Annotated in this window: 50 protein-coding genes, 2 tRNA genes and 2 pseudogenes (2 of these 54 only partly in view); 17 read left to right on the top strand and 37 right to left on the bottom strand. The window is 70.3% G+C overall.

The window, feature by feature from the left end:
• The 5 genes and pseudogenes from HMPREF0321_RS02775 to HMPREF0321_RS02795 all read left to right on the top strand — a co-directional run.
• Positions 1-571: the 3' portion of an ABC transporter ATP-binding protein gene (locus HMPREF0321_RS02775; protein ID WP_006943938.1), read on the top strand. 350 nt of this gene lie to the left of the window's left edge; only the last 571 of its 921 coding nucleotides appear in the window; its start codon lies beyond the left edge, outside the window; its stop codon occupies positions 569-571.
• A 166-nt stretch (positions 572-737) separates the two neighbouring features.
• Positions 738-1,697, top strand: a complete 960-nt coding sequence (locus tag HMPREF0321_RS02780; RefSeq protein ID WP_006943949.1) for an ABC transporter permease — start codon at positions 738-740, stop codon at positions 1,695-1,697.
• Positions 1,694-2,902: a sensor histidine kinase gene (locus tag HMPREF0321_RS14645; RefSeq protein ID WP_006943976.1), complete on the top strand. Its 1,209-nt coding sequence runs from the start codon at positions 1,694-1,696 to the stop codon at positions 2,900-2,902. The genes HMPREF0321_RS02780 and HMPREF0321_RS14645 overlap by 4 nt, the downstream gene beginning before the upstream one ends.
• Positions 2,903-2,957: 55 nt before the next feature.
• Positions 2,958-3,566, top strand: a complete 609-nt coding sequence (locus HMPREF0321_RS02790; protein ID WP_006944021.1) for a response regulator transcription factor — start codon at positions 2,958-2,960, stop codon at positions 3,564-3,566.
• Positions 3,567-3,626: 60 nt separating this feature from the next.
• Positions 3,627-5,348: pseudogene (locus HMPREF0321_RS02795) on the top strand (AMP-binding protein).
• Positions 5,349-5,464: 116 nt separating this feature from the next.
• On the opposite strand, the gene HMPREF0321_RS02800 reads toward HMPREF0321_RS02795, so the two are convergent.
• From HMPREF0321_RS02800 to HMPREF0321_RS02825, 6 genes are all read right to left on the bottom strand, one after another.
• Positions 5,465-5,538, bottom strand: a tRNA-Thr gene (locus tag HMPREF0321_RS02800).
• 180 nt (positions 5,539-5,718) lie between these two features.
• Positions 5,719-7,284 carry an alpha/beta hydrolase gene (locus HMPREF0321_RS02805; RefSeq protein ID WP_006943937.1) on the bottom strand — a complete coding sequence of 522 codons (1,566 nt, stop codon included), beginning with the start codon at positions 7,282-7,284 and terminating at the stop codon, positions 5,719-5,721.
• A gap of 23 nt (positions 7,285-7,307) precedes the next feature.
• A complete protein-coding gene (locus HMPREF0321_RS02810; RefSeq protein WP_006944048.1) occupies positions 7,308-8,489 on the bottom strand; it encodes a DNA polymerase III subunit delta' in 1,182 nt (393 codons plus the stop codon).
• Entirely contained in the window at positions 8,486-9,292 is an 807-nt protein-coding gene (tmk, locus tag HMPREF0321_RS02815) for a dTMP kinase (protein WP_006943970.1), read from the bottom strand. Before tmk ends, HMPREF0321_RS02810 begins: the two co-directional genes overlap by 4 nt.
• 235 nt (positions 9,293-9,527) lie before the next feature.
• Positions 9,528-10,295 carry a MerR family transcriptional regulator gene (locus tag HMPREF0321_RS02820; RefSeq protein WP_006944024.1) on the bottom strand — a complete coding sequence of 256 codons (768 nt, stop codon included), beginning with the start codon at positions 10,293-10,295 and terminating at the stop codon, positions 9,528-9,530.
• Between the two features lie 33 nt (positions 10,296-10,328).
• Entirely contained in the window at positions 10,329-10,976 is a 648-nt protein-coding gene (locus HMPREF0321_RS02825; protein WP_006943944.1) for a hypothetical protein, read from the bottom strand.
• A gap of 95 nt (positions 10,977-11,071) precedes the next feature.
• On the opposite strand from HMPREF0321_RS02825, the gene HMPREF0321_RS02830 reads away from it, so the two are divergent.
• Complete coding sequence (locus HMPREF0321_RS02830) at positions 11,072-11,632, top strand: dienelactone hydrolase family protein (protein ID WP_006944040.1); 561 nt, start codon at positions 11,072-11,074, stop codon at positions 11,630-11,632.
• Between the two features lie 61 nt (positions 11,633-11,693).
• On the opposite strand, the gene topA is transcribed toward HMPREF0321_RS02830, so the two are convergent.
• Entirely contained in the window at positions 11,694-14,516 is a 2,823-nt protein-coding gene (topA, locus tag HMPREF0321_RS02835) for a type I DNA topoisomerase (protein WP_006943967.1), read from the bottom strand.
• Positions 14,517-14,832: 316 nt separating this feature from the next.
• Between topA and HMPREF0321_RS02840 the strand changes: the two genes are divergently transcribed.
• Positions 14,833-15,645, top strand: coding sequence for a dioxygenase (locus HMPREF0321_RS02840; RefSeq protein WP_006943991.1), 813 nt, complete (start codon positions 14,833-14,835; stop codon positions 15,643-15,645).
• Positions 15,646-15,674: 29 nt separating this feature from the next.
• Here the strand turns inward: HMPREF0321_RS02840 and HMPREF0321_RS02845 are convergent, their stop codons facing one another.
• Positions 15,675-17,228 (bottom strand): class I SAM-dependent methyltransferase, encoded by a 1,554-nt coding sequence (locus HMPREF0321_RS02845; RefSeq protein WP_006943956.1) that lies wholly within the window; start codon positions 17,226-17,228, stop codon positions 15,675-15,677.
• A 69-nt stretch (positions 17,229-17,297) separates the two neighbouring features.
• A complete protein-coding gene (locus HMPREF0321_RS02850; RefSeq protein ID WP_038569554.1) occupies positions 17,298-17,648 on the bottom strand; it encodes an STAS domain-containing protein in 351 nt (116 codons plus the stop codon).
• Between the two features lie 152 nt (positions 17,649-17,800).
• Here HMPREF0321_RS02850 and HMPREF0321_RS02855 point away from each other — a divergent pair, with 152 nt between their 5' ends.
• On the top strand, positions 17,801-20,341 hold the full coding sequence (locus HMPREF0321_RS02855) for a DEAD/DEAH box helicase (protein WP_006943958.1): 2,541 nt from the start codon (positions 17,801-17,803) through the stop codon (positions 20,339-20,341).
• A 93-nt stretch (positions 20,342-20,434) separates the two neighbouring features.
• Here the strand turns inward: HMPREF0321_RS02855 and HMPREF0321_RS17320 are convergent.
• The 8 genes and pseudogenes from HMPREF0321_RS17320 to HMPREF0321_RS02895 form a co-directional block, all read right to left on the bottom strand.
• A pseudogene (locus HMPREF0321_RS17320) lies at positions 20,435-20,938 on the bottom strand (Rv3654c family TadE-like protein); the annotation flags it as partial.
• Entirely contained in the window at positions 20,935-21,255 is a 321-nt protein-coding gene (locus HMPREF0321_RS16335) for a TadE family type IV pilus minor pilin (RefSeq protein ID WP_038569562.1), read from the bottom strand. The pseudogene HMPREF0321_RS17320 and the gene HMPREF0321_RS16335, both read right to left, overlap by 4 nt.
• Positions 21,256-21,464: 209 nt before the next feature.
• Positions 21,465-21,677, bottom strand: coding sequence for a DUF4244 domain-containing protein (locus tag HMPREF0321_RS02870; protein WP_006943941.1), 213 nt, complete (start codon positions 21,675-21,677; stop codon positions 21,465-21,467).
• A gap of 78 nt (positions 21,678-21,755) precedes the next feature.
• Positions 21,756-22,376: a type II secretion system F family protein gene (locus tag HMPREF0321_RS14650; protein ID WP_006943927.1), complete on the bottom strand. Its 621-nt coding sequence runs from the start codon at positions 22,374-22,376 to the stop codon at positions 21,756-21,758.
• Positions 22,373-23,071, bottom strand: a complete 699-nt coding sequence (locus HMPREF0321_RS16340) for a type II secretion system F family protein (RefSeq protein WP_006944015.1) — start codon at positions 23,069-23,071, stop codon at positions 22,373-22,375. The genes HMPREF0321_RS14650 and HMPREF0321_RS16340 overlap by 4 nt, the downstream gene beginning before the upstream one ends.
• Positions 23,068-24,186, bottom strand: a complete 1,119-nt coding sequence (locus HMPREF0321_RS02885; protein ID WP_231729428.1) for a TadA family conjugal transfer-associated ATPase — start codon at positions 24,184-24,186, stop codon at positions 23,068-23,070. The genes HMPREF0321_RS16340 and HMPREF0321_RS02885 overlap by 4 nt, the downstream gene beginning before the upstream one ends.
• Entirely contained in the window at positions 24,177-25,151 is a 975-nt protein-coding gene (locus HMPREF0321_RS14655; protein WP_006943999.1) for a hypothetical protein, read from the bottom strand. The genes HMPREF0321_RS02885 and HMPREF0321_RS14655 overlap by 10 nt, the downstream gene beginning before the upstream one ends.
• Before the next feature lie 402 nt (positions 25,152-25,553).
• The gene (locus HMPREF0321_RS02895) at positions 25,554-26,414 is read right to left on the bottom strand and encodes a hypothetical protein (RefSeq protein ID WP_006944034.1); all 861 of its coding nucleotides are present in this window, start codon (positions 26,412-26,414) and stop codon (positions 25,554-25,556) included.
• A gap of 223 nt (positions 26,415-26,637) precedes the next feature.
• Here HMPREF0321_RS02895 and acs point away from each other — a divergent pair, with 223 nt between their 5' ends.
• The 3 genes from acs (at position 26,638) to HMPREF0321_RS02910 (ending at position 30,795) form a co-directional block, all read left to right on the top strand.
• Positions 26,638-28,587: an acetate--CoA ligase gene (acs, locus tag HMPREF0321_RS02900; RefSeq protein WP_006944030.1), complete on the top strand. Its 1,950-nt coding sequence runs from the start codon at positions 26,638-26,640 to the stop codon at positions 28,585-28,587.
• A gap of 283 nt (positions 28,588-28,870) precedes the next feature.
• On the top strand, positions 28,871-30,238 hold the full coding sequence (nhaA, locus tag HMPREF0321_RS02905) for a Na+/H+ antiporter NhaA (protein WP_006943969.1): 1,368 nt from the start codon (positions 28,871-28,873) through the stop codon (positions 30,236-30,238).
• Between the two features lie 152 nt (positions 30,239-30,390).
• Positions 30,391-30,795 (top strand): phage holin family protein, encoded by a 405-nt coding sequence (locus HMPREF0321_RS02910; protein ID WP_006943992.1) that lies wholly within the window; start codon positions 30,391-30,393, stop codon positions 30,793-30,795.
• A 127-nt stretch (positions 30,796-30,922) separates the two neighbouring features.
• Here the strand turns inward: HMPREF0321_RS02910 and HMPREF0321_RS02915 are convergent, their stop codons facing one another.
• Together HMPREF0321_RS02915 and nth are read right to left on the bottom strand one after the other, a co-directional pair.
• On the bottom strand, positions 30,923-31,603 hold the full coding sequence (locus HMPREF0321_RS02915; RefSeq protein ID WP_040014339.1) for a CoA pyrophosphatase: 681 nt from the start codon (positions 31,601-31,603) through the stop codon (positions 30,923-30,925).
• Positions 31,603-32,436: an endonuclease III gene (gene nth, locus HMPREF0321_RS02920; RefSeq protein WP_006943929.1), complete on the bottom strand. Its 834-nt coding sequence runs from the start codon at positions 32,434-32,436 to the stop codon at positions 31,603-31,605. Before nth ends, HMPREF0321_RS02915 begins: the two co-directional genes overlap by 1 nt.
• 215 nt (positions 32,437-32,651) lie before the next feature.
• Between nth and HMPREF0321_RS02925 the strand changes: the two genes are divergently transcribed.
• The gene (locus HMPREF0321_RS02925; protein ID WP_006943962.1) at positions 32,652-33,329 is read left to right on the top strand and encodes a Crp/Fnr family transcriptional regulator; all 678 of its coding nucleotides are present in this window, start codon (positions 32,652-32,654) and stop codon (positions 33,327-33,329) included.
• A 71-nt stretch (positions 33,330-33,400) separates the two neighbouring features.
• Here HMPREF0321_RS02925 and HMPREF0321_RS02930 read toward each other — a convergent pair whose 3' ends face one another.
• The 5 genes from HMPREF0321_RS02930 to HMPREF0321_RS02945 form a co-directional block, all read right to left on the bottom strand.
• Positions 33,401-34,183, bottom strand: coding sequence for an MBL fold metallo-hydrolase (locus HMPREF0321_RS02930; RefSeq protein ID WP_217490511.1), 783 nt, complete (start codon positions 34,181-34,183; stop codon positions 33,401-33,403).
• Positions 34,184-34,235: 52 nt separating this feature from the next.
• Positions 34,236-35,132, bottom strand: a complete 897-nt coding sequence (locus HMPREF0321_RS02935; protein WP_006943946.1) for an NUDIX domain-containing protein — start codon at positions 35,130-35,132, stop codon at positions 34,236-34,238.
• A gap of 8 nt (positions 35,133-35,140) precedes the next feature.
• Positions 35,141-35,605, bottom strand: a complete 465-nt coding sequence (locus tag HMPREF0321_RS02940) for a RidA family protein (RefSeq protein WP_006944011.1) — start codon at positions 35,603-35,605, stop codon at positions 35,141-35,143.
• 3 nt (positions 35,606-35,608) lie between these two features.
• On the bottom strand, positions 35,609-35,764 hold the full coding sequence (locus HMPREF0321_RS15320; RefSeq protein WP_006943980.1) for a DUF4177 domain-containing protein: 156 nt from the start codon (positions 35,762-35,764) through the stop codon (positions 35,609-35,611).
• 138 nt (positions 35,765-35,902) lie between these two features.
• A complete protein-coding gene (locus tag HMPREF0321_RS02945) occupies positions 35,903-38,290 on the bottom strand; it encodes a transglycosylase domain-containing protein (RefSeq protein WP_006943977.1) in 2,388 nt (795 codons plus the stop codon).
• A gap of 198 nt (positions 38,291-38,488) precedes the next feature.
• Between HMPREF0321_RS02945 and HMPREF0321_RS02950 the strand changes: the two genes are divergently transcribed.
• Positions 38,489-38,821, top strand: coding sequence for a WhiB family transcriptional regulator (locus tag HMPREF0321_RS02950; protein WP_006943975.1), 333 nt, complete (start codon positions 38,489-38,491; stop codon positions 38,819-38,821).
• Positions 38,822-38,909: 88 nt separating this feature from the next.
• Here the strand turns inward: HMPREF0321_RS02950 and HMPREF0321_RS02955 are convergent, their stop codons facing one another.
• Complete coding sequence (locus HMPREF0321_RS02955) at positions 38,910-39,380, bottom strand: GatB/YqeY domain-containing protein (protein ID WP_006943945.1); 471 nt, start codon at positions 39,378-39,380, stop codon at positions 38,910-38,912.
• A 36-nt stretch (positions 39,381-39,416) separates the two neighbouring features.
• On the opposite strand from HMPREF0321_RS02955, the gene HMPREF0321_RS02960 reads away from it, so the two are divergent.
• Entirely contained in the window at positions 39,417-40,568 is a 1,152-nt protein-coding gene (locus tag HMPREF0321_RS02960; RefSeq protein WP_006943988.1) for a metallophosphoesterase, read from the top strand.
• 18 nt (positions 40,569-40,586) lie between these two features.
• Here HMPREF0321_RS02960 and HMPREF0321_RS02965 read toward each other — a convergent pair whose 3' ends face one another.
• The 11 genes from HMPREF0321_RS02965 to HMPREF0321_RS16685 form a co-directional block, all read right to left on the bottom strand.
• A complete protein-coding gene (locus HMPREF0321_RS02965; protein ID WP_006943998.1) occupies positions 40,587-41,264 on the bottom strand; it encodes a response regulator in 678 nt (225 codons plus the stop codon).
• The gene (locus HMPREF0321_RS02970; protein WP_006943957.1) at positions 41,261-43,900 is read right to left on the bottom strand and encodes an ATP-binding protein; all 2,640 of its coding nucleotides are present in this window, start codon (positions 43,898-43,900) and stop codon (positions 41,261-41,263) included. Before HMPREF0321_RS02970 ends, HMPREF0321_RS02965 begins: the two co-directional genes overlap by 4 nt.
• Before the next feature lie 37 nt (positions 43,901-43,937).
• A complete protein-coding gene (gene kdpC, locus HMPREF0321_RS02975; RefSeq protein ID WP_006944032.1) occupies positions 43,938-44,510 on the bottom strand; it encodes a potassium-transporting ATPase subunit KdpC in 573 nt (190 codons plus the stop codon).
• A 1-nt stretch (position 44,511) separates the two neighbouring features.
• Positions 44,512-46,527 (bottom strand): potassium-transporting ATPase subunit KdpB, encoded by a 2,016-nt coding sequence (gene kdpB, locus HMPREF0321_RS02980; RefSeq protein ID WP_006943930.1) that lies wholly within the window; start codon positions 46,525-46,527, stop codon positions 44,512-44,514.
• A complete protein-coding gene (gene kdpA / locus HMPREF0321_RS02985; RefSeq protein WP_006943959.1) occupies positions 46,524-48,161 on the bottom strand; it encodes a potassium-transporting ATPase subunit KdpA in 1,638 nt (545 codons plus the stop codon). Before kdpA ends, kdpB begins: the two co-directional genes overlap by 4 nt.
• A gap of 11 nt (positions 48,162-48,172) precedes the next feature.
• Complete coding sequence (gene kdpF / locus HMPREF0321_RS02990) at positions 48,173-48,274, bottom strand: K(+)-transporting ATPase subunit F (RefSeq protein ID WP_197079011.1); 102 nt, start codon at positions 48,272-48,274, stop codon at positions 48,173-48,175.
• Between the two features lie 96 nt (positions 48,275-48,370).
• Positions 48,371-48,577, bottom strand: coding sequence for a hypothetical protein (locus tag HMPREF0321_RS17325; RefSeq protein ID WP_062256086.1), 207 nt, complete (start codon positions 48,575-48,577; stop codon positions 48,371-48,373).
• A complete protein-coding gene (locus tag HMPREF0321_RS17330; protein WP_006943979.1) occupies positions 48,538-48,915 on the bottom strand; it encodes an alpha/beta hydrolase-fold protein in 378 nt (125 codons plus the stop codon). The genes HMPREF0321_RS17325 and HMPREF0321_RS17330 overlap by 40 nt, the downstream gene beginning before the upstream one ends.
• Before the next feature lie 669 nt (positions 48,916-49,584).
• Complete coding sequence (locus tag HMPREF0321_RS03000) at positions 49,585-50,574, bottom strand: cytochrome c oxidase assembly protein (RefSeq protein WP_006944009.1); 990 nt, start codon at positions 50,572-50,574, stop codon at positions 49,585-49,587.
• A 187-nt stretch (positions 50,575-50,761) separates the two neighbouring features.
• Positions 50,762-50,838: transfer RNA gene (locus HMPREF0321_RS03005), tRNA-Pro, on the bottom strand.
• A 332-nt stretch (positions 50,839-51,170) separates the two neighbouring features.
• Positions 51,171-51,410: a hypothetical protein gene (locus tag HMPREF0321_RS16685; protein ID WP_040014343.1), complete on the bottom strand. Its 240-nt coding sequence runs from the start codon at positions 51,408-51,410 to the stop codon at positions 51,171-51,173.
• 52 nt (positions 51,411-51,462) lie between these two features.
• Between HMPREF0321_RS16685 and HMPREF0321_RS03015 the strand changes: the two genes are divergently transcribed.
• Positions 51,463-53,580: an acyltransferase family protein gene (locus HMPREF0321_RS03015; RefSeq protein WP_217490512.1), complete on the top strand. Its 2,118-nt coding sequence runs from the start codon at positions 51,463-51,465 to the stop codon at positions 53,578-53,580.
• A gap of 15 nt (positions 53,581-53,595) precedes the next feature.
• On the opposite strand, the gene HMPREF0321_RS03020 is transcribed toward HMPREF0321_RS03015, so the two are convergent.
• Entirely contained in the window at positions 53,596-54,471 is an 876-nt protein-coding gene (locus tag HMPREF0321_RS03020) for a LysR family transcriptional regulator (protein WP_006944005.1), read from the bottom strand.
• Between the two features lie 225 nt (positions 54,472-54,696).
• Here HMPREF0321_RS03020 and gabT point away from each other — a divergent pair, with 225 nt between their 5' ends.
• Both gabT and HMPREF0321_RS03030 read left to right on the top strand, forming a co-directional pair.
• The gene (gene gabT, locus HMPREF0321_RS03025; RefSeq protein WP_006943994.1) at positions 54,697-56,034 is read left to right on the top strand and encodes a 4-aminobutyrate--2-oxoglutarate transaminase; all 1,338 of its coding nucleotides are present in this window, start codon (positions 54,697-54,699) and stop codon (positions 56,032-56,034) included.
• 131 nt (positions 56,035-56,165) lie between these two features.
• Positions 56,166-56,942 carry the 5' portion of an NAD-dependent succinate-semialdehyde dehydrogenase gene (locus HMPREF0321_RS03030; RefSeq protein ID WP_006943997.1) on the top strand. The gene runs 678 nt beyond the window's last position, so the window shows 777 of its 1,455 coding nt (coding positions 1-777); its start codon is at positions 56,166-56,168; its stop codon lies off the right edge, out of view.

A 56,942-nucleotide genomic window follows, 5' to 3' on the forward strand; every position in this document is an offset into this window, starting at 1 on the left:
CCTCGCCACCGCCGGCATCACCGACCTCGCCGACCGGCGCCTCGGCAAGTGCTCCGGGGGCGAACAGCAGCGCGTGCGGTTCGCGATGGCGCTCGTGCCCGACCCCGCGCTCATCGTGCTCGACGAACCGACGACAGGCATGGACGTCAACGCCCGCCGGGCCTTCTGGGAGGCCATCCATGCCGACGCCGCGCGCGGCCGAACGATCCTGTTCGCCACCCACTACCTCGAGGAGGCCGACGCGTGGGCCGACCGCGTCGTCGTCATGCGGGACGGCGAGATCGTCGCCGACGGCTCGAGCAGCGACATCCGCGCAGCGGGCGGTGGCCGACTCGTGAGCGCGGCCTGGCCCGACGCGGACATCGCCCTCGTCGAGGCGATCGAGGGCGTCTCGGGCGTCGACGTCCACGGCGACCAGATCGTCGTCCACACGAGTGACAGCGACGCCGTCGCACGCGAACTCCTCACGCGCACAACGGCGCACAGCCTCGACATCACCTCGCGCGGCATCGAGGACGCCTTCGTCGAGCTGACCTCGCCGTCCGAAGCGCGCGCCACCGTGTCCCGCTGACGGCCTTTCCCCCTCACCCCTTCGGGTTCTCACCCTCTCTCGCGCTTCCTCACTTCACCTCTCGCTCCCCATCCCGACCACGTCGGCACCCTGTTCTCTGCGTGCAGATGCACCCGGGTGCATTTGCACGCAGAGGACGAGCGCCCCTCTCGAAAGCAGGTCTGCCATGTCCACCACGACGAGCACCTTCACCCCGCGTCTCGACGGCGCGCCCCTCGACCCGTCGGAGCGTCGAGCGCCGCGAGGCAGCGGCCTCAACGCCCGCGTCATGGGCCTGGAGCTGAGGCGGGTGCTGCGCAACAGGCGCAGCTTGATCTTCACGCTCATCTTCCCCATCGCGATGTTCTTCTTCGTCGCGAGTTCGATCTCCGAGGGCGATCAGGTGATCGGCAACGGTGTGGTCGCGAACGTCAACGCTTATCTCATGGTGAACATGGCGCTGTACGGCGCGATCATGGCGGCCACCAGCGCCGGCGCGAGCGTCTCGATCGAGCGCGCGGCGGGGTGGTCCCGGCAGTTGCGCCTGACGCCTCTGCAACCGGTCGCGTACATCGTCATAAAGATGATCGCCGCGATCGTCATGGCGCTCATCGCCGTCAGCGTGACGTTCGCGGCCGGCCTCGGTTCGGGCAAGGCGCACGCCGACGTGCTGTCGTGGCTCGAGGCGGGCGCCGTCATCGTCGCGGGTTCGCTCGTGTTCGCGGCGCTCGGGTTGCTGCTCGGATACCTGCTGCCGAGTGATTCCGTCATGCAGATGCTCGGTGGGCTCATGGCCATCATGTCGATGCTCGGCGGCATCTTCTTCCCGATCAAGGACGGCTCGACGTTCGATCACTTCGCCCAGTTCACGCCGATGTACGGCATCGGCAAGCTCGCCCAGTGGCCGCTGCCGCTCACGACGTCGGGCGGTCACGGCAGCTTCCACCTTCGTGTGGGCGCTCAACCTCGTCGCGTGGGGCCTGCTGTTCATCGGTGGCGCCGCCTGGAGCTTCCGTCGCGACACGGCGCGCGTGTGAGCAACGCGTACCCCGACGCCCGGTGCCGGATCGAGACTCTGCCGGCCAGCACGGCGGCGTGCACGATCCGCCACCAGGCCCGTGCGACCCGGATAGGTTGGGCCACGTGAGCCCGCGACGACCCGCCCTGGCCTGGCCTCGAGAGCAGGCCCGCACCCGCAACGTCGGCGCCCGGCGCGCGCGCACCCGCGGCATGCTCGCCTGGTTCTGGGTCGTGTTCTGGCTGATCTTCCTCGTGCAACCCGTCACGGAGAACATCGCCGACGGCGGCCGCCGCACCGCCGGCGCCCTGCTGCTGCTTGCGGGCGCGGCCGTCTATGTCCCCGTCATCGCGGCGACGATGCGTCGGCTCTGGAGCGGCACCCCGCGCACCCGCTCGACGCAGGCCGTCGTCGCGACGTCGGCGCTCGTCGTCGCCGCCTGCATGCTGAGCGCAGCGCCCCTCATCGGCCAGGACGCCTTCGCACTGTTGCCGTATTCGCTCGTCATCTTCATGCTCGGGATGACGCCGCTGCTCGGCGCGGCGCTCGCGCTCAGCGTCGTCACGGCGACGGCGTCGCTCAGCCACGCGCTCACCGGTTCGTCGCTGCAGCCGGGCCTGCTGTTCGCGGCCGTGGCGTCGGGGCTGGCCTCCGGGCTCGGCGCGTTCTCGGCCGAACGCACACGCGACGCGGAAGCGGCCCGCGAGGATGCAGCGCTGCTGCGCGTGCAGGACGAGCGCAACCGGATGGCGCGCGATCTGCACGACATCCTCGGTCATTCGCTCACCGTCATCACGATGAAGGCGGAGCTCGCGGGCAAGCTCGTCGACGTCGATCCCGAGAAGGCGAAGACGCAGATCGCCGAGCTCGAGCAGCTGGCGCGCGGGGCATTGGCCGACGTGCGCACGACCGTCTCGGGGTATCGCGAGATGTCGCTGTCGGGCGAACTCGCCCGGGCGAGAAGGGCATTCGCCGACGCCAGTATCGCCGTCGACCTGCCCCGCCACGTCGACGACGTCTCCCCCGACCTGCGTGAACTGTTCGCCTGGGCCGTGCGCGAGGCGACGACGAACGTCATCCGCCACGCGGGCGCCTCGCACGTGACGATCGCTCTCTCCCCGACGCGTCTGAGTGTGCGCGACGACGGTCGTGGCGCTGCTGCGAACGCCGGCGACGGTAACGGGCTCACCGGTCTGCGCGAACGCGCCGCGGCCGTCGGTGCCGTCGTCGAGACGCGCAGCGACGACGGGTTCACGCTGGACGTGTTGACGCGTGATGCGCCGGCCTCGGGCACCGACGACGGCGCAGCTGCCGGGCGACGGGGCGTCGAGTGAGGCGCGCCTACGCAGGTGGATTCGCCCTGCGGGGAACGACGACGAAAGGCCGACCATGACGATCCGACTTCTCATCGCCGACGATCAGGCGATGGTGCGTGGCGCGCTCGCGGCACTGCTCGATCTGGAGAGCGACCTCGAGGTCGTCGCCGAGGTCGGGCGGGGTGACGAGGTGCTCGACGCGTGCCGCGAGCACGCGCCGGACGTCGTCCTCATGGACGTCGAGATGCCCGGCATGGACGGCCTCGAGGCGAGCGCCGCGCTGCGTCAGGCGCTGCCCGCGGTGAAGATCCTCATCGTCACGACGTTCGGTCGGCCCGGCTTCCTGCGGCGCGCGATGCAGGCGGGGGTGCAGGGGTTCGTCGTCAAGGACACCCCGGCGACGCAACTCGCCGACGCCGTGCGCCGCGTCCACGCGGGCCTGCGTGTCGTCGACCCGCAGCTCGCCGCCGACAGTCTCGTGTTCGGCGAATCACCGCTGACGGCACGCGAACTCGACGTCCTGCGCGCCGCCGCAGCCGGCGGCACCGTGGCCGACATCGCCCGCGCCGTCTTCCTGTCGGAGGGCACGGTGCGCAACCACCTGTCGTCGGCGATCGGCAAGACGGGCGGACGCACCCGCGCCGACGCCGTCCGCATCGCGCAGGAGAACGGGTGGTTGTGAAAGTGACCCACTTCACACGTACCGCGCAGTAACCCTGGTCGTGTTTGGCAATGTCGTCTCATGACGACCACCGGCTCCGATCCCTCCCCCACCGAGGCCTACCGCGCCGCGCGCGACACACTCCTCGAGCTGCGCGGACGCCATGACGACGCCGTGGCGACGTTCACCTGGCCCGACGTCGGCGAACGGTTCAACTGGGCGATCGACTGGTTTGACGCCGTCGCGCGCGGCAACCACCGCACAGCCATCGTCATCGTCGAGGAGGACAGTTCGTCGCTCGAGGTGACGTACGACGAGATGGCGCGCCGCTCCGACGCCGTCGCCACGTGGCTCGCAGAGCAGGGCGTGAAGCGCGGTGACCCTGTCGTCCTCATGCTCGGCAACCAGATCGAACTGTGGGATCTCATGCTCGCCGTCATGAAGCTCGGCGCGATCATCATGCCGACGACGACGGCCGTCGGGCCCGCCGATCTGCGCGACCGCATCGCGCGCGGCGGGGTGCGGCACGTCGTCGCCAACGCGGGCGACGTCGACAAGTTCTCGGGCGTGCCGGGCGAGTACACGCGGCTCAGCGTCGGCGCGGCGGACGGGTGGTCCGACCTGCACGGGGCGTATCGCCGCGTCGGCGACGTCCCGCCCACCGAGCACCCGGGCACCGCGCCGGGCGATCCGCTGCTGTACTACTTCACCTCCGGCACGACGAGTCGCCCCAAGCTCGTCGAGCACACGCAGGCCTCCTACCCGATCGGTCACCTGTCGACGATGTACTGGCTCGGTCTGCGCCCCGGTGACGTCCACCTCAACATCTCGAGCCCGGGATGGGCGAAGCACGCATGGTCGTGCTTCTTCGCGCCGTGGATCGCCGAGGCGACGATCTTCGTCTACAACTACACGCGCTTCTCCCCCGCCGCCCTGCTGCAGCAACTGCGCGCCCGCGAGGTGACCACGTTCTGTGCGCCGCCGACGGTGTGGCGCATGCTCATCAACGCCGACCTGACCGGTGGGCGCGGCGCGCTGCGCGAACTGATCGGCGCGGGTGAACCGCTCAATCCGGAGGTCATCACGCAGATCGAACGGGCGTGGGGCCTGACGATCCGCGACGGCTACGGTTAGACGGAGATGACGGCCGCCGTCGGCAACACGCCCGGCTCGGCGGTGAAGCCCGGGTCGATGGGACGCCCGCTGCCGGGCGTGCCCGTCGTCATCGTCGACCCGCTGAGCGGCGAACGCCTCGACGGCGCCGGTGAGGGCGAGATCTGCCTCGACCTCGCCGCCCACCCCCTGCCACGCATGTCGGGTTACCTCGGCGACGAGGCCCGCAACACCGACGCGATGGCGGGCGGTTTCTACCACACGGGCGACGTCGCCGCGATCGACGACGAGGGGTACATCAGCTACATCGGGCGCACCGACGACGTGTTCAAGGCGAGCGACTACAAGATCAGCCCGTTCGAGCTGGAGTCGGTGCTCATCGAGCACCCTGCCGTCGCCGAAGCGGCGATCGTGCCCGCCCCCGACGCCGTGCGACTCGCCGCCCCGAAGGCGTATCTCGTTCTCGTCGAAGGCAGTTCTCCGGACGCGGTGACCGCCGAGAGCATCTCCGCCTTCGCCCGCGAGCGCCTCGCGCCGTGGCAGCGCGTGCGCCGACTCGAGTTCGCCGAACTGCCCAAGACGATCTCGGGCAAGATCCGCCGCGTCGAACTCCGCGGTCGTGAGAACGACCTCGCCCGCGACGACGTGCGCCCCGACGGCGAGTTCCGCGACGACGACTTCGAGCACTGACCTGCGACGCCGGCACGGCGCTCGCCGCGGTGCCGGTGCTTGTCGTGGGCGGGCCGTATCGTCGGCCGGGCCCGGGCACGCGAAAGGCCCCCGAATCTTCGAGGGCCTTTCTTCGGAGCCGCTTGTCGGAATCGAACCGACGACCTTCTCATTACGAGTGAGACGCTCTGGCCGACTGAGCTAAAGCGGCAACCGCTGATCGGATATCTCCGGCAGCGAGGCAAAACTTTACACGAGCGGCGCGGGGGGCGCCAATCCCGCCCGCTCGCTGCCCCAGGGGGCACCAACCCCAGCAGCCGCGGCGCCTCCCCATGGTTGGGCGCCTACGGCGGCTCGGTGCGCCCGGCGTAGGACGCGCCGTCAGCCCGATTCAGCAGGTGGTCTTCTTCGCAGGATCGGAGCCGTCGACGAGGTAGTGGTCGACGGCATCGTCGACGCACTGGGAGCCGCGCCCGTAGGCGGTGTGGCCGTCACCGTCGTAGCTGATGAAACGGCTGTTCTGCAGTTCACCGGCGAGGCGTTCGCTCCACTCGTACGGCGTCGCGGGGTCACGGGTCGTGCCGAGGACGACGATCGGCGCCGACCCGGCAGCCTTCACCTCGTGCGGTCTGCCCGTGGTCTTGACCGGCCAGTCGGCGCACACCGCGCCGGCCCACGCCATCTGCCGGCCCCACGTCGGCGCCTTCTTCGAGAACGCCTCCGCGTCCTTCTCGTATTCGGCCACGCCGCCGGTCGGCGCGGGCCGATCCAGGCACGTCACGGCGTTGAGCACCTGCATCAAGTTGCTCTGGTACGTGCCGTCGTCGTTGCGCTCGGCGTAGCTCTTGCCCGCGTTGAGCAGCTGCGTGCCGTCGCCGCCGAGTGCGCTGCGCAGCGCCTGCGTCAGCTCACCCCACTTCGCCTGGTTGTAGAGCGACGCGGCGATTCCGTTGATCGCCCAGCCCTCCGTCAGGGTGCTGAGGCGCTTGTCACCGCTCGCCTTGATGGGTTTGGCGTCGAGGCCGGCGAGCCAGGTCTGCAGCTTCTTCTTCGCGGACGCGGCGTCGGACCCGAGCGGGCACTTGCCGCCCGAGACGCAATCGGCGAGGTAGGCGTCGAGCGCCTTCTCGAAGCCGGTCGCCTGCCCCTCGTTGATCTGCTGCATCGTCAGATCGGGCGGCAGGACGCCGTCGAGCACCATGCGCCCGACGTTCTTCGCGAACAGGTCGGCGTACGTCGCGCCGAGCATCGTGCCGTACGACTTGCCGAGGAAGTTCAACTTCTGCTCGCCGAGAGCCGCACGCAGGACGTCCATGTCCTTCGCGACCTCCTCGGTGCTGACGTGGCCGAGCAGCGGGCCGGCGTTCTTCTTGCACGCGTCGGCGAGCTTCTTGTCGCCGGCCAGCAGCGCGTTCTGCTCGCTCTTGTCGTCGGGTGAGGGGTCGGAACCCATGAACTGATCGAGCGTCGCGTCGTCGACGCACGTGATCGCGGCCGAACGCTGCACACCGCGCGGGTCGAACCCGACAATGTCGTAGCTGTCGCGCACCGACTTGCTGACGATCTGGTCAGCCGCCGCGGCATAGTCGACGCCCGAGCCACCGGGGCCGCCGGGGTTGACGACGAGTGAGCCTTTCTTCGTCCCCGTCGCCTTCATGCGGTTGACGGCGACCTCGATGCTCGGGCCGCTCGGCTTCGCGTAGTCGATGGGCACGCGCAGCTTCGCGCACTCGCCATCGTCGCAGCTCTTCCAGTCGAGCTGCTGCGTGTAGAACGCACTGAGCGGACCGGTCGCGGCCGTTCCCGCGGCCGACGAGGCGGACGCAGCGCCGCCGCCCGATGAGTCCGACGACGCCGACGAGGTGGGAGACGACGTGCTGCACCCACCGACGGCGAGCATCGACGCAGCCGCGAGCGCGGCCACCTGCGTCAGGCGCGAGCGCGCGATGTTCTTCACGGGGCGACTCCTATCCGGCTGCCTCATGAGGGCAGTTCGAGCGAGATGCACATGGCTTCGAGGGCCAGCAGCGGGGGGACGTTGGCGGCGATGCGCTCACGCGCGGTGCTGATGGCGTCGAGCGCGAGCAGCAGCCCTTCGGGGGTGAACGCGCGCGCGAGCCGGCCGACGTCGTCGACGATGTCGGCGTTCACGAGCGGCACCGGATCGCCCCAGCGCACCACGAGCGCGTCGCGATACATCGAGGCGAGATCGACGAGGGCGCGGTCGATGACGTCACGACCGAAACGCGTCGCCCGCGTCTTCTGCTCCTTCTCGAGCTGGTTGATCGCCGAGCGCACGTGCGGCGGCTGCGTGCGCGCGCTCGGGTCGGCGCCGAGCTGCTCCATCAGCTTGGCCTTCTCGGCGGCGTTGCGCTCCCCCGACGATGCACCCGACTCGTCCTCGGCGATCGAGGCGAGATCGGCTGCCGCCTTCATCGCGTCGCCGAGCCCGCGGATACGCAGCGCGAGCAGGATCGTCTCGCGCCGCCGGATGCGCGCCCCCTCGTCACGCGCCAGGCGCCGCGCGATGCCGATGTGCGACTGCGCCGCGCGTGCCGCGTACGCCGCCATGGCGGGGTCGACGCCGTCGCGGCGCACGAGCAGTTCGGCGACGTCGTCGGGCGGCGGGATGCGCAGGCGGACGTGGCGTGAACGGCTGCGGATCGTCACGATGACGTCCTCGACGCTCGGCGCGCACAGCAGCCACACGGTGCGCGGGACGGGTTCTTCGAGCGCCTTGAGCAGCGCGTCGGCGGCGCGTTCGGTGAGACGGTCGGCGTCCTCGATGACGATGACGCGCCAGCGCCCGACCGTCGGCGACGACTGCGCCTGCAACGCCAGATCGCGCGCTTCGCGCACCTGGATCGTGAGGCCGCTCGTCGAGACGATCTGCACGTCGGCGTGGGAGCCGTCGATCGTCGTCCGGCACTCGCGACACTTCCCGCACCCGCCCTGCGGGCACTCGAGCGCGGCAGCGAACGAACGAGCCGCGTTGGAACGGCCCGAGCCGGGCGGGCCGGTGATGAGCCACGCATGCGTCATGCGACGGGCGTCGCCGACGGCCTCGCTCAACGTGCGCACCGCCTCCTGCTGACCGACGAGATCACGCCATACGCCCTCGCCGACGCCCGGCACCCGGCGGGTCGTCGCGACGTCACTCATGAGGGACCGCCTGATGCGCGCGTCCTGTCGCTCTCGAGGAGCTGCTCGAGTCGTGTGCGGACGGCGGCGGTGAGGTCGTCGCGCGAGCGGCCGGCGTCGAGGACGAGGTAGCGCGCCTCGTCGCGCGCGGCGAGGCGGAGGAAGTGCTCGCGCACGCGGGTGTGGAAGTCGTCGGCCTCGCGTTCGAGCCTGTCTTCGGCACCGCGCGCGCCGCGACGTTCGCGCGCGACCTCGGGCGAGACGTCGATGAGCACCGTGACGTCCGGCGTCAGCCCGCGCGTCGCCCAGCGTGAGATGGACTCGACGTCGTCGGCGGCCAGCGCACGACCGGCGCCCTGGTAGGCGATCGAGGAGTCGATGTAGCGATCCTGCAGCACTACCGCACCGCGCGCGAGGGCCGGTCGCACGAGCGTCTCGACGTGGTGCGCCCGGTCGGCGGCGTAGAGCAGGGCCTCGGCGCGCGACGCGACGTCGTCGCCATGGAGCAGGAGCCGCCTGATCTCCACGCCCAGCGGGGTACCGCCCGGTTCACGCGTGATGACGACCTCACGGCCCAGTTCACGCAGCCACGCAGCGGCACGCTCGATCTGCGTCGTCTTGCCCGCGCCGTCACCACCTTCGAACGTGACGAACAGCCCGTGCGCGGCAGCGTCGGCCGCGACCTCGTCGCCGGCTGCGGTGCTGACGCTTGGTGCGCCCTTGGTGTTGGCGTCGACATCTGCGACGGCGTCGGTCGTGGCGTCGCTGGTGACGTCACTCGAGGCGCGCAGCGTTTCGACGTCGAGGCGCAGGTCGTCGGGCATGGCGCTCACCCTACCCAGTGCGTCCGACAACCCCGGAAACTCGCGGAAATCGCCTGCGGGGGAGCGTCGCTGGGCCACCGTACGGGTCGCGACAAGCGCCGCCTGCCAGCTGCGCGACTTTTGCGCATCTGCACGAGGAATATGCGGCACATTCCTCGTGCAGATGCACAAAAGTCGGGCAGCGGTCCACGCCCGCCGCCAGCACGGCCCCGGCGAGAGGGACGCGCGTCGACCGTCAGCCCCGGCTGTCACAGTAGGCGGCGATCACCTCCGTGACGTACGCGGCAAGGCCGGGCTCGACGTCGTCGTAGGTCTGCGCGAAGCGTGGGTCGGTGCTGTACATGGCGCCCATCCCCCGGAGCATCGGCAGAGGCACCGGATTGAACCAGCGTTCGATCTGGTCGCGGTGCGCCTGAACTGCGGCGTCGGCCTGCGCGCTGCCGGGTGCCGCGCCGTCACGCATCGCCGTGGCGAATGCCGCCAACACCTCGTCCGACTCGGCCTTGATGCGATGCCAGGTCGCCTTGTCGTAGCTCTTGGCGCGGCGCCGGGATTTTGCGAATTCCTCCGTCCCACCCCAACGCTGTTGCGCCTCGACGTCGTACGCCTCGTCGTATCCGGTGCCGAAGATCTCCTTCATCTCGGCGCTGCTGATCTGATATTTGCTCATGGTTGCCTCCGATGTGAGTGCGGTGTCGATCGCGTCGACCAGCGCATCGAGCTCGTCGCGCCTGGCCATGACCGCTTCCCTGTGCTCGACGAGGAGTGCCGCCAGCACGGCCGGTTCGTCGAGCGCCTCGGCGATGTCCGCGAGCGGCATCTCGAGGCGCCGTAGCAGCACGACCCGAGCGAGGCGTTGCACGTCCGCCGGCGTGTACAGCCGGTATCCGTTCCAGCCACGTTCGCTCGGACGCACGAGCCCGATCGCGTCGTAGTGATGCAGCGTGCGGACGGTGACGCCGAAACGTGCCGCCACCTGCCCCACCGTCAGTTCGTCGGTCATGACCTCACTCCATCGCCTCACGTCACGTCAGGGTCAAGGTTCGCGCCGAAAGACCTCTCGCAGGCAGGCGCGCGCGCCAATCATCCCGGTTTCGATGTCCTCGTCGCGCTCGTCACGACCGTTCACCGCAGCGGCCCCGGGCGAGACGGGCACCGTCGCCGGGTCGCGCGAGAGCAGAGGCCGTGCGATGAGCATGATGAACATCGGCGTCAACGTGACGAACCAGATGCAGAAGCCGATCAGGGTCGTCGCCGACCAGAAGAGCCCGCCACCGACCCAGTCGCCACCGAACACACCGAACGAGAGCATCGCGAGAAAGCCGTAGACGCACGGCGTCGCCGCGCCCCACAGCACGAGCGAGAACTGCCGCGCCCCCATCGTGAGCCCCCGTGTCAGGTGCAACGACCACGCCGCGAGGCCCCACGCAATGACGGCGCACGGCAGCGCCAGCGCCAGCCCGGCGTCACTCAGCCAGTTTGCGGGCGAGTAGGCATCGGCAGGGCCGGGGACCCAGGCGACGGCGACAGCGATCAACGAGACGACGAAACCCGCCGCCACAGACCCCACACCGATGACGGCGGCCCGCCCGCCCGTGTGCCACACGGACGTTCGCGACCCCGAAAGCGAGCCGGCGCTCGACGCGCCCGCCCCCGTCATTCCTGCGCCGAGCATCTTCGCCACGATGTCTCTCCCGGTCGCCCTGCCGCGCCCATCGGCGTCGCATCTCTCACCCATCCTCGCATGTTTTGAACACGTTCAAGAACGACACTGGGTCCATGGCTCGCATCGTCCTGTTCCACTCAGCGCTCGGCCTGCGCACGGCCGTCCTCGACTTCGCTGACGCCCTGCGCGGCCTCGGCCACATCGTCGTCACCCCCGACTACTACGACGGGCACGTGTTCGACTCGACCGCCGACGGGCTCGCCCACCGCGACGCCGGGGGCGTTCGCGCCCTCATGGATCGTGCGCGCACGGCACTCGACGACGCGCCCGCCGACGCCGTCCTCGCCGGTTTCTCGCTCGGCGCGTTCTTCGCTCAGGCGTTCGCGGCGAAGCGGCCCGACGCGCGTGCCGCTGTGCTCCTGCACAACGTCGAGGCGCCGCGCGACGGAACATGGAACGGCGTCCCCGTCCAGGTGCATCGCCATGCTGTCGACCCGTTCATCAGCGAACCCGACGTCACCGCGCTGCGCGACGCCGTCACCGCCTCGGGCGCGCCGTTCGACGACGTCGTCGCACCCGGCGAAGGCCACCTCTTCACCGACCTCGCCACCCCTGACGGTGACGCCGCCGCATGCGACGCGAGCATCGCCGCGTTCGACGCGTTCATCCGCTGACAGCGGATGCCCCAGCTCGAGCAACACTCGAACCGGGGTGTCATGACGCTGCTGCGAGTCGTCAGGCCTTCTTGGCCGTCGTCTTCTTCGCAGCGGTCTTCTTCGTCGTCGTCTTCTTGGCGGCGGTCTTCTTCGTCGCAGCCTTCTTCGTCGACTTCTTGGCGGCCTTCTTGCGCGTCGAGGGGCCCTTGGCGCGTTTCTCGGCGAGCAGCTCGTAGGCCCGCTCGGCCGTCAGTGTCTCGACGTCGTCGTCCTTGCGCAGCGTCGCGTTGGTCTCGCCGTCGGTGACGTACTCGCCGAAGCGGCCGTCCTTGACGACGACGGGCTTGCCGGACGTCGGGTCGGCGCCGAACTCCTTGAGCGGCGGCTTCGCGGCGGCGCGGCCACGTTGCTTCGGCTGGGCGTAGATCGCCTCGGCCTCCTCGAGCGTGATCGTGAACAGCTGCGCCTCGTTCTCGAGCGAGCGCGAGTCGGTGCCCTTCTTCAGGTACGGCCCGTAGCGCCCGTTCTGCGCGGTGATCTCGACCTGCTTCGTCGTCTCCGTTCCGTCTTCGGCCGTCGCCTTCTCTTCGACGACGCCGACGACGCGCGGCAGCGACAACAGCTTGAGGGCGGTGTCGAGCTCGATCGTCGCGAGATCCATGTCCTTGAACAGCGACGCCGTGCGCGGCTTCGGCTTCGCCGCCTTCTTCTTCGGCTTCTCACCGTCGGCAGGCGTCACCTCCGGCAGCACCTCGGTGACGTACGGGCCGTAGCGTCCCGACTTGGCGACGATCTCGTGGCCCGACTCGGGGTCGGTGCCGAGGACGCGGCCGTCGTCGTCGGAGGCGTCGAGCAGCTCGCGGATCTTCGCAGGCGTCATCTCGTCGGGCGCGATGTCGTCCGTGATCGACGCGCGCCGCGGCTTCTCGCCGACCTTCTCGGGGTCGAAGCCCTCCTTGACCTCACCCGTCGCCGGGTCGATGCCGTTCGGCACCTCCTCCTCGACGTACGGCCCGTACCGCCCGACGCGCACGACGAGACCCTCGCCGATCGGAATGGTGGAGATCCCGCGTGCGTCGATGTCGCCGAGGTCGTCGACGAGTTGCTTGAGGCCCTCGGCCGACTCACCCTCGTCGCCGAAGTAGAAGCGCGTGAGCCAGGCCGCGCGCTCCTCGTCACCGGCGGCGATGCGGTCGAGCCCCTCCTCCATCGAGGCAGTGAAGTCGTAGTCGACGAGGCTGGGGAAGTGCGTCTCGAGCAGGTTCGTCACCGCGAACGCGAGCCATGTCGGGATGAGCGCGCTGCCGCGCGTTCGCACGTACCCGCGATCCTGGATCGTGCCGACCGTCGCGGCGTACGTCGACGGGCGGCCGATGCCGCGCTCCTCGAGTGCCTTCGTCAGCGTCGCCTCGGTGTAACGCGCGGGCGGCGACGTCTCGTGACCCAACGCCTCGGCGCGCAGCACGTCGAGGCCGACACCCTCGGACAGCTTGGGCAGGCGACGCTCGCCGTCATCGTTCGAGTAACGATCGGCGTCGCGACCCTCCTCGTAGGCGGCGAGAAAACCACGGAACGTGATGACGGTGCCGCTCGCCGAGTACTCGGCGCGCTTGGCGATACCCGAACTCTCGACCCCGACGGCGACCTTCACCGACGCCGTCGAACCCTTCGCGTCCGCCATCTGCGAGGCGACGGTGCGCTTCCAGATCAGCTCGTACAGCGCGAACTCGGTGCCGCGCAGCTCACCGGCGACCTGGGCGGGCGTGCGGAAGCGATCACCGGCCGGGCGGATCGCCTCGTGCGCCTCCTGCGCGTTCTTCGACTTGCCCGCGTAACGGCGGGGAGCGTCCGGCACGTATTCGGCACCGTACAGGTCGCGCGCCTGCTGACGCGCGGCGCTGATGGCCTGCTCGGACAGGGCGACCGAGTCGGTACGCATGTACGTGATGTAGCCGTTCTCGTACAGGCGCTGCGCGACGCGCATCGTGTCCTTCGAGCCCAGACGCAGCTTGCGGCTGGCCTCCTGCTGCAGCGTCGAGGTGATGAACGGCGCGCTCGGCTTGCGCGAGTACGGCTTCTCGCTGACGGCACTGACCTCGGCGTGGCCGGCTCGCGTCGCCTCAGCGATCTTCTCGGCCGCCGCACCGTCGAGGTGGCGCACGCCCGAGCTCTTGAGGCGCCCGTCGTCGCCGAAGTCGCGGCCGGAGGCGACCCGCTCGCCGTCGACGCCCGTCAGCTTGGCGGTGAACGCCTGGCTCGACTTCGCCTCGAACTCGCCCTCGACGTCCCAGTACGACGCGGCACGGAACGCCATGCGCTCCCGCTCACGCTCGACGACCATGCGCGTCGCGACCGACTGCACACGCCCTGCCGACAGGCCCGCACGCACCTTGCGCCACAGCACCGGCGACACCTCGTAGCCGTAGAGACGGTCGAGGATGCGGCGCGTCTCCTGCGCGTTGACCATCTGCATGTCGAGCTCGCGCGTGTCGTTGACGGCGCGCTGGATGGCCTCCTTCGTCACCTCGTGGAAGACCATGCGCTTGACCGGCACCTTCGGCTTCAGCGTCTCGAGCAGGTGCCACGCGATGGCCTCGCCCTCGCGGTCCTCATCGGTGGCGAGGTAGAGCTCGTCGGCGTCCTTCAGAGCGCGCTTGAGCTCGGCGACCTTCTTCTTCTTGTTCGCGTCGACGACGTAGTACGGCGCAAAACCGTTGTCGACGTCGACGGCGAACTTCCCGTACGGGCCCTTCTTCATGTCGGCCGGCATCTCGCTCGGCGTCGGCAGGTCACGGATGTGCCCGACGCTGGCATCGACGACGTAGTCGCTGCCCAGATAAGACGCGATCTTGTTGCCCTTCGAGGGCGATTCGACGATGACGAGTTTCTTGCCTGACGCCACTGGGGTGCTCCTTCGGTTCGCGCACGGGCCACGGATTCGTCGTCGCCTTCGCGTGCGGTCGTCTAGACCGTACCCGACGGGACCGACAGCCGGTCGTGGGGCAGCGGGAGCACCTCCGTCGCGACGCGGGAGGGGCACCGCGACTCAGACGTGACGGGTCCTGCCGCGTGACGCCCGCCCCTGCCCCGCACCCACAGCGCCGCCCGGCACCGACGCCCGAGGGCGGAGCGGAATGTCGAGGACGGCCGAGAGCGGTGTTCCGGCTACTCGAGGAACCCACTGGAATAAAGTTGATACGTCAACTAGTTTCGTCAGTATGAGCACCTCGACACAGGCCACCGACGGCCGACTCCCCGTCGCCTATCTCAGCCACGGCGCGCCGCCCCTCGCGGACGATGCGACCTGGACCGCCGAACTGGCCGCCTGGGGCAAGGAACTGCCCAAGCCGAAGCAGATCCTCATGGTCTCGGCGCACTGGGAGAACGCGCCCGTCACGGTGTCGTCGACGAGCGGCGCCGGGCTCACCTACGACTTCTGGGGATTCCCGCAGAAGTACTACGAGGTGACGTACGACGCGCCCGCCGCGCCCGAACTCGCCGAATCGGTGGCCCGCCTCGTCGGCACACCCGAGCGGCCCGTGCACCAGGACCCATCACGCGGTCTCGACCACGGCGCGTACGTCCCCCTCGTCGAGATGTTCCCCGACGCCGACGTGCCCGTCCTGCAGATGTCGATGCCGACGCTCGACCCCGTCGAGCTGTTCGAGCTGGGCCGCAAGCTCGCGCCGCTGCGCGACGAGGGGACGCTCATCATCGGTTCCGGGTTCACGACCCACAACCTGCGGTGGTTCCGTCCGAGCGGTGACGCTGACGACGCCCCGCCCGCGCCGTCATCGGAGTTCGACCACTGGGCCGCCGAGACGATGGCGAGCGGCGACCTCGACGCACTGTTCGACTTCATGACGAAGGCCCCCGCCGCCCATGAGGCGCACCCGCGCACCGAGCACTGGGCACCGCTCTACGTCGCGCTCGGCGCCGCCAACCCGGACGGCGCGGCGTCGGCGTCGGCGCAGACCACCGTCGACGGCTTCTGGTACGGCCTGAGCAAGCGCAGCTGGCAGCTGGCCTGACGCCCCGGCCGTACCTAACTGCGGGGTGCTCAGCGCTCGACGCGGGTGAGGAAACCGTTGGCGACGAGGCGCTTCAGCAGCGGCAGCGTGCCGCGGACGGCGTCGTCAGCGGGCACGTCGACGAGCGTTGCGATGGCCTCCAGCGCCGTGCGCGCCGTCATCGATCCGTCGCAGACCGACAGGAACGCGGCGAGCACGGTGTCGGCCTGGATCGACATGCCGAACCCGCCGCCCTGACGGATCATGATGACGCTCGGGTCGCTCGCTCCGGGCTTCGTGTGACGCTCCTCCGTGACGTCCGGCGCGGCCTGCCAGAACGAGTCGAGCACCGCGTCGTCTCCGACACGCGCCATCCACGCCCGCGCGGCGAGACCTGCGTCGATCGTCGGGCCCATGGCGGCGGCGACAGAGCCGCGCTCGTCGAGCAGATCGGTGAACCGGGGACGGGGTTCGGCCGGCCTCTGGAGCGTGATGATGCCGAAGCCGATGCGCTCGACGCCGCGCGCCGCGAAGTCGTCGAGCCAGGCCGAGTACATGGCGTCGTACTCGGGCGACCCGACGGGCGCGCCACCGTCACGCGCCCACAGTTCGGCGTATTCACACGGATCCTGCACCTCGCGCTGCACCACGAGCGCATCGAGGTCGACGCCGTCGAGCCATCGCTCCCAGACGTCTTCGAACGTCTCGCCGTCGCGCATCTCCCAGTTGCCGAGGAACTGTGCGACACCACCGGGTTCGAGGTGGGCGCCGACGTCGCGAACCAGGTTGCGCACGACGGCGTCACCCACCGCACCGCCGTCGCGGTACTCGTACTCGGGCATGCCGGGGCGACGCGGCGTGATGACGAACGGCGGGTTGCTCACGATGAGGTCGAATCGGCGGCCGGCGACCGGTTCGAGCATCGAACCGGCGAGCACCTCGACGTCGAGATCGTTGAGAGCGGCGTTGAAGCAGACGAAGGCGAGCGCGCGTGTCGCGAGGTCCGAGGCGACGATGTGCTCGACGTGGCCCGCGAGGTGCGCGGCCTGAACACCGCAGCCGGTGCCGAGGTCGAGGGCGGTGCGGACGGTGCGTCGCGGGGTCCATCTTGCGAGGGTCGTCGACGCCCCACCGATGCCGAGCACATGATCGGGTTCGAGCACCTGGCCCGTCGCGATCTCCGAGAGATCCGATGCCAGCCACCATGACGACGTCTCGTCGCCGTACGGGCGCAGGTCGCATGTAGCGACGAGAATGCGGTCGTCCCCGTCTCCGCGCATCTGCTCGAGGGTGTCGTCGTCGGCGAGCAGCCCGAGCGCCGTGAGACCGTCGACCCCCGCGGCGGGGAAGGCCGCCTCGATCCGCGCCGGACTCATACGCCCACCGAGCGTGAACAGTGCCACCATCGTCGCGACAGGACTGTCGTCGTCGGCCAGGATGCGGCGAGCAGCCGTCGGCTGTTCGCGGTGCAGCGCGGCCGACGCACTCGGGCCGAGGACGTCGGCGACCGCCTCGACGGTGTAGGGCGCCGCAGCGAGGTCAGCGCGCAGAGCGACGAGCTGATCGCGCGTGGAATCGTCGACGTGAGGGGCCGGGGAAGACATGACCCCAGTATGACGTTGACCTGGTGCACGCCGCCGACCCCATGAGGACCGGCGCGCGCCGGCGGAGCGTCAGGCGCCCGCCTTGACCGCCGCGACGGCGTCAGCGGCGGTGGAATCGATGGTGAAGATCTTCTCGAGGCCGGTGATCTGGAAGTTGCGGAGCACCCGGGGATTGGTGATGACGACCCGCATGACCCCCTCGAGCATCCGCACGGCCTTGAGGCGCCCCACGAGCACACCGAGGCCGGTCGAGTCGAGGAAGCTGACCTCGCTCATGTCGACGACCATCGCCTTGTCACCGGCGGCGAGTACCTTCGAGATGGCGTCCCGCAGAACGGGGGCGGTGTACACATCCACCTCCCCGGCGAAGGCGATGACGGCTATGCCGTCGTCCCGGCGAAGGTTCACTCTGAGTTCCACGCGGCCCGGGCTCCTGCTGCTCGACGGTTCATCCTGGCGCAGGCGAGGCCTGCTCTCTGGGAATTCAGTTTTGTCACAGGAAGCCGAAAAGTCAATGCAAGTTGATTTCACATTCATCTCCTTCGAGGTGAGATCCAGGGTGGAGGGTGCGCATGAGTTCTGCGGTCACGCGCACTGACGGTGCGGGCCCCGAGCAATGGCTCGACGCGCTGCGTGACGCCGGCACCGGTGGTGTCACCCACGTGCGCACGCGCCCCGCCCGTGAGGCCTCGCTCGCCGAGTGGCCCGACGCGGTGGCGCCTGCGGTTCGAGCTGCGTTCGAGGGCAAGGGAATCCACCATCTGTGGTCGCATCAACGAACCGCACTCGACGCTGTGTTCGAGCGCCGCCACGTCGTCGTCGCGACCGGAACCGCCTCGGGCAAGTCGCTCGCCTACCAGGTGCCGATGCTGACGGCTGCCGTCGACGGCGCCGACTTCGCGCGCCGCCCCGGCGACCCGCCCGTCAGCGCGCTCGCGGCGATCCGCGGAGCCACGACGCTCTACCTCTCGCCCACGAAGGCGCTCGCCGCCGACCAACGCGCGCGCCTCGACGCTCTCGCCATCCCGGGCGCACGCATCGCGACGCTCGACGGTGACACTCCCCCGGACGAGCGACGCTGGATCCGCGACCACGCCGGCATCATCCTGACCAACCCGGATCTGCTCCACCACTCGATGCTGCCCGCTCACGAACGCTGGTCGATCTTCTGGCGCTCGCTGCGCCTCGTCGTCATCGACGAGTGCCATGTCTATCGCGGCGTGTTCGGCGCCCACACGGCCGGCGTCATCCGACGTCTGCGCCGTGTCGCCGCGCGCTACGGCAGTCACCCGACGTTCGTGCTCGCCTCCGCGACCTCCGGTGAACCCGCCGCACACGCCCGCGCTCTGACAGGCCTCGACGTCGACGCCGTCACCGACGACGGCTCGCCGAGCCCAGCCCTGACGTTCGCGCTGTGGGAGCCCGGCCCGCCCCCGGGCGCGGCAGAGGCCATGGGTGAGGCCGTGGCGGCAGCCACAGATGCGATGAGCGACGAGGATGGCGACGCCGCGCGGGATGGCGACGCGGCCCAGGCTGCTCCTGGCTCTGCCCAGGATCGTGGCGCCGCCCAGGAAGGCGGCGCGGACGATGGCCTCACAGTCGAAGACCTCGGGCGTCGTAGTGCCGTCGCCGAAACGGCCGACTTGTTCGGCGAACTGGTCGGGCGCGGCGTGCAGACGCTCGCGTTCGCGCGCTCGCGTGTGGGTGTCGAGGTGATGGCCGACATGGCGCGAAACCGCCTGTGGAACCACGGGTTCGACCCCGACCTCGTCGCTGCCTATCGCGGGGGTTACCTGCCCGAGGAACGCCGCACCGTCGAATGCGGGCTGCGCGACGGCACCCTCGCCGGGGTGGCCGCCACGAGCGCGCTCGAGCTCGGCATCGACGTCAGCGGCCTCGACGCCGTCCTGCTCGCCGGGTGGCCGGGGACGGTCGCGTCGCTGCATCAGCAGAGCGGGCGGGCGGGGCGCTCGGGGCGTGACGCGCTCGCCGTCTTCGTCGCCGCCGACGATCCGCTCGACACCTATCTCGTCCATCATCCCGATGTGTTCTTCGACCGCCCGGTCGAGGCGACCGTCGTCGATCCGAGCAACCCGTACGTGCTCGGGCCGCAGCTCGCGAGCGCCGCTGCCGAACTGCCCCTGACGGCCGCCGACGAGGCTCTCTTCGGCGCGGACATGTGGCCGCTCGTCGAGGCGCTCGTCGCCCAGCGCGTCCTGCGTCGGCGTCCGAGCGGCTGGTACTGGGCGCGCGACGACCGGCCCGGCGACCACGTCTCGTTGCGGGGCGACGGCGGCAGTGACGTGCGCATCGTCGAGTCGCGCACCGGGGCCGTGCTCGGCACGGTCGACGGGGAGCGCGCCCACTCGAGCGTCTTCCCGGGCGCGGTGTACGTCCATCAAGGGCGCACGTTCGTCGTGACGTCCCTCGACCTCGACGACGGCAGTGCGCACGTCGTGCGCGGCAACCCGGGGTGGTCGACGGCGGCTCGCTCCGTCAGCTCGTTCGACATCCTCGAGGAGGATCGGTCGCAGACATGGGGTGCCGTCGGCGTCCACTACGGCACCATTCGGGTGCGCACGCAGGTGACGAGCTTTCTGCGACGGCTGCCCTCGGGCGAGGTCATCGGTGAGCACCCGCTCGATCTGCCCGAGCGCACTCTCATGACGAAGGGTGTGTGGTGGACGGTTCCCGAGGAGCACCTGCTCGACGCCGGCGTGACACCAGAGAGCGCGCCCGGGGCTCTGCACGCGGCCGAGCACTGCTCGATCGGGCTGATCTCGCTCGTCGCGCAGGGTGACCGGTGGGACGTCGGTGGCGTCTCGACCGCGCTGCACCCCGACACGGACATGCCCACCGTCGTCGTCTACGACGCCCTGCCCGGCGGCTCGGGTTTTGCCGAGCGCGCCTACGAACGGGCGGCGACGTGGCTGCGCGCCACGCAGGACGCCATCGTCTCCTGTGGCTGCGAACACGGCTGTCCGGCCTGCATCCAGTCGCCCAAGTGCGGCAACGGCAACTCCCCGCTCGACAAGGCCGGCGCCCTCACGCTGCTCGAGTGCGTCCTCGCCGACGCGCCTGACGACGACTCGCGTCGCCTCGCGGGCGGCTGAGGCCGGTTGTCGACCCGTCGAGTGCGGCCCTGACACCGGCGACGGGGGTGCCGACGTCTGTCTGGCCGAGTGGTCTTCGGGCGCGCCGGCTCGGGCGGTCGCTGTCACCTCGTGCCCGAGGGCCGAGGCACGACGCGCCGTCACCTGCACCCCCGTCGACAACTCGGTGCAGGTCGTGAGCGTCGCATCGTTGAGGCGAGCACTGTGCCCGGCGGCCGCGCAGGCGTCCCCTGCCGGCAGGCGCGCTGCGCCGAGCACGACGGACGCACCCGCCAGCGCCGCGTGATCCGCCGCGAGCCTCACGCGCTCGGCGTCGACGGCGATGCGCGCATACGTCGCGACACCCGCGAACAGCGCGACGAGCATCCCGACGACGCCCACCATGACGACGCTCGCACCACCACGCTCGCTCGGAGTCCGAGGTGCGCGCGGATCAGGTGTCCGTGACCTTGCCGGTGTCGGTGTTTGTGTTTGCGCGGACGACCGCGACCACGTCCGTGGACACGCGCGCGGCAGCCGGCGCCACAGATGGGACGGCTGCGACGAACGCGTCGACCCGTGCTGGGGTAGACGCGGCTGTCGGGATCGCCAGATCATGGGCCCTCTTCCTGAGCGGCCACCGCACGGGCCGTGACATCGGGCAGCACCCAGCCGAGGGGCGACGGCGGGCGGGCGACGAGCGAGACCGTCACCCACCCGCCGTCGCGAGCGACGCTCAACGTCGCCGGCACGCCCGTCGCGGCGACGGCGCGACGTACGGCGTCGTCGCCGTCACCCCTGGCGGCCGAACGGGCGGCGACGGAGGCGGCGTTCCACGTCCGATGATGGGTCAACAACAACTGCGTGAGGGCGACGACGAGCGAGACGACGACAACAACGGCGGGCAGCGCAACGGCGAATTCCGCTGTAGCCATGCCTGATTCGTCGACCAACCAACGACGGCGCAACCATGTGGGCAGATTGCATCCCATGGTCGCGGACGCAGGCTTCGTCGACGCCCGACCGGCCGCAGGCCGAGCCGTTCGAGTCGATGGAGCACTCGTCGCCGTGAGCGTCGCCCGCGACGAGGTCGCCCTCGCCACCCCCAGCGCCGTCGCCCGCGTGGTCATCGTCGCCCTCGCCGTCAGCGCGTCGACAGTGCCGAGGAGAAGATGCCCTCGAGCGCGGATCGGACGGTGTCGGACTTGACGATGGCGATGAGCACAGCGGCGAACGCGACGGCGGCGATGGTGCCGACGGCGTACTCGGCGGTCGACATGCCGTGCTCGGCGGCTTCGCTCGCGGCGCGCCAGCGGCGCAGCAGCTCGTCACGGGTACGGCGGGTGGTGGCGATCATGGTTGTCTCCTTGAAGGTGGTGCGGTTGTCGTCCGGAGTGGACGTCCCGGCGCCGGCGGCGACGGAGTGTGTGGGCGCTCAGGCGGGCAGTTTCACGAGCCCGAGCACGAGCGGAACGATGGCGATGAGGATGAAGGCGGGCAGAAAACACAAGCCGAGCGGCAGGACGATGCGCACGCCGGCCTTCGCGCCCGCTTGCGTGACACGTTCGGCCTCGGAGCGACGCAGGTCGTCGGCCGCCTGCCGCAGCAGCGAGCTCGGCGCCGCGCCGCAACGTCCGGCCAGTTCGAAGGCTGTCGCGACGGGACGCCAGACGGGCGGCGCGAGCGCCCAAGCGCTACGTTCGTCCACGCCCCAGCGCAGCGCCGCCGCGACGCGGCTGACCGTACTGACGCCACCGGCCGCGTTCCCCGGCGAGCCTGCGCTGTTCGGCAGCTCGAGCCCGCCGGCATCCCGAAACGCCGTCTCCGTCGACGGCCCTCCCCGCTGCGCCGCTCCCACGGCCTCGAGCGCGACGACGGCGGGCGCCCCGCCTTCCAGTGCGAGGGCGAGCAGATCGATGGAGGAGGCGACCGCCAACGGATGATCCGCCGTGTCGCTCTCGTCGCTCGTGACGAGGACGGGCCGCTCGGCCCGCGTCGAACTCGGCCACAACGCCATCGCAGCGGCGCTCGCCGCCACCAGCACCCACACCGTCATGACGTCGCCGCCTCGGTCGGTGCCTTGAGCGCGGACGCCGTCATGCGACGCGACCACCGCGCCCCGACGAACATGAGCGCAATCCCGGGCCACAGCGTCACCAGCCCGGAGAAGCCGCTGTAGCAACCGAGCATGTCGACGCCCAGCAGCATCCCGAGGCCCACCCCGAGCACCGGCAGGCCCAGCAGCACCGACGTGCTTGCCTTCGCACCCGCCGTCGCACCGTCCACGCACGCACGATGCGAGCGCCGTGCTCGCACACTGCGGGCGGCACCCTCCATCGCGTCGGCGAGTGGGCATCCGTGCCGCGCCGACAGCTGCCAGGCCGCGGCGACCTCCTCGAACGCGGCGCTGCGCCACAAGCGTCCGAGGTCGCGCCAGACCTGCACGACATCACCGTCGCGCACCGCTTCGAGGCGCAGCCGCTGCCACCCGGCACTCGTCGCGCTCCCACCCGCCGAGGTGGCCCCCACACCATCGAGCGCCATGATGAGGGCCGGCGTGACGGCCGACCCGGCGCGCAGCACCGTGACGAGAGCATCCACGAGCTGCAGGCATTCGGCCTCGGGATCGCTGCTGCTCAGGCGCCGCACCCCTCGCACCGGCCGCCGGTCCTCCCGCGGAAGAGCCTGCACCCGAGCCGGCCAAGCGATGACGGCGACGGCAGCGGCGAGCGCCAAGGTCATGACGTTCATCGCACACCTGCCAGGTCGCACAGAGCGGGCCAGGCACCCGCGCGCACACCGCGCTGCCAGGCTGCCTCGACCCGCAAGCCGTGATGGTCGCCCCCCATCACCCCGACGCTCGCGACGCGGCGCATCCCGTCGACGCGTTCGACGTGGATGACGACGCTGATCGCCGGCCGCAGCTGTGTGCGCACTGCTTCGGGGCTCATGCCGGCCAGCGCGCCGAGCGCTTCGAAACGCGCGGGCACGTCGGCCGCCGCGTTGGCATGAACGGTGCCGCACCCACCCTCGTGGCCCGTGTTGAGCGCCGTCATGAGCTCACGCACCTCGGCGCCACGCACCTCGCCGACGACGATCCGATCGGGCCGCATGCGCAGGGATTGCCGCACGAGCGCGGCCAGCGGCACTTCGCCGACCCCCTCGACGTTCGGGGAGCGCGCCTCGAGTCGCACCACGTGCGGGTGTTCGACGGCGAGCTCCCGTACGTCCTCGACGACGAGAAGGCGTTCGTCGTGGGGCACGTGACGCAGCAGCGCCGCGAGCAGCGTGGTCTTGCCCGTTCCGGTGCCACCGCTGATGACGAAGGACACCTTGGCCCGCACGAGGGCGAGCAGCAGCGCGGCCACCTCGTCGTCCATCGCGCCGCGGGCGACGAGGTCGCCGAGACCGATTCGCAAGCCGCCCGGCACACGCAGGCTCAGGTGTGCGCCGTGGTCGACGAGCGGCGGCAGCACCGCATGCAGTCGCACCCCGCCGGGCAGGACGGCGTCGACGTAGGGGCTCGCGTCGTCGAGGCGCCGGCCCGCTGCGGCAGCGAGGCGCACGGCGAGTCGCCGCACGTCTTCCTCGCCGCCCAGGTCGAGCGCGATCCGTTCGACGCCGCATCCGCGATCGACCCAGACACCCCGGGTGCCGTTGACGAGCACGTCGCTCACCCCGGGGAGTTCGAGCGCTTCACGCAGCGGCCCGGCGCCGAGGACATCGGCGTCGAGGCGCGCCTCGAGTGCGACGCGCTGCTCCTGCCCGAACACCGGCGCGTCGAGCTTCACGAGCGATTCGAGCGAGCGCGCGCTCGGTGCACGCCCGGCGTGGATCTCCTTCCACATGCCTTCGGCTACGCCCATGACGGCTCCCGTTCGAGGCGCGCGACGAACATCGACACGTCGCGCACGAGGCGGGTCATCGTCGTCTCACGCTGCCCCGGCCATCGGCCCGCGAGCAGGTCGGCCGGGCAGTGGGCGCTCATGCGCCACCGCGTCGGGCCGGCCGCGACAAGCGGGGCACCGAGCGATTCGGCGAGCACGGAGCGCGTACGCACCGGCGTCTCGAGCGCGACGAGCGCGACCGGCGCGATGCTCGAGCCGCCCGGCTCGTCCAGCGCGAGCTCCGTGAGCGCTCGCACCGTGTGCTGCGCTGCAGCCGTCGACGCGAGCGTGCCGCGCACGAGCAGCACGATGACGTCGAACTCCCCCGGGCGTGGCAGCGGATGCGCGGCCAGGCAGTGCACGACGTCCCCCGCGACGTGGGCGAGCGCCTCGTGCGTCGCGCGCCTCGACTCCTCGTCGACGACGGCGGGAGAGGCGGTGTGGCTGAGCACCGCCACCCCGTCGCGCTGCGGCAGGGCGGCGAGCAGCCGCTCACCGTCGATGTGGGATCCCGCGCCACGCAGGGCCGGCCAGCGCGCACCGGGCGTCGTCTCGAGGTCGAGCAGCACGTCGAGCCCACCCGTTCCGGGTTGACCGTCGACGAGGGCCACCGGCGGTCTCGACGAGCCGCTGGCCGCCGCGACCTTCGCCAGATACCCCGCGAGCGCAGCCCCGAAGCACGCACCGTCGATGCTCGAATCGGGGCACATCACCGCGATGCGACGTCCACGCACGAGCGGGGCCTCGAGGGCCCCATCCCCGACGCCGACGATGCCACCGCCCGAACCGGCCAGATCATCGACGTCGTCGGCGAACACCTCGCCATCCGGCCAGGCATCACGCGCTCCGTCGCCTCGCGCCGACTCGGCGGACTGCTCTTCACTGCGGCTTCGATGCCGCCCGGGGAGTTCGAATCTCGCCCCCGCGTCGTCCCATGCGTTCATGGCTCCACCGTCACGGCCGGCACCAGCCCGGGCCAAGGTCGCGAGAGCCGAACCTGTGGATCAGCCTGCAGGCGAGGGCAAAAACCGGCCGTAGCCGTCACACCCTGTGGATGACGCACCCGCCCGTCGCGGCCTCAGCGCCTCCGTCGGGGCCCGCCGAATTCCAGCCCCCGCCGCACCCACCGGCCAGGAACAGCGACAGCCCCCGTCGGGGGGACGACGGGGGCTGTCTATGCGTGCATACCCTTGGGGGTGCGGCATGCACGCCAGCGCTCGACCCGAGGGGAGCGCACTGCTTCAATATGTCACGGTGGGCACGCTAATCCAAGCCGGAACCTGTTGATTTACTGAGACTTCACCCACATTACGCCAAGACTCCACCCTGAAGTGGGTGGCAATTGCTTACAATCCGCCGAGCCGCCCGGCGAGGACCGCGTCCGCGATGCGCATGCCTTCACGCGCGCCCCGCTCGTACGAGCCGACGCAGAACGTCAGCCACAGGCGAACCCCGTCCGCGGAGCCGGTCGCATACGCCGCGAGCGCCCCGACGTATCCCGCGCTCGCCTCGCGCAGGTGGCCGACCTCGGGCACGCAGACTCCCGTCGGGTCGAGCCCGGCGGCCTGCACGAGGGCCCGCTCGAAACCTCGCGCCACGATCGCGTTCCCGCGCACGAAGGGGCGCATCGTCGCGATCTCGGCATGAGCGAGGGCGGCGACCACCGCCACCGGTGCCTTGTCATGGCACGCGACGAGTTCGTAGAGCCCTCCGAGCCGCGCGGGAAGTTCCAGTGCCGGCACGGGCGCTCCGACCTCGACGAGTTCGGCGCACACCTCGTCATCGCGACGGGGGCGTCCTACGGCGTCGGGCGGCAGATCGACACCCGCCGAAGACCCCGCTACGGCGACGTGGAGGCGTGCGAGGGCCTGAGCGGGGGACGTCAGCACGAGGTCTCGGGCATGCTCCGTCTCGGCGGTGGCTTGCACCGCGCCGCGCAGCGCCCGCTCGAGCGGGTCGGGCTCCTCGGGCCACGACGTCAGCCCGACGACCAACTCACGCACGACGTCGACGGAGACCTCGGCGCCGTCCAGCGCGGCGCTGGCCCGCGCCCCGCGCACACGCGACTCGGCGGCGGCCTGCGGGATGCGCCGTCGCAACGCGTTGTGCCAGCGCAGTTCGGTGCAGGCTTCACGGGCACGATCGACACTCTCGCCCACCTCGGGCAGGTCGGCAAGGGCACGCACGGCGTCGACGGTCGCAGTCATGGCGCAAGCGTACTCAGCGCCCCACGTTTGCTACCCGTCAGTATGCGAACCGCCCTCGACGCGCCACCCGGGCGATGCGATAGAAAAGGGTTGACGCCTGTGATCCACACCTCATCGCGCCGACGATCCGGGGCCTCCCCCGATCCGAGCGCGAGCAGGCCCGGCGCCCGCCCGCTCGGCGGCCGACGCCGGAGTGTCCGAGACGAAGCAAGGAGCGCCCGCCATGAGCGAAACCCCCGACCCCACGCCCGGCCCCTTCCACCCGAGCGAGGCCTTCACGGCCCAGGCCGTGGGCCAGGCGTCGCTGTACGAAGAGGCCGGCGCCGACCGCCTCGCGTTCTGGGCGAAGCAGGCCCGCGAGCGCCTCACCTGGAGCAAGGACTTCGACGAGGTCCTCGACTGGTCCGACGCGCCCGTCGCGAAATGGTTCGTCGGAGGTGAGCTCAACGTCGCCTACAACTGCGCCGACCGCCATGTCGAGGCGGGCAACGGCGAGCGCGTTGCCATCCACTTCGTCGGCGAGCCGGGCGACGAGCAGGCCATCACGTACGCCGACCTCACCGAGCGCGTGCAGCGCGCCGCCGGAGCTCTGCGCGCCGCCGGCGTCGAAGCGGGTGACCGCGTCGCGATCTACCTGCCGATGATCCCCGAGGCCGTCATCTCGATGCTCGCGTGCGCGCGCATCGGCGCCGTCCACTCCGTCGTCTTCGGCGGCTTCTCGGCGGACGCGCTGCGCACCCGCATCGCCGACGGTGAGGCGAAGGTCGTCATCACCGCTGACGGCGGCTATCGCCGCGGCAAGCCGAGCGCGCTCAAGCCGGCCGTCGACGAGGCCGTCAGCGGGGAGACGAGCGTGCAGCGCGTACTCGTCGTCAAGCGCACCGGCGAGGACGTCACGATGGGTGACAAGGACATGTGGTGGGACGAGGCGCTCGAGGCCGCCGAACCCGTCGTCGAGGTCGAGAACTTCGATGCGGAGCACCCGCTGTTCATCCTCTACACCTCGGGCACGACGGGGAAGCCGAAGGGCATCTTCCACACCTCGGGCGGCTACCTGACGCAGGCGGCGTACACGAACGCCGTCGTCCACGACGTCCACCCCGACACGGACGTCTACTGGTGCACCGCCGACGTCGGCTGGATCACCGGCCACAGCTACATCACATACGGCCCGCTCGCGAACGGCGCGACGCAGGTCATGTACGAGGGCACGCCCGACACCCCGCATCAGGGTCGCTGGTGGGAGATCATCGCCGACAAGAAGGTGTCGATCTTCTACACGGCGCCGACGGCGATCCGCACATGCATGAAGTGGGGCGAGGAGATCCCGCAGGAGTACGACCTGTCGAGCATCCGGGTGCTCGGCTCGGTCGGCGAGCCGATCAACCCTGAGGCGTGGATGTGGTTCCGTGACGTCATCGGCGCGGGTGAGGCCCCGATCGTCGACACGTGGTGGCAGACGGAGACTGGCGCGATCATGATGTCGCCGCTGCCCGGCGTCACGGCGCTCGTGCCCGGTTCGGCGCAGGCACCCGTGCCCGGCATAACCGCCGACGTCGTCGACGAAGAGGGCAAGAGCGTGCCGAACGGCGAGAGCGGCTACCTCGTCATCCGCGACCCGTGGCCGTCGATGCTGCGCGGCATCTGGGGCGACCGTCAGCGCTACGAGGACACGTACTGGTCGCGCTTCCCCGACATGTACTTCGCCGGTGACGGCGCGAAACGCGACGAGGACGGCAACATCTGGGTGCTCGGCCGCGTCGACGACGTCATGAACGTATCCGGTCACCGCCTGTCGACCTCCGAGATCGAGTCGGCGCTCGTCAGCCACGACACGGTCGCGGAGGCCGCCGTCGTCGGCGCCGCGGACGAGACGACCGGCCAGGCCGTCTGCGCGTTCGTCATCCTGCGCGAAGAATCGCGTGAGAACTACGCCGTAGACGCAGCCCGCGACGAGCTCGTCCAGGAGCTGCGCACGCACGTCGGTCATCAGATCGGGCCGATCGCGAAGCCGCGACAGGTGCTCGTCGTCGACGAATTGCCGAAGACCCGTTCGGGCAAGATCATGCGACGCCTGCTCAAGGATGTCGCCGAGGGCCGTGAAGCCGGTGACGCCACGACGTTGGCCGACCCGAGCGTCATGGCTCAGATCCAGGCGGGGTTGAAGAAGTAGCTCTTCGCCTCCGGCTCACCGGCTCACGATGACGGGTAACTCACAGGTAGGCGGGCACTTGCCTGCCGGCGTTGAGTTACCCGCCATCGCGTGGTGGGGCCAGTTGGACGGGGCTGCTTGGCGGGGGCAGGGGCGTCCCGCGCACCGGACGTCGGATCGGACGTGGGGCGAACTCCCGTAGAATTCTCAGCAATTGGTGTGCCGGGAAGTCTGGTCGGCCGCCCGAGGAGTGCTCACGAGCCACCGGGTGCCCCTGCTCAGCGCTACCCCCGAGGAGCCGCCCATGCCCGGCAACAAGAACCCCCGCCCTCCGATGAGTGACGAGCCGCCGGAGTTCGAGGACTTCAAGACCTACGCGCACCAAGCCCCCGTCGCGACGGCAGGTCGCATGGCCAAGCGAATGTTCACCCGCGGCACGTGGCCCGAGGCGAGGCGCGTCAAGGAACTGCTCCAGACGGAGACCATCGGTGGGGTCCTGCTGCTCATGGCTGCCGTGGCTGCGCTGACGTGGGCGAACTCGCCGTGGAGCCACAGCTATGAGGTGCTGCGCGACGCGCACATCGGCCCGCACTTCCTCGGGCTCAACATGTCCGTCGCGCACTGGGCGGCCGACGGTCTGCTCGCACTGTTCTTCTTCGTCGTCGGCCTCGAGCTCAAGCACGAGTTCGTCGTCGGCGATCTCAAGAACCCCTCGGCTGCGGCGGTTCCCGTCATCGCGGCCGTGTGCGGCGTCGCCGTCCCCGCTCTCATCTACGCCGCCATCAATGCCGGTGGCGACGGCGCGCAGGGGTGGGCGATCCCGACGGCCACCGACATCGCGTTCGCGCTGGCGGTGCTCGCCGTCATCGGCTCGCACCTGCCGACGGCGTTGCGTTCGTTCCTGCTCACCCTCGCGGTCGTCGACGACCTCATCGCCATCACGATCATCGCGATCTTCTACAGCCACGGCTTCTCGCTGACGTGGCTCGTCGCGGCCATCGTGCCGATCGCGCTCTTCGGCGTCGCCGTTCAGCGGGGCCTCAAGAACCCCGTCGTCCTCGGAGTGCTCGCCATCGCCGCGTGGGTGTGCGTGCTCAACTCGGGCATCCACGCGACGATCGCCGGTGTCGTCCTCGGCCTGCTCGTGCCGGTCAAGGGCAAGCACGCGATCGCCGACCGCATGGAGCAGCGCCTGCACCCCTACTCCGCCGGTTTCGCGGTGCCCGTCTTCGCGTTCTTCTCGACGGGCGTCACCGTCGTCGGCACGAGCATCACCGACACGCTGACGGACGCCGTGACGATCGGCGTCATCGCCGGGCTCGTGCTCGGCAAGGCGGTCGGCATCTTCGGCAGCACGTTCCTCGTCAGCAAGTTCACACGCGCCGAACTCGACGACAACCTCACGTGGAGCGACGTCTTCGGCCTCAGCCTGCTCGGCGGCATCGGCTTCACCGTCAGCCTGCTCATCGGTGAACTCGCGTTCGGATCAGGCAGTTCCTCCGACGACCACGTCAAGATCGGCGTCCTGCTCGGCAGCCTGCTGTCGGCTGCGCTCGCCAGCATCGTGCTGGCACGACGCAACCGCGTCTACGCCCAGCTCGCCGAGGAGGAAGAGCGGGACGACAACCACGACGGCATCCCCGACGTCTACCAGCGCCCCAGCACTGCCTGACCCGCCCGCAGCCCACCGACACGCCTCATCCTGTGGCCCGGTGGGCGCGAAACCCCACGAATCGGTAGTCTGTGGGGCAAGTACGAATTGTCTGACGCGCCAGGCCACCTCACTCGAGCTCGAGCGAGTGCCTGCTGACAGGAGAAAACCCCATGGCTCTCAACACCACGCGAGGCACCGAGCGCACGCTGGGTCAGCTCGTCTCGGACGCCACCACCGACCTGCAGAACATCGTCAAGGGTGAGATCGACCTCGCGAAGGTCGAGATCAAGGCGGATGCGCAGAAGGCCGGCAAGGGCGGCGGGATGCTCGCTGCGGCGGGCGTCCTTGCACTCTTCATGCTCGGCTTCCTGCTGACGTCCCTCGCCTACGGCCTGTCGAACATCTTCGGCTGGAACCCGTGGGCCGGATTCCTCATCGTCGCCGGCATCCTCGCCGTCGTCGCCGCGGTGCTCGCGCTCATCGGCATCAAGGCCCTCAAGAAGATCAAGGGCAAGCCCGAAAAGACGATCGAGAACGCGCAGGCGACGGTCGCGGCCATCAAGCCCGCCAAGTGATCCACCACGTCTGACGCTCTCGTCGGACGCTCGACGAAGGCGGCTCCCCATGCGGGGGGCCGCCTTCGTCATACCCGCACGATCTGGACGCCCCCAGGAACGCCACCGCTCCAGGCGACAGCCGACGTCAGCGCAGGAACCGCTGCGGCACCTGACGGCGGTCGCCGGTGTTCCAGGCGCGGGTGAGCCCCGCAGCGGTGAGCACGGCGTCGAGCAGGAACGCTGTGAAACCCCACACGTACAGCCCGTCGACGGTGAACGCCGGCCCGGCGAAACCGCGCGGATGCGTCGCGGTGTGGCGATTGGCCGGATCGACGAGGTCGCTGACGCGCACCCGCGCGACGTGTGCCACCTCGATCGGGTCGAGCGCGGCGACCGGCGACGGCTGCTGCCACCACGCCAGCACCGGCGTGACGGCGAAGTTCGTCACCGTCAGCGCGACGGGTGCCAGCGCTCCGAGCACCTCGACGCCCGCCGGCGACAGACCGATCTCCTCGTGCGCCTCACGCAGCGCCGTGGCGACGGCGTCCGCGTCGTCGTGCTCGACTCCCCCGCCGGGAAACGAGACCTGCCCCGCATGCGTGCGCATCGCATCCGCGCGCTGGGTGAGGACGACATCGACGCCCCCGCCCTGCTCGTCGAGCGACTCGAGCCCCGCCATCGCGCCGTCCGTCGGCCCGAAGAGGATGAGGACGGCCGACTCACGGGCCCCGGGCTCCGGCGACGGCCAGGCACCGCGCAGCCGGTCCGACGAGCCGAGCTCGTGGACACGATGCAACCAAGCCGGCGCCTCGGACGCGTCCGTCATCACGCGAGCCCCGAGTGCCGCGGGACGGTCGGAGTGCCCCGATGCCCGGTCGAGAACGAGGCGTCGGGTTCAGCGCCGTCGACGAGGAGGCCGACGAGGGCCTCACCGCCCTTCGGCACGGCCAGTTCGTACTTGAGCAGCTTGCGGGCTGCATCGGCGTCGATCTCCCCCTCGCCGAACGACGGGCACCACTGCGCCACCGGGCAGACCCCACAAGCCGGGCGGCGGGCGTGGCAGATGCGCCGGCCGTGGAAGATGACGACGTGGCTGAGCATCGTCCAGTCCTTCTTCGGGAACAGCGCACCTACCTCGGCCTCGACCTTGACGGGGTCTTCGGACGTCGTCCACCCGAACCGGCGCGCGAGCCGCCCGAAGTGCGTGTCGACGGTGATGCCGGGCACGCCGAACGCGTTGCCGAGCACGACGTTCGCCGTCTTGCGGCCGACGCCGGGCAGGGTCACGAGGTCGTCGAGCCGGCCGGGCACCTCACCGTCGAAGCGCTCGACGATGTCCTGGCTCAGCTTGATGACGGCGCGCGTCTTGGCCCGGTAGAACCCCGTCGGACGCAGGATCTCCTCCATCTCGGCCGGATCGGCGCCCGCGAGCGCCGCGGCGTCGGGGTAGCGCGCGAACAGCACCGGCGTCACCTTGTTGACGCCGACGTCGGTGGTCTGCGCCGAGATGACGGTGGCGACGAGCAGTTCGAGCGGCGACTCGAAGTCGAGTTCGGCTCGCGCGTACGGGTACTGGGCGATGAGCGTGCGGTAGATGCGACGCGCCTGTCGCACGAGCGCCGTGTGCGTCTCGGGGCGCGCGGCAGCACGACGCGGCATCCTGCGCGCGGGCGACGTCGAGGGCCCTGACGAGGAGGCCGCCGGGCCAGCGTCGCCGGCCGGAACGGACGGGGAAGAACTCATGCTCACACCCTAGAACGCAGCGCTGACAACCCCCTCCGACGGCCCGTGGGTGGGGGCCGTCACATCACGTCGCCCAGCAGTAAACAGCTGTGCTGTGCGGCCCGTCACGCGAAACGTGGCAGGATGGAGAGGTGGACATCGATGTTGTGCGTCAGGCCCCCCTCTTCGCTGCGCTGAGCGACGAGGATGCGCAGGCTCTTCTTCAGCGCATGTCGCGTGCGCGCATCGAACGTGGTGACGTGCTGTTCGAGGAGGGCGAGCCCGGCGATCGGCTCTACGTCATCACCTCCGGCAAGGTGAAGCTCGGCCGCCGCTCCCCCGACGGCCGCGAGAACCTGCTCGCCGTACTCGGCCCCGGCGAGATGTTCGGTGAGCTCAGCCTCTTCGACCCGGGCGCCCGCACGACGACGGCGACCGCCGTCGCCGGCACCGACCTCGTCGGGCTCGGGCACGCCGAGCTCACCGAGTTCGTCTCGACGCGCCCCGAGGTCGCCGTCAAGCTGCTCGGTTCGATCGCGCGCCGCCTGCGCCGCACCAACGAGGCGCTCGGCGACCTCGTCTTCACCGACGTTCCCGGCCGCGTCGCCAAGGCGCTGCTCGACCTGGCGAGCCGCTTCGGCCGTCAGGTCGACGGTGGAGTCCTCGTCGCACACGACCTGACGCAGGAGGAGCTGGCGCAACTCGTCGGTGCCTCGCGCGAGACGGTCAACAAGGCCCTCGCCGACTTCGCCGGACGCGGCTGGCTCAAGCTCGAGGCACGCGCCGTCACGCTGCTCGACGTCGAGCGTCTGCAGCGACGCGCTCGCTGAGGCTCCCCCACGCGTCGAAGGCCGCCCCACCGAATCGGTGGGGCGGCCTTCGACGTCCGTCAGTGCTTGATTCAGACTTCGCCAATACGCGTCAGATGCGCCAACTGCGCCGCGACGACGGCTTCGACGGCGGGGCGCAGGGCCGCGTCGACGCCGCCGTACACACCGTCGATGACGGCGTCGACGCGCGCGGCGTCATCAGCGTCGGACGGTGCCTGGGCGAGCGCGGCCAGCACCTCGTCGAGCCGCTCGTCGCGGTGATGCCGGTATGCGTCGATGACGGCGAGGGCGTCGCCGCCGACGTCGCCGTGCCCGGGTGCCAGCACGGCGCCGGGGGTTGCCTCGAGGGCCGCTTCGAGCACGTCGAGCGTCACGAGGTAGTCGGTGAGGTCGCCGTCGGGGTAGGCGATGAATGAACTGCTGCCGCCGAGCAGCGTGTCGCCGCTGAACAGCACGACATCGCCGTCGCGTTCGAGCACATACCCGACCGAATCCGCAGTATGACCGGGCGCGAAGACGACCTGGACGTCGTCGAAGATCTGCCCGTCGACGAGCGGGATACCCTGGTCGCCGCCCCAGACGCGCGCCGAGCCCCCTGCCTCGGACAGCAGCTCGACGAGCCTCGCCGCGCCGCCCTCGTGATCGTCATGATGATGCGTGAGCAGGACGTCGACGTTACTCACGCCGCGCACCGCGTCGACGACTGCACCGACGTGCCCGTGCTCGTCCGGCCCCGGGTCGATGACGAGCGCGCGCTCGCCGCCGTCGGCAACGCCGTCAGCTCGCGTGATGACATAGCTGTTCGTGCCACTCAGCGTCATTGCGCTCGGGTTGTCGCAGCGCACGTGAAGCACGCCAGGGGGCAGTGGATGCGTGGTCGCCTGGTCGGTCACGGAAGGTGCTCCCTCAGAGGTTGATACGGGCTCGCAGGTACGGGCCGTCGGGGCCCATGAGCGGTTCGGGACGGGTCGGTTCGAACGCTGCAGCTCGCGCCTGCGTCAGGGCCTCGGACGCGCTCACGGCGCGCGTCAGCCGCTCCAGACCGGTGCGGGTCGGCGGCAGGAGCCGGACGTGCCCGGCCGCCATCTCGTCGAGCATCTCCCGCGGGCGCACCCAGCGGCCACGCTGCGACTCACGCGAGACGGCATCGGCGACGGCGCCCTCCGGCAGCAACGCCGTGAAGAACCACGTGTCGAAGCGTCGCTTCTCGAACGGCGGGGTGATCCAGCGGTCGACGGCCGCGACGAGGTCGGCGCGCAGTCGCCGCCCGGCGAGCACGTCGACGAACGTCACCTCGTGCGCCTCGAGGCGCGTGCGTAGCTCGACGTCAGGCCCCGCAGCCTCGGCTGGGCCATCTGTCTCAGCTGCGAGCCCAGCGTCGGCTCCGTCGCCGACTGCGTTCCCGCGTACGTTCGTGTCGACGAGCAGCACGCCCGCCTCCTCGAACAACTCCCGCAGGGCGCACACGACGACGGCGCCTACCGCGTCGGCGTCGATCCCGAGGTCGCGCCCCGCGTCCCCGGCGTCGAAACCGTCGAGCAACCCGGCCTTCACGACGTCCTCATCGGCTGCGTCGACCCGCCCACCGGGAAACACCCACGTCGACGGCGCGAAGTCCATCGTCGAGGCGCGCTCGATCACGAAGACCTCAAGCGGTTCACCGCGCACGAGCATGACGGTGGCCGCCTGCGAGGGCGCCGCCTCGTCGCCCTGCTCGCCCCGGCCGACGGCGTCGAGCCAGCGCATGGCCGACTCGCGGAACGGCCCGATCGGGAACTCGCGCACCTGCGACGACGTGGTCACGGGGCCCCTCAGTCGCGAACGGCGACGGTGATCTCGACCTCGACCGGTGCGTCGAGGGGCAGGACGGCCACGCCGACGGCCGAGCGCGCGTGCACGCCGGCGTCGCCGAAGACATCGCCGAGCAGGTGCGAGGCGCCGTTGACGACGCCCGGCTGGGCCGTGAACGACGGGTCGCTGGCGACGAACCCGACGACCTTGACGACGCGCGTCACGCGATCGAGGTCGCCGATGACGCTCTTGATCGCCGCGAGCGCGTTGAGCGCACACGTACGAGCGAGCTCGCTGGCCTGCTCGGCGCTGACCTCGGCACCGACCTTGCCCGTCAGCGGCAGCTTGCCGGCGACCATGGGCAACTGGCCGGAGGTGTGTACGCGGTCGCCGTCACGAACCGCCGGGACGTATGCGGCGACGGGCGCTGCGACCTCGGGCAGTTCGAACCCGAGCTCCGCGAGACGCTTCTCGATCGCGCTCATCGCTCAGGCCTTGGGGCGCTTGAAGTAGCCGACGAGACCGTTGCCGTCGGGGCCGGGCACGATCTGCACGAGCTCCCAGCCGTCCTCACCGAAGTTGTTGAGGATCTGCTGCGTGGCGTGGACCATGATCGGCGCGGTGAAGTATTCCCATTTCTGCATGCCTCCACCCTAGAGCCACCCACCGCCATCGCGGTCGAAGCGGCCCGAGGCAGACCCCACCCCATGACGGCGCGAGGCCCACCCCAGGACGGGGTGGGCCTCGCGAGCCTGCGTCAGTCGGCGCCCAGCACCTGACGATCAGGGCTTGACGTACAGCGTGATCTTCTTGCCCTTGCCGAGCTTCTGGCCGGCCGCAGGGTCGGTCTTGAACGCCTGGCCGCCGGAGACGTCACCGGAGTTCTGCTTCGACACGGTGACGAGGAAACCGGCCTTCTCGAGTGTCGACTTCGCGTCCGCCTCGCTCTTGCCCTTGACGTCGGGGACACTCACCTCGTCGCCCTGCTTGGTCGCCTTGTCGGGTTCGGCGAGCTTCGCCTTGGGCATGCCCTTCGAGATCGTGTCCATCGTCGCCTTCCACACCGGCGCCGCGATGTCGCCGCCGTACAAAAAGGTGCCGATGTGCTTGCCCCCGATGGAGACGTTCTTGATCGGGTTCTTGTTGTCGAAACCGCGACCCACCCAGACGGCCGTGGAGAGCTGCTTCGTCGAGCCGACGAACCACGTGTGCAGGGATCCGTCGACCGTACCGGTCTTGCCGAAAGCTTCCCGCCCGTCGGCCAGCTTGGCATCGGAGGCGGTGCCGTCGCTGTCGAATACGTGGGTGAAGATCTCCGCCGTTCCGCGAGCCTCCTGCTGGCTGATGACCTGCTTGCACGGCTCGACCTTGAGCGCCACCGGCTTGCCGTTCGCCTGCTTGATCGAGACGACGGGGCGGGGTGCGCAGTACTTGCCGTCCGCCGCGACGGTGGCGAACGCGTTGGCCATCATCATCGGCGAGGACGAGTCGGAGCCGAGCACGATCGACGAGGGGTCGCGCCGGATGTCGCGCCACCCGCCCGTCTTGAGGTCACGGGCCTGAACACCCATGAGTTTGAAGGTGTCCCGCACCTTGCACGGCCCCAGCGACGCCACGAGGGCTCCGAAGGCGGTGTTGACCGATTCGGCGGTGGCCTTGCTCAGGCTCATCGGGCCGGACGGCACCGGGTGGTCGTTTCCGACGGACCAGTTGCCGGCACCCTGACCGCACTGGCCGGGGAACGTCTTCGACGTGAAGTTGTAGACCGGGCGCCCGTCCTTCGTGCCGTTCATGGCGGGAACGTTCACCGTCGAGTCGACGGCGCGGCCCTGACGCATCGCCTCGACGATGGCGAAGATCTTCGCCGTCGAACCGATGGGGAAGCCCGAGCGGACCCAGTCGACGGACGTCGAGAAGTGGTTCGATCCGGCGACGTCGTACTTGGCGTTCTGCGACATGGCCTGGACGAGACCCGTGCCGGGTTCGATGATGACGCCCGCTGCCTGCACGTCCGCGCCGTTGCCGACGGGAACGCGCTTCTTGAGGTTCGAGTCGAGGGCCGACATCTTCTTCGGGTCGAGCGAGGTCTGGATCGTCAGGCCGCCGGTCTTCAGCTTGGCGAGGCGCTCCTTGCGGTTCGCGCCGAGCGCGGGCTGGTCGGCGACCCAGTCGGTGACATAGTCGCAGAAGTACGGGTACTTGCTGCCCTGGCAGCCACCGCCACCGCCACCGGCGATGTTCGTCACGTGAGTCTGCAGCGGGCTGGCGATGGCCTTCTCACCGTCGGCCTTGCTCACGCGCCCCTGCTTGATCATCTTCTCGAGCACGATGTTGCGGCGCTTCACCGCAGCCTTGGGGTTGTGCACCGGGTCGGTCGAACCAGGCAGGTTGACGACGCCCGCGAGCGTGGCGGCCTCGGGCAGCGTCAGATCCTTCGCCGGATGGCCGAAGTAGTGCTGGGAAGCGGCCTCGATGCCGTACGTGCCGTCACCGAAGAAGACGAGGTTGAGGTAGCTCGTGAGGATCTGATCCTTCGTGTGCGTCTTCTCCAGCTCGACCGCCATCTTGAGCTGCTTGATCTTGCGGACATAGGCGTCGGTGCCGTGCTGCGCGACGGCCTTCTTCGCCTCCTCCTTGTCGCCGCTCTCGATCGCGGCGCGCTGCGCGGCGACCTTGACGTACTGCTGCGTCAGCGTCGAGGCGCCCTGCGTGCTCGAGGAGACGAGGTTCGCGGCGACAGCGCGCAGGATGCCGCGCTGGTCGAGCGCGCCGTGGTCGTAGAAGCGCTCGTCCTCGATGGCGACCTGCGCGTCCTTCATCACCTTCGGGATGGCCGACGACGGCACCACGATGCGGTTCTCGTCATACGGGGTGGCGATGACGGAGCCGTCCTTCGCCAGGATCTTCGACTGCTGGCTCAACGCGTTTTCGGTGAGCGTGCCCGACATGTCGTCGAACTCCTTGACGCCACCCTTGACGCTCGCGCCCGCGAGGCCCGTGGCGGGGATGAGCAGGCCCGCGAAGAGCAGGCCCAGCGCCATCGAGGTGGCGACGAACGCGCCGAGGAGGCTGAGAACCGAGCCCATCGCAGAACGCTGACGGCCACCGTCAGATTTCTTCCGGGCTTGCTTCTTGGCCGACGCATCGGCGCCAGGAGACTTTCCACGCATGCCGCTCAGCGTATCGGGGCAGCCTGTCAAAGCCTTCGAGGCGTGGTTCGGCGCGCCCCGCGCCGACCGCGTGTACTAACGTTTTTGGTACTCAATCCCCATGGAAACTCACCAGTAACCACGCCTACTGTGCGTATAGCAACCTTTGTATGTGGCGCACGCCACACCGTCATCCGCACCAACAAGGGGAGGGCACCGATGACGATCATGGCCGAAGAAGAGATGCAGACGCCCGTCTGGGACGACAACTGGGCCGCCCGCGCCCAGTGCGCCGCGGCGGCACCTGACGAACTGTTCGCCAAGGGGGCTGCGCAGCAGTCGGCGAAGACGATCTGTCAGCGCTGCCCCGTCGTCGCCGAATGCCTCGCCGACGCGCTCGACAACCGCACCGAGTACGGCGTCTGGGGCGGCATGACGGAGCGTGAGCGCCGCGCGCTGCTGCGTCGCCGTCCGGACGTCAAGTCGTGGGCGACCCTGTTCAAGATGGCGCGCGCCGACGAGGCCGCCGCAGGCATCCGCCGCGAGAGCTGAGACGTGCACGAACGCTGAGGGCCGTGCCGACCGCTGGGGTCGGCACGGCCCTCACCGCCATTCGGGCACCTGAGCCCGCAGCAAGTGATCAGCCCGCGAGCGCCTTCTTGACGGCCGCCGCGACGCGCCCACCCTCTGCCTGCTCGCCGATCTTGGGCTTGACGACGCCCATCACCTTGCCCATGTCTTTCATGCCGGATGCGCCCGTGGCGCTGACGGCCTCGGCGACGATCGCGTCGATCTCGTCGTCGCTCAGCTGCTTCGGCAGGTACCCCTCGAGGCAGGCGAGTTCCGCGTTCTCCTTCTCGGCGAGCTCGGTGCGCCCGGCGCCGACGTAGGCGTCAGCCGCCTCGCGGCGCTTCTTCGCCTCCTTGACGATGACGGCGAGCACCTCGTCATCGCTCAACTCACGGTGCTCCTTGCCTGCGACCTCGGCGTTCGACACGGCCGTCAGGACCATGCGCAACGTCGCGCTACGCACCTGATCGCGCTCGCGGATCGCGTCGGTCAGGTCGGTGTGGAGAGTGGCCTTCAAGGTGGTGGCACCGGTTGCGTTCATGCGGTCATTCTTCCACCCCGGTGCGAGAATCCCCGCATGAGTTTCCCCGCCCGCCCCCTCCCCCGCGCGCTGTCGCTGGCCGCTGCAGGCACGGCCGCCGGCGGTACGGCGGCGCTGGCCTGGGCCTCGCTCATCGAGCGCAACTGGTACGCGCTGCGCCGCGTCGAGATGCCGGTGCTCGCCCCCGGGACGGCGCCGCTGCGGGTGCTGCACGTCAGCGACCTGCACATCGTGCCGCGTCAGGAACGACGCATCCAGTGGGTGCGTCAGCTCGCGCGGCTCGAACCCGACTTCGTCATCAACACCGGCGACAACCTCAGCGACGAGCACGCCATCCCCGCTGCGCTGCGCGCGATGGGGCCGCTCATGGAGCTTCCCGGCGCGTTCGTCTTCGGTTCGAACGACTACTTCTACCCCAAGCTCAAGAACCCCCTGCGCTACTTCGACGACTCGCATGCCAAGGGCGCGGCGATGCAGACGGGTGAGTTCGACATCGCCCAGTTGCGTGACGGTTTCACCGCGGGCGGCTGGCTCGACCTCACGCATCGACGCGAGCGGGTGCGGGTGGGGGCTGACGGCGTGGCGCTGGAGCTTCTCGGCGTCGACGACCCGCACCTCGAGTACGACGACTACGCGCAGGTCGCCGGTGAGGCCGCGTCGCGCCGAGGTGAGGTGGCCGCGACGATCGGCGTCGTCCACGCGCCGTACACGCGCGTGCTCGACGCGATGACGGCCGACGGCGCGGACGCCGTCATCGCCGGTCACACGCACGGCGGGCAGCTGTGCGTGCCGTTCCACGGCGCGCTCGTGACGAACTGCGACCTCGACACCTCGCGCGTCAAGGGCGTCTCGCGCTGGTGGCCCGGCGCGTCCGGCGTCGACTCGACGCAGGCCGTGCCGATCGGGCCGGGTGCGCTCGCAACGGACGGCTCGCCCCTCGACTCCGCCGCCGAGATCGGCGAGCGCTTCGACGTCCTCGACGCCCACCGCGTGCACAACGACTCGGTCTCGCGCTCGGAGGCTACGGCGCGCGAACGGCGCCGCACCGCGCTGCCGTCGTCCGCCGCGCCCGACGACGCGGCGTGGCTGCACGTCTCCGCCGGGCTCGGACACAACAAGTACACGCCCGTGCGCTTCGCCTGCCGTCCCGAGGCGACACTCATCACGCTGACGGCGAAGGCGCACTGACGAGCCCTGCGCGGCGCGTCAGCGCAGCACGTAGCCGATGCCGGGTTCGGTGACGATCCAGCGCGGGAGGGACGGTTCGGGTTCGAGCTTGCGACGCAGCTGCCCGCAGTAGACGCGCAGGTAGTTCGACTCGCGCCCGTACTGCGGCCCCCACACGGCGCGCAGCAGTTGTTCGTGCGGCACGACGCGCCCGCGGTGGCGCGCGAGTTCGGCGAGCAGGCGCCACTCCGTCGGCGTGAGGTGGACGGCCCCCGTCGGCCCGCTCGCCTCGTACGTCGTGAAGTCGAGCGAGAAGTCCGCGGTGACGACGGGCGCCGGGCCGGACGGTTCGGCGCCGCCTCGCCGCAGCGCGGCCCGCACGCGCGCCATGAGCTCCTCGATGCCGAACGGTTTCGTCACGTAGTCGTCGGCACCCTCGTCGAGCGCCTCGACCTTGTCATCGGCTTCCTGACGAGCCGACAGCACGATGACAGGCACGCTCGAGCTCTGACGCAGTTGGCGCAGCACGTCGACGCCGTCGAGGTCGGGCAGGCCGAGGTCGAGGACGACGAGGTCGGGCATCGCGTCTGCGCACGTGCTGAGGGCATCGAGGCCGCACCCGACGGTCTCGACGTCCAAGCCGCGCGCCTTGAGGTTGATGCGCAGCGTCCGCGCGATCGTCGGGTCGTCGTCGACGACGAGCACTCGTTCACTCATGACTCACCGCGCGTGGTTGCGTCTGCGAACCGGGTATCGACCGGCTGGTCGGCCTCAGCGTCCTGGGGCCGGGCCTCGGGCGCCGACTCGGGTTCCGATTCAGCGCCGGGCTCGGCCTCGCTCGTCGCACCCGCTGCGTTCGCCACGGCCGGCAGGACGATGACCATCGTGACACCTCCACCGGGAGTGGTCTCCGCCTCCAGCATGCCGCCCATCGCCTCCGTCAGGCCGCGCGCGACGGCGAGACCGAGCCCGATGCCGTCACCCGCGGGTGCGTCGCCGTAGCGCTGGAAGGGCCGGAATATCTCTTCGCGCGCCTCGTCGGGGATGCCCGGGCCGTGGTCGGCGACGCGTAGTTCGACGCGCGGGCCGAGCGCACTCGTCGTCACGACAACGCCGTCGCTGCCGCCGTGACGCAGGGCGTTCTCGAGGACGTTCGCGAGGACGCGGTCGAGCAGGCCGGGGTCGGCGACGACGTGGCGCGCGGCGTCGTCGAGGTGCCAGGTGACGCGATCGGGTGTCTCGAGGGCGCGCACCGCGGGTGTGACGACCTCGGCGAGGTCGATCTCGCGCGGGTTCGCGACGAGCGCGCCGGTCTGCAGCCGTGAGGCGTCGAGCAGGTTGCCGATGAGCGCATCGAGCCGATCGGCCGACGTCTCGACGGCTTCGAGCAGTTCCGCCTGGTCCTCCGGCGAGAACGTCACCTCGTCGCTGCGCAGGCTGCCGACGGCGGCCTTGATGCCGGCCAGGGGCGTGCGCAAATCGTGGGAGACGGCGGACAGCAGCGCGGTGCGCGCCTTGTTGTCGCGCACGAGGGTGTCGGCCGACTCGGCGAGGTCGAGCAGCGCTCGACGGTGCAGCACGGCCGCCGCGTGCATCGCGTACGCCCCCAGCAGCCGCTGCCGCTCGGCGGGGACGGGGCGCCCCACGAGGACGAGGTCGTGCTCGTCGTCGATGCGCTCGACCGTCGTCTTCTCGCGCGGCAGCGCCTGCGCGGCGACGTCGCTGTAGCCGTCCGTCGAGGCGATGACGCTGCGACCCGGCCCGCGGGTGCGCACGACGGCCGCCGCGTCCTGGTCGAACATCTCGAGCGAGCGCGTGAGCAGCAGCGCGAGCTGGTCGGCGGAGGACAGCATCGTGTGGCTGAGTTCGGCGAGCGCCGTCGCCTCCTGGTGCGAGGCGCTGACGTCGGCGGCCCGGCGGGCGCTCGCGTGGACGACGAGCGAGACGGCGGCGCCGATGACGACGAAGAGCACGAGCGCGACGACGTTCTGTGGGTCGGAGATCGTCAGCGTGCCGATGGGCGGGGTGAAGAACCAGTTGATGAGCAGGGACGACAGCACACCGGCCGTGATCGCGGGCGCCATCCCGCCGATGAGCGCGACGACCACGGTGAGCAGCAGGTACAGCTGCACGATGAGCGGCAGCCCGACACCGGAGCGCAGCGGCACGAGCAGGGCGCTCAGCAGCGCCGGGGCGGTCACCGAGGTGAGGAAGCCGAGCCGCACCCGGCGCGTCGACAACCCCTCGCGTTCGGTCGGTGACGAGCCCACGTGCGCGAGCTCGTGGGTGACGACGTGGACGTCGATGTCCTCGCCCGAACCCGCGATGATGCGCTCGCCCGTGCCGGGACGCAGCATCGCCTGGGCCCGCGAGCGCCGGCTGAGGCCGACGACGATCTGGTCGGCGTTGACGCCGCGCGCGTAGTGCAGGACGGCCTCGGCCGCGTCGGGCCCGCTGACGGTGTGGAACGTCCCGCCGAGCTCTTCGGTGAGGCGTCGCAGGCCGCTGACGACGTCGGCCTCGGCGGTGCGCAGGCCGTCGTCGCGCACGACGAAGACGGCGTGCATCTCGCCGCCGCTGCCGCGCGCGGCAATGCGGGCGGCGCGGCGCAGCAGCGTCGCGCCCTCGCGCCCACCGGAGAGGGCGACGACGACACGGTGACGTGTCGGCCACGTACCGACGATGTCATGGTCGCTGCGGTAGGCCGTCAGGCTCTCCTCGACGCGGTCGGCGAGCCACAGCAGCGCGAGCTCGCGCAGGGCCGTCAGGTTGCCCTGGCGGAAGTAGTTGGCGAGCGCCGCGTCGACCTTCTCCGGCTTGTAGACGTTGCCGTGCGCCATCCGCCGACGCAGTGCCTCGGGCGCCATGTCGATGAGTTCGACCTGCTCGGCGCGCCGGACGACGACATCCGGCACCGTCTCGCGCTGCAGCACGCCGGTGATGGCGAACGCCGCGTCGTTGAGCGATTCGAGGTGCTGGATGTTGACGGTGGAGACGACGTCGATGCCCGCCGCGAGCAGGTCCTCGACGTCCTGCCACCGCTTCTCGTGGCGGCCGCCCGGCACGTTGGTGTGCGCGAGTTCGTCGACGAGCGCGACCTGCGGCGCGCGCCGGAGCACGGCGTCGAGGTCCATCTCCTCGAGCGTCGCGCCCCGGTACTCGCGCCGCAGTCGCGGCATGACCTCGAGGCCCTCGAGCGCGACGGCCGTCGCCGTGCGCCCGTGGGTCTCGCAGAAACCGACGACGACGTCCGTTCCCCGCCCGGCCCGGCGTCGGCCCTCGACGAGCATCGCCATGGTCTTGCCGACGCCGGGGGCCGCACCGAGGTAGATGCGCAACGTGCCTCGTGTCATGCGTCCATCTTCTTCTGCCGTCGCGGTTTCCGCCCGCTCAGCGAGCAGCGCGTTGCGCGAGTGCGATGTTGAGGTCGAGCACGTTGACCCGTTCGGCGCCGAGGTAGCCCAGGGCCGGCTTCTCGATGTGGGCGTCGATGACCTTCTCGACGTCGGCGACGCTCATCCCGCGGGCCGCGGCGATCCGCGGTGCCTGCCAGCGGGCATAGGCGACGCTGATGTCCGGGTCGACGCCGCTGCCGCTCGCGGTGAGGGCGTCGTCCGGGATCGGGCCCGTCGCGTTCGGGTTGGCCTTCGTCAGCGCCGCACGACGCTCGGTGATCGCCTTCTTCTGCTCGTCGGCGTTCTGGCCGAGGTTCGAGCCGCCGCTCTCGGCGCCGGGGGCGTCGACGGCGGACGGGCGCGCCGCGAACCACTTCGCGTCGCTCGTGGGTTGGCCGATGAGACTGGAACCCACCTCGCGACCCTCGGCGCGGACGATCGAGCCGTCCGCCCGGGCCGGCATCGCCCGCGCCACGCCCGTGACGAGCAACGGGTAGGCGATGCCGAGGACGACGGTGAGGACGAGGAGCGCACGAAGCGCGGCCCAACCCTGACGAAGAACGAACATGTCACTTCACTCCCGGGGTGACGGACAGGACGAGGTCGATGAGCTTGATGCCCACGAAGGGCGCGATGACGCCGCCGACGCCGTAGACGAGCAGGTTGCGGCGCAGCATCGCGGCGGCACCGAGCGAGCGGTACGCCACGCCCTTGAGCGAGAGCGGGATGAGCGCGACGATGACGAGGGCGTTGAAGATGACCGCCGACAGCATCGCCGACTCGGGGCTGTGCAGATGCATCATGTTGAGCTTGCTCAGGCCCGGGAAGATGACGACGAACATCGCGGGGATGATCGCGAAGTACTTCGCGACGTCGTTGGCGATCGAGAACGTCGTCAGCGCTCCGCGGGTGATGAGCAGCTGCTTGCCGATGGCGACGACGTCGATGAGCTTCGTCGGGTTGGAGTCGAGGTCGACCATGTTGCCGGCCTCCTTCGCCGCCGACGTGCCTGTGTTCATCGCCACGCCGACGTCGGCCTGCGCGAGGGCGGGCGCGTCGTTCGTGCCGTCACCGGTCATCGCGACGAGACGTCCGCCTTCCTGCTCGGCCTTGATGAGGCGCATCTTGTCCTCGGGCGTCGCCTCGGCGAGGAAGTCGTCGACCCCCGCCTCCTTCGCGATCGCGGCGGCCGTCAGCGGGTTGTCGCCCGTGATCATGACGGTGCGGATGCCCATCTCGCGCATCTGCGCGAAACGCTCGGCCATGCCGGGCTTGACGACGTCCTTGAGGTGGATGACGCCGAGCATCCGGGCGGTGCCGTCGGCGTCACGCTCGGCGACGACGAGTGGCGTGCCGCCGGCCTGGCTGATCGCCTCGACACGAGCGTCGATGTCGTGCGCCATGTGGCCGCCCAGCTCGTGCACCCACGCGGCGACGGCCGAGCCGGCGCCCTTGCGGATGGCGCTGCCGTCGGGCAGGTCGATACCGGACATGCGGGTCTGCGCGGTGAACGGAACGGTGACGACGTCCGCGATCTCGGTCGCCGTGAACCCTTCTGCCGCAGCGTATTCGACGATCGACCGGCCTTCGGGCGTCTCGTCGGCGAGCGACGACAGGCAAGCGGCGCGGACGAGATCCGCGCGCGAGACACCCTCGACGGGGACGACGTCACCGGCGCGGCGGTTGCCGTAGGTGATCGTGCCGGTCTTGTCGAGCAGCAGCGTCGAGACGTCACCTGCGGCCTCGACGGCGCGCCCCGACATCGCGAGCACGTTGTGCTGCACGAGGCGATCCATGCCGGCGATGCCGATGGCGGACAGCAGCGCACCGATCGTCGTCGGGATGAGGCAGACGAGCAGCGCGACGAGGACGACGAGCGACATGTCGTGGCCCGAGTAGCTCGCCATCGGCCAGATCGCCATGACGGCGAGGACGAAGATGATTGTCAGCGTCGTCAGCAGGATGCCGAGGGCGATCTCGTTCGGCGTCTTCTGCCGTTCGGCGCCCTCGACGAGCGCGATCATGCGGTCGATGAACGTCTCACCGGGCTTGCTCGTGATCTCGACGACGATGCGGTCCGACAGCACCGTCGTACCGCCGGTGACGGCGCAGCGATCGCCACCCGATTCGCGGATGACGGGCGCCGACTCACCGGTGATGGCCGACTCGTCGACCGTCGCGACACCGTCGACGACGTCGCCGTCACCGGGGATGACCTCGCCGGCCTCGACGACGACGCGGTCGCCGACGCGCAGTTCGGTGCCGGGCACGCGCTCCTCGCCGCCGTGCGGCATGAGGCGGCGGGCGATGGAGTCGACGCGGGTCTGACGCAGGGTGTCGGCCTGCGCCTTGCCGCGCCCTTCAGCGATGGCCTCGGCGAGGTTGGCGAACAGGATCGTCAGCCACAACCAGATCGTGACGGAGATCGAGAACACCGACGGGTGGATGATCGACAGCACCGTCGTGAGCACCGAGCCCACCCAGACGACGAAGATGACGGGGGTGCGCACGAGGTGGCGCGGGTCGAGCTTGCGCAGGGCGTCCGGCGCCGATTCGAGGGCCGTAAGGGCGAGTGATGCGTTCACGAGAGGGCCTCCGCGATCGGGCCGAGAGCGAGTGAGGGGAAGAAGGTCAGCCCGGCGACGATGACGATGATGCCGACGAGCAGACTGGTGAAGACGGGCCCGCGGGTCGGCATCGTGCCGGCCGTGGCGGGGCGCCGCTGCTGCGAGACGAGCGCGCCGGCGACGGCGAGCACGAGCACGATGGGCAGGAAGCGTCCGAGGAACATGCACGCCGCGAGCGTGAGGTTGAGGTACGGCTGGTCGGCCGCCAGGCCCGCGAAGGCGGAACCGTTGTTGTTCGACGCCGACGTGTAGGCGTACATCATCTCGCTCAGGCCGTGCGGGCCGTGGTTGAGCAGGGCGTCCTTCGCGACCGGCAGCACGACACCGGCGGCGGTGAACATCAGCACGAGCGCGGGCATGACGACGACGGCGAGCGCCGAGTACGTGATCTCGCGTCGGCCGATGGCCTTGCCGAGCAGTTCGGGCGTGCGTCCGACCATGAGGCCGGCGATGAAGACGGTGAGCAGCGCGAAGATGATGATGTTGTACAGGCCGGTGCCGACGCCGCCGGGCGAGACCTCACCGAGCATCATGTTGAGCATCATGAGGCCGCCGCCGAGGGGGCTCATCGAGTCGTGCATCATGTTGACGCCACCGGTCGAGGTGCCCGTCGTCGCGGTGCCGAACAGCACCGATCCGACGATGCCGAAGCGTTGCTCCTTGCCTTCCATCGAGCCGAGCGCACCGCTGGACTCGGCCCAGATGCCGAGGCCGGCGCTCAGGGTGAACAGGGCGCCCATGGCCGTCGTGAACACCGCGCCCTGACGGCGGTCGCCGACCATGAGGCCGTACATCCACGGCAACGAGAAGGGGATCGCGAGCACGAGGAGGATCTCGAACAGGTTCGTCCACGCGTTCGGGTTCTCGAACGGGTGCGCCGAGTTCGCGTTGAAGAAACCGCCACCGTTCGTGCCGAGCAGCTTGATGACCTCCTGGGAGGCGACGGGGCCGCCCTGGATCGTCTGGCTGCCGCCGACGAGCGTCGTCACGTCGTGCGGGCTGCTGAGGTTCTGGATGACGCCGCCCGCGACGAGCACGAGCGCGCCGACGAACGCGATGGGCAGCAGGATGCGGGTGCAGCTGCGCACGAGGTCGACCCAGAAGTTGCCGATCGTCGCGGCGTTGCTGCGCGCGATCGCGCGGCACAGGGCGACGGCGACGGCCATGCCCGTCGCGGCGGAGACGAAGTTCTGCACGTTCAGGCCGGCCATCTGGACGGTGTACCCGGCGCCCGACTCACCGCCGTAGCTCTGCCAGTTCGTGTTCGTCGTGAACGACACGGCCGTGTTGAAGGCCGTGTGCCAGTCCTGGCTGCGCCCCAGGCCCCAGGGCAGGACGCCCTGCGCCATGATGAGCGCGAACAGCAGCACGACGGACGCGACGCCGAACATGACGCTGGCGACGGCGTACGTGCGCCAGCCCTGCTCGACGCGCGGGTCGACGCCGACGGCCCGGTAGATGAGGCGCTCCGGCGCCCAGTCATTCTCATCCGTGAAGCAGCGGTACATCCAGGTGCCGAGCGGCACGTGGACGAACGCCAGCAGCAGCGCGATGGTGGCGATCATGCAGATCGCCTGAAGAGTGACGTTCATGTGCGCGGCCCTCAGAACTTCTCGGGCCGGATGAGGGCGTACAGCAGGTACCCCAGCAGTGCGAGGGCGATGATGCCCGCGATGACGATTTCGATCATGGATCGAGCGTGCAACCGCCCCGGCGGCGCACCGCTCGTCTTGAGGTCGCCTTGTCGCGTCTTGACGCGTTCTTTACGTCAGGCTCTTCCCCTGCGTCGCTGCCCCGGCGTTCAGGGGCGCGGTGCGAAACCGGGCTGCACCTCGACGAGCCAGTCGAACGAGCGCGGGATCTTGCGCGTCCACACCGACAGGCGGTGGCCGCCGCCCTGCGCGATGCGCGCCGTGACGTCGGTGGGCCGCTTCACCACGGTGAGGAACTCCTTGACGGAGGGGTAGCTCACCTTGTCGGCGTCGGAGGCGAACAGCCACAGCGACACGGGCACCGGGTTGGCTTTCTCCAGGGCGATGAGGTCGTAGCTGCGCGCCTGCGGCGAGTTGGGGGAAACGGCGGGTGGCCGTCGAACTGCGGACGGAAGTAGCCCTGGTAGGCGACGGCGGCGCCGAACGTCGCGGGGTGCTTCATCGTCAGCATCGAGGCGCACCATCCGCCGAGGGAGTACCCCCACGTCGCCCACGACCCGCGCCCGGGCGCGACGGCGAAGGTGTGTTTCACCCACGTCGGCAGCGTGGAGGCGAGCCACGTCTCGGTCTGCAGGCCGTGCGGGTCGTCGATGCACTCCGTGTCGTCGTCGAGGGTGCGGTTGAGTTGCGGCACGACGACGATGGGCGCGGCGATGCGGCGGTCGCTGACAGCCCTGTCGACGCGTGTAGAGGTGGTCGAGCTTGCTGTACGTCTCTGGGCTGCCCGGCAATCCGTGCATCGCGACGATGACGAGGTGACGCGTCGCGGAGTGTTGGTCGTACCCCACCGGCAGCTGGACGTACACCTTGCGCGACGCGGTGGGGCGCCCGTCGGCGTTCTTCGGGCCCGGGATCTCGCACTTCTGCAGGCGCTGACCCGGCTGCGGCAGCGCGGGCAGGGCGTGCGGCGTCGTCGGCGCCGTCGGGGTGGCGCTCGCGGAGGGGCCTGCTGATCCAGGGCGGGCGCCGGCGTGGGCGCGCCGTAGTGACGCGGCGTGTCCGCAGGCGAGTCGCCGAGCAGGTCACCCCAACTCGTGTAGAACGCCTACTCGTTGTTGACAGGGCACCGACGAGCGCGAGCGTGGTGAACAGTGCCGTCAGGCCGAGGCGCGACAGCGCCTGCATCCACGGCTTGCGCCCCCCACGAGCCTCCCCGGACGATGACGACGAGAACGAGTGCCGCGGCGCAGCCGAGCACGATCGGCAGCCACGTCCCGTTCAACCCCATGGAGGAAGGGTGAGGACTCATCTGGGGAATTGCCCGTGAGCCCCGCTGGGAGAACGCTCCGAATCGTGGTGTGCGTCACGTGGAGGGCGTCGACGTCCGATCGGACGCGGCGTCGGCGTCGCCCTCGGAGGCGGTGAGGGTCGCGTCGGCGCTGCCCTCGGACGTGGCGGGTGCCGCGGTGATCCACCACGGCGTCGTCCTGCCGGGGCCGTCGCCGTACTGGGCGTCGAGTTCGGCGTCGGCGCGGAGGGCGCTCGCGCGATCGGCGCGCATCCATTCGATGAAGACGGCTGCGAGCAGGGGCAGCCCGACACTCTCGGCGACGGCGAGCAGCGCTCCCCCGGCGAACTTCTGATCGAGCGAGGCGGACATGTCGCCGCGGTAGGTGGAGGCGGACGCGGCGAAGCCGGGGAAGTGCGGCATGAGCAGATCGTGGTGCGTCATGACGAGGATGCCGGGGATCGCGTCGAACAGGCCGTCGACGCAGGCGAGCAGGACGCGCACGCCGGGCCCGGCCCACGCGGGCAGCAGATCGCCGGCGAGCAGGGGCAGCACGACGGTGACGCCGACGACGAGAAGGTGCACGGTGAGCACGATGCGCATCGGCGTGGAGTCGAGCGCGGCCTGCCCGTAGGGCGTGAAGAAGACGACGATGACGCTCACCATCGCGAGGATCGAGCTGACGAACGGGTACATGAGCGCCCGTCCGAGGTGCCCGCCGAGCACTCGGCGCAGCGCCGTCGACCCCGTCGCGCCCTCGATGACGTCGACGGGGCGCGCGAGCGCGAAGCCGGTCGGGATGACGGCGACGAGCAGCGCGACCTGCAGCGCGAACACCCACATGAGGCGCGTCGACCACACCTCGACAGGCCCGCACAGCGTGTAGGCGAGGGCGCCGGCTCCGAACGTCAGGAACCACGCGAGCCACGAGACGTCAGCTCGTCCGCGACGGCGTGCGCGGATCCAGGGGGCGACGTAGCCGATCGTCACGACTGCGACGAGGAGGGTGCCCCATGAGCCCGGTCGCCAGTCGGTCAGCCATGACGAGGCATGCAGTTCGTTCACAGCGGGCATTGTGCGCGCGTCGGCTGGGAGGGCGGTGAACTCGCCTCGGCGGCGGTTTCGAGCGCGCTCGCGTCTCCTCGGGATCGGGCAACTGCGCACTGCGGCCACGACGCACACGGCTGGGCCCGCATTCGGACGGGTACGGCGAAGGCCCCCATCGGCGAACCGATGAGGGCCTTGCTGACGCTGGTCGGGGTGACAGGATTTGAACCTGCGACCTCGTCGTCCCGAACGACGCGCGCTACCAAGCTGCGCCACACCCCGCGACTCTCGTCATGCGCCACCGATGCGATCGGCAGCGACAACAAACCTTACATGCCGCGGCGCGTCGGCGCTAATCGTCTCGGCACCGTCGTCACCGACGCCCGAGCGGCCCGTTCGTGAGCTACGTCATCGTGGGCGCGTCGCCACGTCCATCGGGGTGGCCAGGTCATACCATCAAAGGTCAGGGAGGAACGAACGCCAGGGGGAACAATCGTGGGCACGGACCACGACGGGCCACGCACGCCTCGCGGTCGCGGCACGGCTCGTCGCGACGGCGCCGCGACTGCAGGCCGGAGCGGGAGCGCGGCAGGCAGTCGCGACCGCAACGCAGGTCATGGCGGCGTGCCCTCATCGAGCGATGACCTGCCCGACTGGCTGTTCAGCGCCGACCCGCTGACGTCCCCGCCGCGATCAGCGAACGCTCCCGCAATGTCCTCTCCCGCATCTCGGGAAGCGTCCCCGAGCGCGCGCGTCAAGAACGACGCGGACACGTTGCGCGTCGAGCCGTCGAGGGACATCGTCGAGACGCCGGCGGCCTCGCGCACGACCGTCGGGAAGTCGGTCGACCACACGAACCGAGCGGCCCGCGAGGCGAGCTCTCGGCCTCGGAGACGCCCCACGGACATGCTCGCGAAACCCCCGCGTCAGGCACCCCACCACGCGGAACGGTTGGCCCCGCCGGCTCGCGAATCCGCGGCGAGCAACGCGACGTCAGTGGTCACCGACGCGATGGACGCCACGACAGACCCCACCACGTCGACCGACACGAGCGCCCCGTCCTCGGACGCCGCTCGCACTGACGCCATCACAGGCCCCACCACATCGGCCGACACGAGCGCCCCGTCGTCCTCCGACGCCGTGCAACCAGCCTCCGACGCCGCGCGAGCGACCGTCGCGACTCCGCGGCGCGGCCGGCTGCCGGCCCTCGACGGCGTGCGCGCGCTCGCGGTGTTGGCCGTCATGGCGTTCCACTTCCGGGTGCCCGGGTTCAGCGGCGGTTTCCTGGGCGTCGACATCTTCTTCGTCCTGTCGGGCTACCTCATCACGAGCCAGTTGTGGTCGCGCTGGCCGCTGCGCGGCATCGATCTGAAGGCGTTCTGGGCCGCTCGCGTACGACGCCTCGCGCCCGCCGCGCTGCTCCTGCTCGCCGTGACGACGCTCGTCACGGCGTGTTTCCATCCGTCCGGCCTCGCGCAGCAACTGCGCGATTCGGCGGCGGCGCTGACGTACACGTCGAACTGGTGGTACGTGTACGGCGGACGGCAGTACGGCGACTTCGGTTCGTGGTGGTTCCTCGAACACCTGTGGTCGCTCGCGATCGAGGAGCAGTTCTACATGCTGTGGCCGCTCGTGGTGGCGGGGGTGCTCCTCGCTGTTCGCGCCACACGAACGCGGCGTCACGTCCTGCTCGCCGTGACCATCGGCGGGGCGCTCACCTCGAGCATCGCGATGAGTGTCGGCGCCTTCGCCTCGAGCGGCCGCTGGGCCGACGACCCCACGCGCGTCTACTTCGGCACGGACACACACGTCATGGGCCTGCTCGTCGGCGCCGCCCTCGCACTGCTGCTCGACGCGCGGGGGTTCCGCTCGCGCCTCACGTTCGCCCCGGCGACGACCCGCATGACGGCCGCCGGCGTCGCCGCGCTCGTCGCCGTCATCGTCGTGATGACGCAGCTCGACTTCCTCTCGATGGGTTTCTACCGCTGGGGCGGTTTCTTCGCCTTCTCACTCGTCGTGGCGGCGCTCGTGTGGGTCGTCGTCCATGACGGCCCGCTCACCCGCGCGTTGTCGTGGCGCCCGCTGCGCTACGTCGGCGACCGCTCGTACGGGCTGTACCTGTGGCACTGGCCGCTCGTGACGCTGCCGTTCGTCACCGACGCGATGGAGTCGTCGTGGCTGCTGCCCGCGATCGGGTTGAGCATCGCGACGTTCGTGCTCGCCGAACTGAGCTACCGCTACGTCGAGATGCCCGTACGCCGCGCCGGGGTGCGCGCCTGCCTGCGTCGCGCGCGGGGCGCTGTCGTCGACCGCCGTGTCGGCGCCATGGTCGCGAGTCTCGCACTCGCGGCGGCGCTCGTCGTCACGGCGACACAGCTCGTCGCGCACCGTCAGGGGTCGACGGAGACGACGGCACCCGCGCCCGGGATCGACGCCACGCCCACCCCGGCGCCGTCCGCCCCGCCGACGCCGGGGCGCCCCGGGGCGTCGTCGACCTCGGCGAGCCCGTCGTCGTCGAGCAACACCCCCGCGGCCGGGCTCGACACCCGCGCCACGAAGCAGATGAGCATCAGTGTCTGGGGCGACTCCGTCCCCGCGTCCGTCGCGCTCAACCAGCTCCCGCACGCCTACCGCACGGTCGACAACCACGCCGCGAAGAGCCAGCAGGCGAACGCGGTGCTCGAGCAGGTCATGGCGGCTGCAAAGGCGGGGACGATCAGGAGCGACGTCGTACTGATCCACACCGGCGACAACGGTGTCGTACCGCAGGAGATGCTCGCCAAGACCCTCGACGCGTTGAAGGACGAACGCGTCGTGCTCGTGGTGCCGAAGACCACGCTGGGCACCCAGAAGCAGGCGCTGCATGCGATCCGCGAGGCGGCGAAGGGCCGGCCGTGGGTGCACCTCGTCGACTGGTACGGCGCCTCCAAGGACCACCCCGAGTACTTCATCGACGGCGTCCACCCCACCCTCGCAGCGATGCCCGTCTACATCAGCCTCGTGCAAAAGGCTTCGAAGGGCTGACCGCGACGCGACTCGTCAGGCATACCTCCGCCGCGTGAAGCGCGCCAGATCCTGCGCGAGCCGTTCGAGCGCGTCAGCGGCGTGATGGCGACGATCCCACGCGGCGTGGAGGCGGATGCCGAGAGCGTCGCCGTCAGCGTCGCGGATCGTGAGGGGCACGAGGCCGAAGCGGGGGTCGTCGGTGAGGACGCAGACGCCGCGCCCGCTGGCTGCGACGGCCTGGGCGACGACGGGTGAGGCGAACTCCGCGCGGGGTTCGACGCCGAGCTGCTCTGCGTCGAGGGCTGCGTCGAGCACGCGGCGCGCCGAGAAGCTGCGTTCGAGCAGAAGCAGGTCAGCACCCGCGAGCTCGTCGAGGTCGACGGCATCGCGCTGCGCCCACGGATGGGTCGGCGCGACGCACGCCCACAGCTGCAGGCGCGCGACGACGCGGCTGCCCAACGCCGGGGGTGGTGCGAGCGGCGCCACGGCGAGGTCGGCTCCGCGACGCAACGTGTCGTAGACGTCGTCGACGGACGCTTCGGCGATGCTCGGCAGCGGCGCGTCGGCGGACCACGTCGCGAGCCAGGGGGCGAGGACGTCGTCGCGGGTCGTGCCGGGGCTGACGAGACGAACCCGCTGCAGACGGCCGGCTGCGACGCCGCGGGCCGCGTCACTCACGGCGTCGGCCTGGCGCAGCAGTCGACGCGCGACGGGCAGCACGTCGATGCCGGCGGAGGTGAGGCGCAGCCGCCCGTCCTCACGATCGAACAGGCGGATGCGCAGCTGCCGCTCCAACTGCTGGATCTGACGCGTGACGGCGGGTTGCCCCACGCCGAGTCGCGCCGCGCCGGCCGTCACCGTCCCGGCGTCGGCAACGGCGACGAAGCACTCGACCGCCCTCAACTCCATACCGTCCCCTTCTGCGATCTACGTCCACATCGGCGATCTACGGTCACTTTCACCGCCCTCGGCGGCTGGCCAGAGCCCATCAGCGGCCTATTCCCAACATGCATACCAATCATCGAAAATTGATATTGGACAGCATAGGCGCCAAGCCTCAGAGTGAGGGAGAACACTGATCGACCCTGGTCACTCGCACCTCGGTTCGATCCCGTACGACGAAAGGACACGGCCATGACGTCCGTCCCTCAGGAGCGCAAGCTCGTCACCGCCATCCCCGGCCCGAAGAGCCAGGAACTGCACCAGCGGACGAAGGGCGCGGTCTCCGCGGGCGTCGGCATCGGCCTGCCTGTCTACGTCGAGCGTGCGGGCGGCGGCATCCTCGTCGACGTCGACGGCAACCAGCTCATCGACTTCGGCTCCGGCATCGCCGTGACGAGCGTCGGCAACTCGGCGCCGAAGGTCGTCGAGAAGGCCAAGAACCAGCTCGACGACTTCACGCACACCTGCTTCATGGTGACGCCGTACGAGGAGTACACGGCCGTCTGCGAGAAGCTCAACGAGCTGACGCCCGGTGACCACGAGAAGCGTTCGGCGCTGTTCAACTCGGGCGCCGAGGCCGTCGAGAACGCCGTCAAGATCGCGCGCGTCCACACGGGCCGTCAGGCCGTCGTCGCGTTCGACCACGCCTACCACGGCCGCACGAACCTGACGATGGCGCTCACGGCGAAGAACATGCCGTACAAGCAGGGCTTCGGGCCGTTCGCGGGCGACGTCTACCGCATGCCGATGGCGTACCCGTACCGCTGGGTCGGCAACGCCGACACGATCACTGACGACGCCTTCGAGGCGTTCACGAGCGCTGTGCACGCGCAGATCGGCGAGCAGAACGTCGCGGCCGTCATCATCGAGCCCATCCAGGGTGAGGGCGGGTTCATCGTGCCGCCCGCCGGCTGGTTGAAGAAGGTCGCCGACTGGTGCCGCGAGAACGGCATCGTCTTCATCGCCGACGAGGTGCAGAGCGGTTTCTGCCGCACCGGCGACTGGTTCGCGTGCGACGCCGAAGGCGTCGTGCCCGACCTCATCACGACCGCCAAGGGCATCGCGGGCGGCCTGCCGCTCGCGGCCGTGACGGGCCGCGCCGAGATCATGGACGCCGTCCACGCAGGCGGCCTCGGCGGCACCTACGGCGGCAACCCCGTCGCCTGCGCGGGCGCCCTCGGCGCGATCGAGACGATGGAGTCGGAGAACCTGCCCGCGCGCGCCAAGGAGATCGAGGCGATCTTCCGCGAGCGCCTCGGCCAGATCGCCGACACGCACGACGTCGTCGGCGACATCCGCGGACGCGGCGGCATGATGGCCGTCGAGATCGTCAAGGCCGGCACGAAGGAGCCCGACGCCGACCTGACGAAGAAGATCGCGGCCGCCGCGAACGCTCAGGGCGTCGTCACGCTGACGGCCGGCACGTACGGCAACGTCCTGCGCTTCCTGCCGCCGCTCGTCATCGGTGACGGCCTGCTGCGCGAAGGCCTCGACATCATCGCCGAAGCGTTCGACTCCGCGACTGCCTGAGCGCCTGAGCGAGCACGACCATCCACAGGCTGTGTCGGATCGCCCCGCCCCGGGCGATCCGGCACAGCCGCTTCCACAGCTGCACCCGCCGTACTCGCCGGTACACCACGAATCTGGGATAGGAAAGACACATGGACACGAAGGCTCTGATCAACGACGTGCCGAAGCAGCTGTTCGTCGACGGCGCATGGCGCGACGCGGAGGGCGGCAAGACGCTCGAGGTGACGAACCCCGCGACCGGCGAGGTCCTCGCGCGCGTCGCCGACGCCTCCCCCGCTGACGGCGACGCAGCCCTCGCCGCCGCGCACGCCGCGCAGGCGAGCTGGGCGGCCACCACACCGCGTGAGCGTTCCGAACTGCTGCGCAAGGCGTTCGAGCTGCTCATCGAGCGCACCGACGACTTCGCGGCGCTCATGACCCTCGAGATGGGCAAGCCCTTCGCCGAGGCCAAGGGAGAGGTCGCCTATGGCGCCGAGTACTTCCGCTGGTTCGCGGAGGAGGCCGTGCGCATCAACGGCACGTACCTGCCCGCCCCCGCGGGCGGATCGCGACTGCTGACGATGAAGCAGCCCGTCGGCCCGTGCCTCATGATCACGCCGTGGAACTTCCCGCTCGCCATGGGCACGCGCAAGATCGGTCCGGCGCTCGCGGCCGGTTGCACGATGGTCATCAAGCCCGCCGCCGAGACGCCGCTGACGATGCTCGCCCTCGTCGCGCTCCTCGAGGAGGTCGGCGTCCCGAAGGGTGTCGTCAACGTCGTCACGACGAGCGATTCGGGCGGCGTCATGGAGCCGCTCATTCGCGACCCGCGAGCTCGCAAGCTGACGTTCACCGGCTCGACGGCTGTCGGCCGCAAGCTCGTCGAGCAGTCGGCCGAGCAGTTGCTGCGCGTGTCGATGGAGCTCGGT

Source organism: Dermacoccus sp. Ellin185 (assembly GCF_000152185.1).
GTDB classification, from domain to species: Bacteria; Actinomycetota; Actinomycetes; order Actinomycetales; family Dermatophilaceae; genus Dermacoccus; species Dermacoccus nishinomiyaensis.

Coding starts and splice junctions, on each gene's coding strand:
- HMPREF0321_RS02780 (WP_006943949.1), top strand. CDS start 738: ATGTCCACCACGACGAGCACCTTCACCCCGCGTCTCGACGGCGCGCCC.
- HMPREF0321_RS02790 (WP_006944021.1), top strand. CDS start 2,958: ATGACGATCCGACTTCTCATCGCCGACGATCAGGCGATGGTGCGTGGC.
- HMPREF0321_RS02810 (WP_006944048.1), bottom strand. CDS start 8,489: ATGAGTGACGTCGCGACGACCCGCCGGGTGCCGGGCGTCGGCGAGGGC.
- tmk (WP_006943970.1), bottom strand. CDS start 9,292: ATGCCCGACGACCTGCGCCTCGACGTCGAAACGCTGCGCGCCTCGAGT.
- HMPREF0321_RS02820 (WP_006944024.1), bottom strand. CDS start 10,295: ATGACCGACGAACTGACGGTGGGGCAGGTGGCGGCACGTTTCGGCGTC.
- HMPREF0321_RS02830 (WP_006944040.1), top strand. CDS start 11,072: ATGGCTCGCATCGTCCTGTTCCACTCAGCGCTCGGCCTGCGCACGGCC.
- HMPREF0321_RS02840 (WP_006943991.1), top strand. CDS start 14,833: ATGAGCACCTCGACACAGGCCACCGACGGCCGACTCCCCGTCGCCTAT.
- HMPREF0321_RS02845 (WP_006943956.1), bottom strand. CDS start 17,228: ATGTCTTCCCCGGCCCCTCACGTCGACGATTCCACGCGCGATCAGCTC.
- HMPREF0321_RS02855 (WP_006943958.1), top strand. CDS start 17,801: ATGAGTTCTGCGGTCACGCGCACTGACGGTGCGGGCCCCGAGCAATGG.
- HMPREF0321_RS16335 (WP_038569562.1), bottom strand. CDS start 21,255: ATGGCTACAGCGGAATTCGCCGTTGCGCTGCCCGCCGTTGTTGTCGTC.
- HMPREF0321_RS02870 (WP_006943941.1), bottom strand. CDS start 21,677: ATGATCGCCACCACCCGCCGTACCCGTGACGAGCTGCTGCGCCGCTGG.
- HMPREF0321_RS14650 (WP_006943927.1), bottom strand. CDS start 22,376: ATGACGGTGTGGGTGCTGGTGGCGGCGAGCGCCGCTGCGATGGCGTTG.
- HMPREF0321_RS16340 (WP_006944015.1), bottom strand. CDS start 23,071: ATGAACGTCATGACCTTGGCGCTCGCCGCTGCCGTCGCCGTCATCGCT.
- HMPREF0321_RS02885 (WP_231729428.1), bottom strand. CDS start 24,186: ATGGGCGTAGCCGAAGGCATGTGGAAGGAGATCCACGCCGGGCGTGCA.
- HMPREF0321_RS14655 (WP_006943999.1), bottom strand. CDS start 25,151: ATGAACGCATGGGACGACGCGGGGGCGAGATTCGAACTCCCCGGGCGG.
- HMPREF0321_RS02895 (WP_006944034.1), bottom strand. CDS start 26,414: ATGACTGCGACCGTCGACGCCGTGCGTGCCCTTGCCGACCTGCCCGAG.
- acs (WP_006944030.1), top strand. CDS start 26,638: ATGAGCGAAACCCCCGACCCCACGCCCGGCCCCTTCCACCCGAGCGAG.
- nhaA (WP_006943969.1), top strand. CDS start 28,871: ATGCCCGGCAACAAGAACCCCCGCCCTCCGATGAGTGACGAGCCGCCG.
- HMPREF0321_RS02910 (WP_006943992.1), top strand. CDS start 30,391: ATGGCTCTCAACACCACGCGAGGCACCGAGCGCACGCTGGGTCAGCTC.
- HMPREF0321_RS02915 (WP_040014339.1), bottom strand. CDS start 31,603: ATGACGGACGCGTCCGAGGCGCCGGCTTGGTTGCATCGTGTCCACGAG.
- nth (WP_006943929.1), bottom strand. CDS start 32,436: ATGCCGCGTCGTGCTGCCGCGCGCCCCGAGACGCACACGGCGCTCGTG.
- HMPREF0321_RS02940 (WP_006944011.1), bottom strand. CDS start 35,605: ATGAGCGCGATCGAGAAGCGTCTCGCGGAGCTCGGGTTCGAACTGCCC.
- HMPREF0321_RS15320 (WP_006943980.1), bottom strand. CDS start 35,764: ATGCAGAAATGGGAATACTTCACCGCGCCGATCATGGTCCACGCCACG.
- HMPREF0321_RS02945 (WP_006943977.1), bottom strand. CDS start 38,290: ATGCGTGGAAAGTCTCCTGGCGCCGATGCGTCGGCCAAGAAGCAAGCC.
- HMPREF0321_RS02950 (WP_006943975.1), top strand. CDS start 38,489: ATGACGATCATGGCCGAAGAAGAGATGCAGACGCCCGTCTGGGACGAC.
- HMPREF0321_RS02955 (WP_006943945.1), bottom strand. CDS start 39,380: ATGAACGCAACCGGTGCCACCACCTTGAAGGCCACTCTCCACACCGAC.
- HMPREF0321_RS02960 (WP_006943988.1), top strand. CDS start 39,417: ATGAGTTTCCCCGCCCGCCCCCTCCCCCGCGCGCTGTCGCTGGCCGCT.
- HMPREF0321_RS02965 (WP_006943998.1), bottom strand. CDS start 41,264: ATGAGTGAACGAGTGCTCGTCGTCGACGACGACCCGACGATCGCGCGG.
- HMPREF0321_RS02970 (WP_006943957.1), bottom strand. CDS start 43,900: ATGACACGAGGCACGTTGCGCATCTACCTCGGTGCGGCCCCCGGCGTC.
- kdpC (WP_006944032.1), bottom strand. CDS start 44,510: ATGTTCGTTCTTCGTCAGGGTTGGGCCGCGCTTCGTGCGCTCCTCGTC.
- kdpA (WP_006943959.1), bottom strand. CDS start 48,161: ATGAACGTCACTCTTCAGGCGATCTGCATGATCGCCACCATCGCGCTG.
- HMPREF0321_RS03015 (WP_217490512.1), top strand. CDS start 51,463: ATGCTCGCGAAACCCCCGCGTCAGGCACCCCACCACGCGGAACGGTTG.
- HMPREF0321_RS03020 (WP_006944005.1), bottom strand. CDS start 54,471: ATGGAGTTGAGGGCGGTCGAGTGCTTCGTCGCCGTTGCCGACGCCGGG.
- gabT (WP_006943994.1), top strand. CDS start 54,697: ATGACGTCCGTCCCTCAGGAGCGCAAGCTCGTCACCGCCATCCCCGGC.